Here is a 57,671-nt window from a genome sequence, read left to right as displayed (position 1 = left end):
TGGGCGGACGCGGTACACATCTCTGTCCTCATTGCCAGAAAGCGAGGTAGCTGTCATGGTAAGAATTATCGGTATTACTGGTGGTATTGCCTCGGGTAAGTCAACAGTGACAGAGTTTTTGAGGCAGCAGGGCTACAAAGTCATTGATGCGGATCAAGTAGTGCATGAGCTGCAGGAGCCAGGGGAACGGCTTTATCAAGCTCTTTTATCTACTTTTGGTCCAGCTATTTTACAGGAAGATGGCCGCTTGGATCGGTCTAAGCTGGGAGCTATGATTTTTGGGAATCCAGACCTTTTGGCGCAGTCTAGCCAGCTTCAGAACGAAATTATCCGCGAGGAACTGGCTGGCAGGCGAGATTTGCTGGCAGAGATGGAAGATATCTTTTTTATGGATCTTCCCTTGCTGTTTGAGTTACAATATGAAGACTGGTTTGACCAGATCTGGCTAGTGGATGTGACGAAGGAAACTCAGCTCAGTCGCCTTATGGCTCGAAATGCTCTCAGTCAGGAAGAGGCGGAAAAACGCATAGCAGCTCAGCTATCTCTCCGAGAAAAACGAAAGAGGGCGGACGTGTTGATTGATAATAATGGCTCGCTTGAGGAAACTCGACAGCAGCTTCGCGATGCTTTGCAGAAATTAGAAAGAAGATGATTTATCACGTCACAAGTAAATTGGAAACATAACCTGAAAGTCGCTTGGTTTGGGAATTTCCTGACAGGCGCCAGCATTTCTCTGGTGACGCCTTTTATGCCACTTTTCGTAGAGCAGCTGGGGGCTAGAGGTCATGAGGTTGAGTATTACGCTGGGCTAGGGATTTCTCTCTCGGCAATCTCAGCGGCCCTGCTCTCTCCTGTTTGGGGAAGTCTGGCTGATCGATATGGCCGCAAGCCTATGATGATACGTGCAGCTACTGCCATGGTTTTCACTATGGGAGGTATTGCTTTTGTACCCAATATTTTCTGGCTCTTGCTCCTACGCTTTCTAAACGGTGTTTTCGCTGGTTATGTTCCCAACAGCACAGCTCTGATTGCCAGTCAGGCTCCCAAGGAAAAAACGGGTTATGCTCTGGGAACTCTCTCGACCGGTGTCGTTGCGGGTAATCTTATGGGGCCATTTATTGGCGGTCTGATTGCGGAGATGTTCGGTATTCGCAATGTCTTTCTTCTGATTGGCGGATTCTTTCTAGTGGCAGCCCTGATGACTTTTTATTTGATTCGGGAGGATTTTGTGCCAGTGAGCCGACAAGAAGAGGTAGGCTTTAAGGAATTGCTGCGCCAACTCAGGTATCCTAAGATGCTGATGAATCTCTTTCTGACCAGCTTTGTTATCCAGTTTGCAGCTCAATCTATTAGCCCTATTCTTGCCCTCTATGTCAGAGAACTGGGTCAAAAGGACAATCTGATTTTTGTTTCGGGTCTCATCGTTTCTAGCATGGGACTTTCCAGCATGATGAGCTCCAGCATTCTGGGGCGGTTAGGAGATCGTATCGGCAATCACCGGCTTCTGGTGCTGGCTCAGTTCTATTCAATCCTGATTTATCTGCTCTGTGCCAATGCTGGCTCCCCTATGCAGCTGGGCTTTTATCGCTTTTTATTTGGCCTAGGAACAGGTGCGCTGATACCAGGAGTCAATGCTCTGCTAAGTAAGATAACACCCAAATTTGGAATCTCTAGGATTTTCAGCTATAATCAGATATTCTTTTATCTGGGCGGGGTGGTCGGTCCTATGTCTGGATCGGTCATTGCGGCAGCCTATGGCTATCATTCAGTCTTTTATGCAACAGCAGGGCTAGTCGCCATCAGTATGTTGGCCAATCTCTTTAGTTTTCGAAATTTATTTAAAAAGAAGGATATCTAGTGCGCGTTAAAATAAATTTAAAATGTTCCAGCTGCGGCAGTCAGAATTATCTGACCAGCAAAAATACTAAAACGCATCCGGAAAAAATTGAGGTCTTAAAGTATTGTCCCAAGGAAAGAAAAGTTACTTTACATCTTGAATCCAAGTAGATTTTATGATAAAATAGATAGGATTTTAAGGAGTTTTTATTTATGTACAACCTATTATTAACCATTTTAGTCATTTTATCAGCTATTATTGTCATTGCAATTTTCATGCAACCAACCAAAAATCAGTCCAGCAACGTCTTTGATGCCAGTGCCAACGATTTGTTTGAACGTCCTAAGGCACGAGGTTTTGAAGCTGTGATGCAGCGTATGACGGGAATCATGATTTTCTTCTGGCTACTGATTGCATTGGTATTAGCAGTATTATCTAGTAAATAAAATGGGCTCTGACTTCGTCTTGGCCTATTTTTTAAGTTTTAAAGAGATTTAGCAAGGATGAAGAAAACGCTCATCAAGAGAAGAGGAATATGAAATCAGAAATCATTGAATATTTAAAAGATAGGCAGCAGGCTAGCGTAGATGAGCTGGCGGCTGCTTTGGGGAAAGAGTCTTCCAAGGACTTTAGCAGCTTGGTTAAGACAATCTCCCAGATGGAAAGAAAGCATCAGATTCGATTTGATGACAAGGGGCGGATTGAGCTTTATGAGAAGAAAAAGCAGGAGTGTCTGACGCTCAAGGGTGTTTTTCATGCCCACAAGAATGGCTTTGGCTTTGTCACCCTGAATGAGGAAGAGGATGACCTCTTTGTCGGCCGTAATGATGTCAATCATGCCATTGATGGCGATACGGTGGAAGTAGTCATTACCAAGGTGGCAGATCTTATCAAGGGAACATCAGCTGAGGCTAAGGTTATCGATATTTTGGAGCACAGTCTGACCTCAGCAGTTGGCCAGCTGGTTCTGGATGAGGAAAAGCCCAAGTACGCAGGCTATATCCGCTCGAAAAATCAGAAAATCCGCCAGCCTATTTATGTCAAAAAACCGGCCTTAGTTCTGGATGGCACAGAGGTGCTCAAGGTGGCTATTGACAAATATCCGACTAAGAAACACGATTTCTTCGTGGCCAGTCTGGTCGATGTAGTCGGCCATGTCAATGATCCAGGCATTGATGTACTGGAAGTGCTGGAGTCGATGGATATCGTCTCCGAATTTCCAGAAAAGGTCTTGGAAGAGGCTGAGCGGGTTCCGGACACACCGACTGAGAGTGATTTGGAAGGGCGTTTGGACCTGCGCGATGAGATTACCTTTACTATCGATGGAGCGGATGCCAAGGATTTGGATGATGCTATCCATATCAAGCGTCTGAAAAATGGCAACTTTGAGCTAGGCGTCCATATCGCAGATGTGTCCTACTATGTCAAAGAAGGCTCTGAGCTGGACAAGGAAGCCCTCAATCGAGCAACCTCTGTCTATGTGACCGACCGCGTGGTACCTATGCTTCCGGAGCGCCTGTCCAACGGTATCTGCTCCCTCAATCCCAATGTGGACCGTCTGACCCAGTCGGCTATCATGGAGATTGATGCCAAGGGGCGCGTGGTCAAGCATAGCATTACCCAGACAGTTATCAAGACGACCTTCCGCATGACCTACAGCGATGTCAACGACATCATCGCAGGAGATGAGGAAAAAGCTGCGCAGTTCAAAGCCATTGTGCCTAGTATTGACAGCATGGTCCAGCTGCATGAGATTATGGAAAGCATGCGCTTTAAACGTGGTGCGCTTAACTTTGATACCAATGAAGCCAAAATCATGGTCAACAAGGAAGGACGCCCAGTGGATATTGTCCTGCGTCAGCGGGGAATTGCCGAGCGAATGATTGAGTCCTTTATGCTGGTGGCGAATGAGACGGTGGCTGAGCATTTTGCTAAGCTAAATCTGCCCTTCATCTATCGGATCCACGAGGAGCCTAAGGCGGAGAAGGTGCAGAAGTTCATTGACTACGCCTCTAGCTTTGGGATTCGGATATACGGGACGGCTAACTCTATGAGTCAGCAGGCTCTGCAGGATATTATGGAGGCAGTCAAAGACCAGCCTTATGAGGATGTCCTGTCCATGATGCTTCTGCGCTCCATGCAGCAGGCTCGCTACTCTGAGCACAATCACGGTCACTATGGTCTGGCAGCGGAGTTTTATACGCATTTCACCAGTCCGATTCGCCGCTATCCGGACCTTCTGGTTCATCGGATGGTACGGGATTATGGCAAGTCTAAAGCAATAGCAGAGCATTTTGAGCAAGTGATTCCAGAGATTGCCAGTCAGTCTTCCAGCCGAGAGCGTCGGGCTATCGAGGCCGAGCGTGAAGTCGAAGCCATGAAGAAGGCTGAGTACATGGAAGAATTTGTTGGGGAAGAGTTTGACGGCGTGGTTTCAAGCGTGGTCAAGTTTGGACTCTTCGTTGAACTGCCCAATACGGTTGACGGCTTGATCCATGTTACTAACCTGCCAGAGTTTTACAGCTACAATGAGCGGACTATGACCCTGCAAGGAGAAAAGTCTGGCGTGGTCTTCAAGGTCGGTCAGCAGATTCGCATCAAGCTGGTTCGAGCGGATAAGGCTACAGGCGAGATTGACTTTGAATACCTGCCTAGTGAATTTGACCTGGTAGAAAAGACTAGCAAGAGTGGCAGAGGCAAGTCAGGCAGAAAGAGACGCCGTGAGGATGACAAGCGCAGCCATTCTTCCAAAGAAAAAGGCAACAGAGATAAGAAAGATAAGAAGTCCAAGAAAGGCAAGAGCCAGAAGGCATTTTACAAGGAACTAGTCAAGAAAGGAGCCAAGCATGGCAAAGGGAGAAGGAAAGGTCGTCGCGCAAAATAAAAAGGCCAGACACGACTACACCATCGTAGACACCATCGAGGCTGGCATGGTGCTGACCGGGACGGAAATCAAGAGTGTCCGTGCCGCTCGTATCAATCTAAAAGATGGCTTTGCTCAGATTAAGAACGGTGAGGCCTGGCTCAGCAATGTCCATATCGCGCCTTATGAAGAGGGTAATATCTGGAACCAAGAGCCTGAGCGCCGCAGAAAGCTGCTGCTGCATAAGAAGCAGATCCAAAAGCTGGAGCAGGAGACCAAGGGAACCGGCATGACGCTGGTGCCGCTCAAGGTCTATCTCAAGGACGGTTATGCTAAGCTGCTCCTGGGCCTAGCTAAAGGGAAGCACGACTACGACAAGCGCGATTCCATCAAACGCCGCGAGCAAAACCGCGACATCGCAAGACAAATGAAGAACTTTAATACAAGATGAAAGACTGGGTGACCGGTCTTTTTGAGTATTCAACTCTGACTTTTGATTTATGCTATAATGGAAAGGATGAAGTTTGAGGATGACCACTTTTGGTGAATGATTGATGAAAAAGTGGATTGACTCCGAGGACTATCAAAATAAATGGCTAGATGAATTAAAAAGTGGTGGTAAGCAAATGAAACTCAATAAAAAGCTATTCATATTTATATTCTGTTTGATTCTGACTTCCGTGGCTTCACTGACTTTTTTTCTAGATGGGAAGAAGAAAGAATATGCTAAGAGTGAATATTGTGTTGAAGGAATACAGCTATTTAATAAAGATAAATATGTTTTGGTTGGCAGTAAAGAAACTGATTCTTTTCGCTATAGTCAAAATTATATAACGGATTTTAAATACAACAGTTTGGATGAATATGACAGTGTAAGTTCATCTAAAGTAAATAAAGAGGAATATTTCAAAATCAAGATTTATGATTTGCGCGATTCCACCAAAATAACTAGCAAAGAAGTCGATATCTATAGTTTGTTAGGACGAGAGAATACTTATAGGCTTAAGCAGATTCAGGAGTAGTTCTCAAGGGATGGAAAAGAATATTTATCCTTTAGCATGTATTCGAACGAAGGCAGTAAGATAGAAAAAATTATATACGTAATTCTGTCGTTGGATACGGGAAAAATCGAAAAGAAGATGTCAGAAAATGAGTTCAATGAATTTTTAAGTAAAGAGGATATCACAATTTTTCCTGTGGAGGCTTCTTCGCCTATGGCTACCAATTGGAAAAAAGGAGGTATAGAGAGTCAGATTAGTTCTTCAACATCAAATTATCACTTAGGATATGGACCAGGTTACTTAGTAGCTTCTTATGATAAAGGTAATTTAGAACTTTCAGGTACTAATTTTGCAAAACTTTATCCAGAAATTGCGAAAAAGATGAAAGAAATGAATAAAATCTATTTCCGTCCAGACCAATACAATGAGGAGGAGTGGTTTAATGATTTAATTCATTGGTTTGCGTCCGAAGGTCAGGATGTAATGGAACTTTATGCAACAGATGAAACAACTGGAGAGAAAACACAGATTCGATCTTTTAATGATTTCAAGCATTGGGTTGAAACCCATCCACAAAAAGAAAAATAGAAACGATAAGAAGAAAGGTAAAAAATGATAAGAAAACTATTGTTAAGTCTTCTTGCTGTAGCAGTCTTGGGACTTGCCATATTTGCTTGGCAGTGTCATTTAAAACAAGAACAGGTTCGAAAAGCTGAGGAAGAAAAAGAAACTTATGAATCCTTAAATTATTATACAGGAACTTTTACCATTGATGACTATTCTTTTCTTGAAAATGGTACAGGGGTAGCTGTTCATTGGAAATCAGAAAATCCAGAGGAAGATGCTTTAGTTCGCAAGTATGCCACTCTGAAAAACGCAGATAGACCAGTGCAAGTGACAATTGGTGCGCGTAATGCCAACTATATTGTTCGAGAGAACATGAAACTTCCTTCAGGACCGAATTATCTTGATAAAAAAAATGAAGATAACTATTATACCTTATCCATTTACCACGTTAAGAATCAACAGCTAGAAGGCTATAAAGAAGATTTATATAAATTAGTTTCAGACTATAATTCTAAATATTTACCTAGAGGAATAGAGGAAACATTAACTGTCATTGATGGAAATAATTATTTGTCTATTCTTGCCTCTGAGTCTGGGGAACATGAGAAGTTTCAAACTCTTTGGTACAATCTTGATACTCGAAAAATTGAATGGGAAGATAATAAGACAGCACAATTTCAAAGTCCCACCTTTAATTTTAAACTAAATACGCAACAATTTAAAGAAAAGTTGGGGAATTTTAGATTTCCTATTATATATCCTTTAGGCGAAGCTGTGGATACAAGTTGGATTCGAAATATCTTGATGGCGCAAACAGACCCAAAGGCAGCGGCATTATTGGAAAAAACGAACTCTCAACTTTATATACTTGATAAGAGCGTTAAGGACTATCTAGAGTTCTATAGTCTATTGGTTCCTTCGAATACAGACTTATATGAAGGTGTAATTCCAGCAAGTATCAGTAAAGATGGATTGGAACATCCTTTTAACTCTAAAGAGGAATTCAACCAGTTTTATGATGAGAGTAAGGATAAGGAATTAATGAAACAAAAACAGAATAAATCAATTTTACAAGAAAGGGTATACTGATGAGTCGTAAAGAGATAGATGCTGAAAAGTAAAAGAAAGTAAACTTTCTATGTGAGAAAGAACTGGCTGATTGACCAGTTCTTTCTTTTTGCAGGGAAGGACCTTTCAATTTGCCACTTGCCAAGTCGGTTCTTTTCGAGTATGATAAAGACAGTTAGATTATTCGGAGCTTGGCTTTCAGAGAAAGGATTTTTTATGACAGAAGAATTGCTAGCCTATAAACGTATGCCGCTGTGGACGGCTGAGACCATGCCAGAAGCGGTAAAGAGAAAGCACAATACCAAAGAGGGAACTTGGGGCAAAATCACTGTTCTCAAGGGACGCCTTAAGTTTGTTGAGATGTCAGAGGAAGGTGAGGAGCTGGCTGAGCGCATTTTTGAGGCTGGTCAGGACAATCCTTTTGTCCAGCCCCAAGCTTGGCATCGAGTCGAAGCACTGACAGATGATTTGGAGTGGTATTTGGAGTTTTACTGTCGGCCTGAGGATTATTTCCCTAAGAAATACGGCAGTAATCCAGTGCATTCAGAGGTTTTGGAAGCCATGCAGACAGTCCGGCCAGGGCGGGCCTTAGATCTAGGCTGTGGTCAGGGCCGCAATGCTCTTTTTCTGGCCAAGCAGGGCTTTGAAGTAACGGCCGTAGATCAGAATGAGCTGGCACTGGAGATCTTACGTAGCATTGTGGAGCAGGAGGATTTAGATCTGCCAGTGGGTAGCTACGATATCAACTCAGCTAGTTTGACCCAGACTTATGATTTGATCGTTTCCACTGTTGTACTTATGTTCCTGCAGGCGGAGCGGATTCCGGATATTATCCGCAATATGCAAGAGCATACAGCGCTTGGTGGCTACAATCTCATCGTCTGTGCTATGGATACAGAAGACTTCCCATCCTCTGTTCCCTTTCCTTTTACTTTTAAGGAAGGTGAGCTTGCTGAGTATTACAAGGACTGGGAGCTGGTTAAGTACAATGAAAATCCTGGTCATCTCCATCGCCGTGATGAAAACGGCAATCGAATTCAGTTGCGCTTTGCGACTATGCTGGCTAAAAAGGTGCAGTAGAAGACAGTAGGACAGAACTTGATTTTTTAAAATTTAGCTTGGCTCACTTATTTTGAGGCTTAGGTTTAAAAGGTCTGGGAGACAATTTAAATTGTCTCAGCCACAATATTTTTTGAACATAATAAAGCTAGACTGAGGCATTTTTGTCTCAGTCTTTTTTATTTTAGTAAAAAACTTTAGAAATATTTTAGAATTTCTTGAGAAATATCTGAAGTTTGGAGGCTATACTAGAAAGTGCAAGGAGGAGAGAAAAGAGCTGGAAGCAACAGGACAGCTGATAGAAACTTTAGTTTTTCTTTAAGTGTGAGTCTAGAGCAGATCACTTTTAAAAGCAGACTGAATGACCTTATTTTCTCCTCTTGCGCCAAATTTTTCCAGACCTTCAGTTTTCTGTTGACGAGGAAAAAAGAATATGTTAAAGTAAATGAGTAAAATAAAAAAGTCAATTATATTTTACTTAATATACAAGGAGGAACTCATGAAGAAAAGAACCAAAATCATTCTAACTTCTACGTTGACTGTGACCGGCCTAATCTTGGCTGCTGGTGGCTACTGGGCTTATAAGACCTTTGTCCCTCAGGAGACACCGATCGATAAGAATGCCACAGTGAGGACCAATTACTATCAAGCCATCAATAAAAAATGGCTGGAAAAGGCAGAAATCCCTAGCGACCAGCCGTCTAACGGTGTGTTTTATGAACTGAACGAGCAGGTCAAGGATAAGATGAAGGCGGATGTCAAAAATCTAGTCTCTGGTAAAGAAGAGTCAACGATTGAAGGCATGCCTGAGTTTATCAAATACTATCAGCAAGCTACTAACTTCAAGCAGCGGGAAAAGGATGGCCTAGCCCCTCTCAAGCCCTATCTCAAGGAAATTGAAGACTTGTCCGATCTGAAGGACCTAGCTGGCAAGACTGTTGACTGGGAAAAACGCGGTTTGGCTCTGCCGTTTACCTTTGAAATTAGTTCTAACCTAGAAAATACCAATCAGAAACAAGTGAATCTGTCCAGTCCAAGTCTTATGCTGCCGGATAAGAGCTATTATGAAGATGAAGGTGCTAAGAAAAGGATGATGGATCCGCTGGAAAAAGCATTCAAAGAAGCCTTTCAAAAGCTAGGCTATAGTGAAAAAGATAGCGAAAAGATCGTCAAAGAAGCCTTAGAATTTGATGGAGAATTGGCCAAGTATGCCCAAAGTAATGAAGAAACTTCGGAAATTAAAAATCTTCACCACCCTAAGACGGCAGAAGACATCAATGCCTACTCTGATACCTTTAAGTTTCACGATATTATCAATGACTATCTAGGCCAGGAATCTGGTGATGTCAATGTACCTAATCCTAAGTATTATGAAAATTTTGCCAAGGTAGTTAATGACAAGAACTTTGGCAAGCTCAAATCTTGGATGCTTGTGAAGCAGGCAGCATCAGCATCTAGTTTTCTAACCGATGACTATCGGCTGATTTTTGCAGAGTACCAAAAATCCTTGCAAGGTACTAAGGAAGCAACTTCAAAAGAAGATGCAGCATACAATCTGACAACAGGAACTTTTTCAGATGTCTTCAGTCTTTACTACGGTCGCAAATATTTTGGTGAGGAAGCCAAGCAAGAAGTGACCCAAATGGTCAAGGATATCAAGGAAGTCTATCGGGAACGTATGCTGAAAAACGAATGGCTATCAGAAGAAACCAAACAGAAGGCAGTCAAGAAGCTGGATACGATGAAACTCTATATCGGCTATCCTGAAAAAGTTCGCGAAGTGACTAAGGCCTTGAAAGTAGACGATAAAAAATCCTTCTTTGAGAATGCAATTTCTTTGAGTCAGGCAAAGCATCAATATGATGTTGAGCACTTCTCTGAGCCAGTAGACAAGGACGAGTGGGTCATGCCTTCCTATGATATCAACGCTTACTACTCACAGGAAAATAACAGTATCAACTTCCCAGCCGCAATCCTGCAGAATCCATTCTTTGATGTTAAGCAAGAGATGGAAAAGAACTACGGCGGTATCGGTATGGTTATCGGTCACGAGATTACTCACGCCTTCGACTCAAACGGTGCAAACTTTGATGAAGAGGGAAATTTGAACAATTGGTGGACAGAAGCAGATAAGAAAGCTTTTGACAAGAAAATTGAAGCTGTTACCAAGCAGTGGGATGGTATTGAAATCTACGGCGGCAAGGTCAACGGAAAGCTTACGGTAACAGAAAATGTAGCCGATGCAGGTGGGCTTTCAGCTACTCTCGAAGTCGTTAAAAAGAAATATCCAGATGCAGACTTGAAGAATTACTTTGAAAACTATGCCAATATCTGGAGAAGCAAGGCTAGTCTGCAATTTAACCAACTTCTCTTGAAGGTGGATGTCCATGCTCCGGCCGAGCTACGGGTCAACCAACAACTCAAAAATGTAGAGGCCTTCTATGAAACCTATCCAGAAATCAAAGAAGGTGATGCCATGTATCTGGCTCCAGATAAGCGGGTCAGCGTATGGTAAGATTACTTGTCTAGGAAAAGATGAGAAAATAATCTAAGCTATGAAGCACAACCAGTTTGGTAATAGGAGAGAAGTTTGTTCTTTTTCTCCTATCCAATCTTCCCTGCGACACATGCGCGGCTGCGGGTTGTGCCTCCGCAGCCACGTGTCTTTAAAGTCAGATTTTATCTGGCTTTTTTCTTTTACAAAAAAATTTTTATACAGATTGATATACATCTATGGAAATTTATACAAGAGGTTTGGAGGGGCTGCTAGGTATACAGCTAGAGTAATTTTTTCCTAGGGGAATTTATTCATTTTAGCTAGCAGAAGAGATTTTGGAAACGCTTGCAACCATAGCAAGAGAATAGTATACTAAATATGCGATAAATATTTTATCAATTAATATACAAAGGAGAAACTGATGAAAAAGAAATTTTTCAGTTGGGCTATTCCAGCCTTGATGCTTCTTACACTCTTTCCTTTTCAGGCTGTCTCAGCCTGTACCGGCTTTATTATCGGGAAGGATTTGACGACGGATGGTTCGACTCTCTATGGTCGAACAGAGGACCTAGAGCCCAATCACAACAAGAATTTTGTGGTACGGGAGCGCAAGTATAACAAGGCTGGTGATAAATTTGTAGATGAAACCAATGGCTTTAGCTTTGATTTGCCAGCTGTTAGCTACAAGTATACGGCGGTACCGGATGTGACACCAGAGCAGGGAGTTTTCGATGAGGCCGGTTTTAATGAGGAAGGCGTTTCTATCTCTGCGACAGTCTCAGCTAGTGCCAATGATGATATTCAAAAAGTAGATCCTTATGTCAAGGACGGTATCGCTGAATCAGCTTTAACTTCTGTAGTCTTGCCTCATGTGAAAACAGCCAAAGAAGGAGTGGAGCTACTAGCCAAAATTGTCAGAGAAAAAGGTGCAGCCGAAGGCAATATCGTGACGATTGCTGACAAGACGGGTGTATGGTATATGGAAATCCTTTCTGGCCACCAATACGCTGCCATCAAGTTCCCAGACGACAAATACGCTGTTTTTCCCAATACATTTTTCCTAGGCAGTGTAGATAAAAATGATACTGAAAACACGATTCTTTCAGCTGATCTGGAAAAAATAGCCCAGGATGCTGGCACCTATAAGGAAATCAATGGCAGCTTCCATGTAGCCCAATCTTATAATCCGCCGCTGGCAGAGGCTGACCGCTCTCGGGTTTGGTCTGGTATCAAGGCGCTGGATCCCAATGCAGATGTGCAATATGATGATGAATACTTTGAACTCATGCACTCAACCAGCGACAAGCTTAGTCTGCGTGATGCGATGAACTTGCAGCGCAATCGCTTGGAAGGAACAGACTTCAAACCGCAAGATCAGATGGAGCTAGACGGAAAAGGGATTCCAGATAAAACCAAAGCGGACCCAGTTTATAAATATCCTATCTCCAATCCAAATGTTATGGAGGCTCACATCTTCCAGCTCAAGGAGAATTTACCTGCCTCTACTGGAGGAGGGATTCTCTGGCTAGCTATGGGAAGTCCGCGCAATGCTCCATATCTCCCTTACTATGGCAATATCAGCAATACCTCTCAGCCTTATCAAGAAATGAGTACAGCCTACAATGAGAATTCCTGGTATTGGACTGTTAGCCGCATCAATGATTTGGTTGCAAAATACCCAGAACTTTTTGAAGATGGCTCTATTCGCAGTGAAATTGAGCGTATGGAAAGCCAATGGATAGAGGAACAGCCTGCTCATGACAGCGAGCAGATTAGTCTGTCTGAACAGCCAGAACAAGCCAGTCTGAAAGCAACAAAAGATTCTATGGAGCGAGCAGATTCAGTCTTTAAGCGCCTCAAGGAAATCCAAAAGATTGCTGAAGATAAGGTCGTGGCCGAATATGGTACAAGTGCTTTAGAAGAGATTGAGGAGTTGGAGGACTCTGACACAGAGGAGACAATTCGTCTGGAAGATTTTGACTACGATATTGCTATTGCAGGAGGCATCTTTGTGCTGACTGTCATTGGAATAGCGATTTATCTTGTCAAAGGAAAAAATAGAAAAGGAGCAGACAGTCATGAATAAAACAAGAAGAATTGCTCTCTATATCTACTTAGTCCTAGCTGGTATTGGCTTGCAGTTTGAGCTTGGAGACATGGCGGAGAAGGATGTCACCTTAGAAGCTGGCCGCGACTTGGTTCTGAACTTAGCTGTTTTAGCTGCCTTTTTCCTGCCTTTCTATTTCTTGATTAAAAAACTTGCCAAGAAGTTATCGGTTGAGATGATTGTTCTAGCAACAGCCCTCTTTGGAGGTGCCTTTATCTCTGGCTGGCTAAGCTTTGCGGGCAATAGTTTGATTGATATTATTAACTCTAACTTTATCAAGGATCCTGCTGTTTTCAATGATTGGACAAATGCACTGACAGCTCCTTTTGCAGAGGAATTTTTCAAGTCTCTGACAGCCTTTGCCGCTCTCTACATTTTGGGACGCAAGGATATTCAGTCTGTCTTAATCGCTGGACTGAGTTCGGGTTTTGGCTTTCAAGTCATAGAGGATATTGGCTATGTATCCAGAGTGACTATCGGAGGACAATATAGTGGTTCCTTAGAAGCAGTTGGCAGAATTGCTGGCGGATTGGCTTCGCATACTCTCTATACAGCAGTGGTGACTGTTGGGGTTTATCTTCTCTTTTCCACGGCTTACAAGAAATACCGTCTCTTTGGTCTCTGGTGCGTCGTGTCAACCGTTGCCAATCACTTTATTTGGAACTCTCCTTTCTTCGAAACAGAGCATCGGATTAACATCGTTGTCGGTTTCTTATTTGCCTTTCTCGTTGCTACCTTTATAGAAGTCTACCGACTGGTTTTGAAGGAGAAAAAGACAGATTTAGAAATTTAAATAATTTTCAGGGAATATATCAAACAAGAGCTTGAAATCGCTTGCAAAACCTGAAGTAAAAGGCTATACTGAATATAGTATTTAATTTTGTAATTTTTTACAAAAAAACAAAGGAGATATTTTTATGAAAAAAATATTGTTTCGTTCCTTGTTAGCTCTTTCGACCATTTTTCTCTTTCCTTTCCAAGTGGTCGAAGCCTGCACAGGATTTATTGTCGGGAAAGACCTGACTGCAGACGGCACAACGCTTTACGGTCGGACAGAGGACTTGGAGCCAAATCACAATAAGGTCTTTCTGGTTCATCCGAGAAAGACTAATGCGAGTGGTGCCAAACTAGTCGATGAAGCCAACGGTTTTGAATGGACCTTGCCGGCAGAAAGCTACAAGTATACTTCGGTATCAGATGTGACCCCATCCCAAGGTATTTTTGACGAGGTTGGCTTCAATGAATACGGTGTTTCCATTTCTGCGACTGTTTCTGCCAAGGCTAATGATGCCATCCAAAAAGTGGACCCTTATGTAGAAAATGGCTTGGCTGAGTCTATCCTGACAACTGTCGTTCTGCCTCATGTTCAGACAGCCCGTCAGGGTGTGGAACTGATGGCGCAGATTGTCAGAGAGCAGGGAGCAGCAGAGGGTAATATTATCACTATTGCTGACAAGACCGGTGTCTGGTATATGGAAATCCTATCGGGTCACCAATATGTTGCGATTAAATTCCCAGATGACAAGTATGCAGTCTTTCCTAATACTTTCTTCTTGGGCAGTGTTGACTTTGACGATACAGAAAATGTTATTGCCTCAAAGGGTGTTCAGGATGTAGCCAAGCAAGCTAATTCTTATAAAGAAATTGACGGCAAATTCCACATTTCTCAGTCCTACAATCCACCGATGGCAGAGGCAGATCGTTCGCGTGCCTGGGCAGGTATCACCAGTCTAGATCCAAATGCGGCCGTATCTTATAACGACTCTTACTTTGATCTCATGCACTCTACAGACAGAAAGATCAGTGTAGCAGATGTCATGGCTATGCAGCGCAATCGCTTTGAGGGCACTCAGTTCAAACCGCTGGACCAAATGGAGCTGGATGGTAAGGGGCTACCACAACGCAGTACGACAGACCCTGTTTACAAATATCCGTTGGGCAACCCAAATGTCATGGAAGCTCATATCTTCCAGCTCAAAGACGGTGTTCCAGCCAATATGGGCGGAGGCACTATGTGGCTGGCGGTAGGCAGCCCGCGCTTCTCACCTTACCTGCCTTATAATGGTAATATCACAGATACTTACGATGCTTATAAGGTCAACACAACTAGCTACAGTCCAGACTCTTGGTACTGGGTAGCATCTCATATCTACGATATGGCGGCCAAGCATCAGGACCTCTTTGGTACTTCTGTTCAAGACAAGTGGAAGGCCTTGGAAGCCCGCTTTATTGAGGAACAAAATACTCTGGATGCAGCCAATGCAGCTCTGCCAGATTCTTCAGCAAAAGTCACAGAGGAAACACAAGCTAGAGCAGCGCAAGTCTTTAAGGAAATGAAAGATCTAGAAGCTGAAATGGAAGCTAAAATCAAGGAAGCAACAAAAACCACTCCATCTAGCTCCGGCAAAGATTCTAGCAGCTCTTCGTCATCTCAAAGCTCGTCAAGTTCTTCCTCTTCAGCAACTTCTAGCAGTTCGGATACACGGACGGAAGTCAATGTAGAAGATGACAGCTTGGTGGATGTCGCAACTGGCATTCGCTTGAAAAATGCTGACTTGGTCAAGGCCGGTCTTCAGCTGTCAGTGAAAAAACTGGAAAGCAAGATTCAGCCGACAGATACTTATGACATTAGCTTGACCGATCCGAATGGTCAGCCGGTGCATCAGGTCAGTCCAACTCTTGTGACGATCCCAGTTCGCAAAGATCTGCCAGTAGATGCCGTCTATGTTTTGGATGAAAATGGCAAACAGGTTGAGAAATTTGATGTAACAGTTAATCAAAACCAGACTATCAGCTTCACGACCAATCATTTCTCTGTTTATCAAGTGCAGTATCGAAATGAGCAGTCCATCAAGGCCAAGAAAAAAGACCTGCCCTCAACAGGTGAGCAAGTCACTATCATGGGCCTTGCAGGCTTGATTATCCTAGCAGGAGTCTTCTTCCTTTTGAAGAAAACAAAGAAAAACTAATCTAAAATAAAAAGAAGGCCGAGCAAAATGTTCGGCCTTTCATAGTGGAAAAAACGACTCTTGTCCAGGCTATCCTTCAAGCTAGAGCCTTTATCTTAAATAATTATAGTTATAAGTAGTCAAAATTATGTCAGTGAGTTCTTCAGGTTCTTCTTGAGCTCCGCCAGCTATCCAAAGAGAAATAATCCCCTCAACACTGGATAGGAAGATTTCCAAGGCGTATTTCTGAGGGATGTGAAAGTTCTCCTCTAAAAAACGCTGGGTAGCAGCCTTTTGCTTGTCACTCAGAATGATAGTGGTTATGTACTCCCGAATAGCCCCGCGAAAGTCAATATAATGGCTCTTGGTCAGGGCATTGATAAGACGTTCATTAGCGCGCAGTATATGAAATTTTGCTATCATTAACTTTTTGGGGTATTCGTTCTCCGCTTCAAACAAGCTATAACTAGAAAGTTGGGAGATAATGTCGTTTTTGAGACTATCAACCATCTGATATTTATCTTGGTAGTGAAGGTAGAAGGTGCCGCGGTTAATCCCAGCCCGTTTGCAGAGTTTGCTGATGGAGATAGTATCGAACCTTTCCTCAGATAGTAGCTGAATCAAGGCTTCTTTGATGTCTTCCTTGGTACTAGTTTTTCGTTTCTGGATTATTTTTTCTTCCTTTTTACTTAAATCAACACTTTGTTGATTTTTGATTATTGCTTTTTATCTAAGCTCATTATATAATATCTGTGATTTAGAATCAACATCTTGTTGATTTAAGGAAACGAGCTTTGAAAAGGAGAGAAACGATATGGCTTACATTGAAATGAAACATAGTTTTAAACGTTATCAGGTAGGTGACACGGAGATTGTCGTCAATAACGATATTTCTTTTGAGATTGAAAAGGGGGAACTAGTCATTATCCTGGGTGCTTCTGGTGCTGGTAAGTCAACAGTGCTCAATATTCTCGGAGGTATGGATACCAATGATGAGGGAGACATCCTGATAGACGGCCAGAATATTGCTGACTACAATTCCCACCAGCTGACGGACTATCGCCGCAATGACGTGGGCTTCGTCTTTCAGTTTTATAATTTGGTGCCCAATCTGACAGCCAAGGAAAATGTCGAATTGGCTTCTGAAATCGTCAAGGACGCTCAAAATCCAGTGGCTGTTCTAACTGCGGTTGGTATGGAAAATCGCCTCAATAACTTTCCAGCTCAGCTATCAGGAGGTGAGCAGCAGCGGGTCTCTATTGCTCGGGCTGTGGCAAAAAATCCCAAGATTTTGCTCTGCGATGAGCCGACAGGAGCTCTGGACTACAATACCGGTAAGCAAGTGCTGCAAATCTTACAAGATATGTCCCGCAATCAAGGGGCGACGGTGATTATCGTAACCCACAATGCTGCCTTGGCTCCCATTGCTGACCGGGTTATCCGCATGCACGACGCGAGGGTCAAGAGTGTTACAGTCAATGAACAGCCACAGGATATAAGTACATTGGAGTATTGATATGAAGAGAAAGATTTATTGGAAAGATATTCTGCGCTCCTTCACTAGCTCTAAAGGACGTTTCCTATCTATTTTAATCCTCATGATGCTGGGCTCTTTAGCTCTCGTGGGACTCAAGGTCGCTCCACCCAATATGCGCAGAACAGCAACAGATTACTTGAAAGAGCAGCGAACCATGGACTTGGCTGTTATGGCGGACTATGGTTTGGATAAGGCGGATCAGAAAGAGCTGGAAGCTATCAAGGGAGCTGATGTCGAGTTTGGCTATCTGACAGATGTCACCGTGGACGAGGAGGCCCTCCGAGTATTCTCAGATACCAAGGATATTTCAAACTTTCAAGTGACCTCTGGTCGTCTTCCTAAGAAAGAGCAAGAAATTGCCCTGGCTAGCTTTTGGTCTAAGAAATATAAAATTGGCCAGGAGATTGATCTGACCGAAAAAGCCGGCAGCCGGTCAGTTCTGAAAAACAAGACCTATAAGATTGTGGGATTTGTCAACTCGGCAGAACTCTGGTCTGATAGAAATCTAGGCAATGCGACTAGTGGAAGCGGTGCTTTATCAGCCTATGCTGTAGTCAGCCCTAAGGCCTTTGATACAGATGTTTACAGTATTGCCCGCCTGCGCTATCATGATTTAGAAAAGCTGGCTCCCTTCTCTGAAAGCTATCAGGAGCGTTTGGAGCAGCACCAGACAGCTTTAGACAAGAGCCTGGAAGATAACGGAGTGGCCCGGTTTAAGCGATTAGAGGCAGATGCCAAAAGCACCATTCAGAAGGGTGAAGATAAGATTGCTCAGGCTGAGAGCGAACTGACCCAAGGTAAAAAACAATTAGAGCAAGCTCAGAGTCAGCTGGACCAGCAAAAAAACCAGCTAGCAGCAACTCAAGCCGCTTCTATCCTCCCTCCTGCTCAGCTCAGTCAGAGCCAGCAGCAGATTCAGGATGCTGAGTCCCAACTCAATCAGAAAAAAGCAGACCTCGCAAAGGCAGAGAAAGACTTATCAGCTAGCAAGAACAAGCTAGCTGACGCTAAGGCAGACCTGAATCGTTTGAAAGAGCCGGCCTATCATAGCTATGACCGCAAGTCTCTGCCAGGTGGGAATGGCTATCATATGTATAAAAACTCCATGAATAGTATTGCGTTGATTGGTAATATCTTCCCGGTGGTGCTCTATTTGGTGGCAGCTATAGTGACCTTTACCACCATGACTCGCTTTGTCGATGAGGAGCGAACAAATGCAGGTGTCTTCAAGGCTCTAGGCTACCATAGCCGAGATATCATTCGCAAGTTTGCTCTTTACGGTTTGGTGGCGGGTAGTTTGGGTACCCTCATAGGGATTCTGCTGGGACATTATTTCTTGTCGGGGGTGATTTCTTCTATTATTACCAGAGGGATGGTGCTCTCTGCCCCGCATGCATATTTTTATATTTCCTATAGTTTACTGGCCCTGGGGCTTTCCCTTCTTTCCAGCGTTCTCCCTGCCTATTTGGTGGCAAGACGGGAGCTGACGGAAGAAGCAGCTCACTTGCTTTTGCCCAAGCCACCAGTCAAGGGCTCCAAGATTTTCTTGGAAAGACTTCCCCTTATCTGGCGACGTCTTAGCTTTACTCAGAAGGTCACAGCTCGCAATATCTTTCGCTATAAGCAGCGGATGTTCATGACTATCTTTGGTGTGGCGGGTTCTGTTGCCCTGCTCTTTGCCGGCCTAGGACTTCAGTCTTCTATTGGTGGTATTCCAAAACGTCAGTTTGAGGAGATTCTGCGATACGACTTGATTGTCGCTGTTAATCCTGGGGAGAATCAAGCTGAGCAAGACAAGCTGAAAAAGATGTTGGCAGATGACTCGATTGCTGACTATCAGGAAATCCATAGTGAAACCCTAACAGAGAAATACAAAGGGAAAAAAGAGGCAGAGTCAGTCACTTTAATGGTTACGGACAAGGAGAATTTTGAACCGTTTATTTCTCTGGAAAGTCCCGACAACCAGCAAAAGCTGAGTCTCAAGGATGGTGCAGTTGTTTCGGATAAATTGGCCCGCATAGCTGGAGTTAGCCCCGGTGGCAGTATAGAGCTGGGTGGCAAGCCTGTCAAGCTCGCAGCAGTCAATGAGAATCATTTTGGCCATTTTGCTTTTATGAAGGCGACTGACTACCAGAAGATTTACGGGAAAAAGCCTGAGAAAAATGCTTATCTAGTGCGGCTCAAGGACTCTTCTAGTAAAAATATTGTTGATAAGGCCAATGAATTTATGAGCCTCAAGTCTGTCAAGAGTGTCTCCCAAAATGCTAGCATGGTGAAGCAGTTCAACGTTCTAGCTGATTCTCTTAATAATACAATGCTGGTTTTGGTGCTGATTTCCATTCTTTTAGCAGTCGTCATTCTCTATAATTTGACAAATATCAATGTGGCCGAGCGGATTCGCGAACTGTCCACTATCAAGGTTTTGGGCTTTCATAATAAGGAAGTGACCCTCTATATCTATCGAGAGACCATTATTCTTTCAGTGATTGGGATGGCAGTTGGGCTTCTAGGCGGTTTCTTCCTGCATCGTTTTTTGATTGAGAAAGTTGCGCCTAGCATTATCAGCTTAACCCCTCAAGTAAGTCCCTCAGTCTATCTGTTTCCTCTAACAGCAGTGACTCTTATTCTGACCTTACTTGGTTTCTTTGTCAACTACCGCCTCAGACGGGTGGATATGCTGGAAGCGCTCAAGTCTGTTGATTGATAAAAAACATTTTAAAACTTTCACTCACTTGTGAGGTGGAAGTTTTTTTGAACTTTGATATAATATTCCTTGTAAAGAAAGAGAAAGACACACGATGACACGAAAAATTGCCTTATTATCCGATGTGCATGGGAATAGCACAGCCTTGGAAGCAGTACTGGCGGATGCGGAAAGCCAGCAAGTGACAGACTATTGGTTTTTGGGAGACTTGCTCCTGCCAGGAACCGGTCGCAGGAATATCCTAGATAGGATGGAGCAGCTGCACATCAGCCTCCAGGTCAGGGGGAATTGGGAAGACAGTCTCTGGCATGCCCTGCACCAAAAGCTGGATTTGAATCGTCCTAGCCACCTCTACCTGACCCGGCTCTGTCATTTTGTCCTAGAGGAAATCCGTCCAGTAGAGATTGACCGCATGCAAGAACTTCCTCTGCAAATCTTGACAGAAGTAGAAGGCTTGAAGATTGCGGTTAGCCACCATCTACCAGATAAGAATTGGGGGCGGGAGTTGATTCATATTGGCGAGCAGAGTGATTTCGACCGACTTTTCGAGGGAAACGACTGCGCTGTTGCTGTTTATGGTCATATTCACCAGCAGTTTCTCCGCTACGGGACTCAGGGGCAGCTGATTATCAATCCCGGCTCTATTGGTCAGCCATTCTTTCTAGATTCGGCTTTGCGTCAGGACTTGCGAGCCCAGTATGCCATTTTAGAGATAGATGAGACGGGTCTGGCTGATGTCGACCTACGGCGCGTGGCCTACGATGTGGAGCAGGAGCTGAAATTGGCTCGGGAGCTCCACTTGCCTTACTATGAGATTTATCGGGAGAGTTTGGTCAATGGTATCCACCATACCCACAACCACGACCTGCTGCGGGAAATCAGTGAGCGGGAAGGCTATGCGGATGAGATTGCAGCTTTCTTAAAGTCCAGTCGTAACTCTTGAAGTTACACCATTTTTGAGATATAATAGTGAGAGAAAATGATGAGGGAGGAGAAAAAATGCAGATTTCTAGCCGTTTTACCATTGCCACTCATATGCTGATTGTCCTAGCTTTGGAGGGAAAAAAACAAAAACTGACAAGTGATATTCTTGCTAGTAGTGTCGGCGTCAATCCAGTTATTATTCGCAAGACCCTGTCCCAGCTCAAGAATGCAGGAATGATTACCGTTGCTCGTGGGACTGGAGGAGCGGAGATTGCCAAAGATTTGAAAGATATTAGTCTGTTGGACGTCTATAGTGCGGTTGAATGTCTGGGTAAGAGCGGCCAGCTCTTTAGTTTTCATGACAAGCCCAATCCAGACTGTCCTATCGGTAAGAACATTCACAATGTCTTAGACGACCGCTTGGCGGCTATCCAGGCAGCCATGGAAGCTGAATTGGCTCAGACCAGTCTTGACGAGGTCGTCGCAGCAACCGAAAAAGAAATTAAAGAACAATCTGTTTCCCAGTGAGCAGATTGTTTTTTTGTTAAGAATTTTCTGAGATGTAATTGTTGACATTACATTAAAACCTGCTATACTAATAGATGTAATATAAATAATTACAATATAAAAATAAGACTTCGAAGCAAATGGAGGTATGGAAATCCATATCAAGGAACCTATCTCTGTTTTGGAGAAATAAAAAAAGATGGAGCAGGAGCACTGCTGAAATTTTAAATTTAAGAGAGGAGAAAAACATGACTTTTGAATATCAAAGCAAGATTTATCTAGGAGAGGTGGCACTTTATGTGGCCGATGTAGCAAGACAAAAGGACTTTTATCAGCGTGTTTTAGGATTGGAACTTTTGGAAGAGCAGGACGGACAGGTGGCTTTGGGTCGGGATGGACAATTGCTGGTGAGGCTCTTAGCGACCGGTGATCGTCAGACAGTCAAGTCGGCTTACGGTCTTTATCATCTGGCGCTTTTGCTTCCAAGTCGTCAAGCTTTGGCGGATATCCTTAAGCATTTATCAGAAAATAAAGTTCCTATGGTTGGAGGGGCGGACCACGGTTATAGTGAAGCTATTTATCTGGAGGATCCAGAAGGCAACGGCATTGAGCTTTATCGGGACAAACCTCAGGCTGATTGGGATATTCGAGAAGATGGCCGCATTATCGGAGTGACGGAAGCACTTGCGGCTCAAGAAATCTATGAATTAGGTCAGGAAGTCCAACCGTTTAGTATTGCTGCAGGCACTCGTATGGGCCATGTCCACCTGTCTGTGAAAAATAGCAGAGCAGCCAGTCATTTTTACCAAAAACTTCTAGGCTTGGAGGACAAATTTTCTGTACCTTCTGCTAGCTGGCTGGCATCCGGAAACTATCATCATCATTTAGCAGTCAATGAATGGGGAGGTTCTCACTTGAATCATCGCCAACCGAAGCAACTGGGACTAGCCTATTTTGAGGCACAAGTAGAAGGAAAAGAAGATCTAGTAGCTATTTATGAAAATGCTCTGGACTTGCAGGCACCAGTCCGATGGATTAGCTCCCAAGAGCTAGAAGTCACAGACCCAGATGGGATTGTGGCAAAAGTTAAGACAAGAGTGGTATAATAAGGCTTATCAAGAAGCTAAAAGAAAGAAAAAATATGTACAAGACTTATTATACATCGCCGATTGGCCGGATTCTCATCTTGACGAACGCAAATGCCTTGTTGGGACTTTGGCTGGAGAATCAAAAATATTTTGGGACAGGCTATAATCTAGAGCAAGCGCAGCAGGAGGAGACAGAAATCAGCCGACGCGTCTCTGCTTGGTTGGACGCTTATTTTAAGGGAGAAAATCCTGCGACAGATGAGATTCCATTGGCACCTCAAGTAACTGAGTTCAGAAGCAAGGTTCTGACAGTGCTGCAGAAGATTCCTTATGGGCAAACGGCTACCTATTCAGACATTCTACGAGAATTACAAGCCGATTACGGTAAAATTGGCTCGGCTAGAGCAGTCGGTGGCGCTATCGGTCATAATCCGATTTCCCTTCTGATTCCCTGTCACCGGATTGTCGGAAGCGACGGCAAGCTGACCGGTTATGCCAGTGGCCTTGATAGAAAAGCTTTTCTATTGGAGTTGGAGGAGAGCGTCTCCAATCACAAAGCACTTACTTTTGCTAAATGATTTGAGTAGTTAGAACGGCTACTCATTTTTTACATTTTGTCGATAAAATTATAAGAAATTTCAATTCTTCTATTAGCTTCTTTTGACCTTGAGTAGGGTGAACCAAAATCCTGTCTACTAAATCATTTGTAATCTCCACGGTTCGCTTGTGAATAGAATTTCCTTTTTTAACAACCTCTAATCCATAACTATCAATTAATCGGATTAAGTACTCAAGATTTGAAAGGTTAATTCCATATTTTTCTGTAAGTCGATTTAAGCTGAATACTTGTTTGCTTAGTTCATAAATCTGAACTTTGTCCTCATAAGTTAGTTTCATAGTAAACACCCCAAAAGTTAGATTTTTCTGTCTAACTTTGGGAGTGCAGTTCAGAGTGAGTCTTTTCATTTTCCAAAGTATCTTCAAATTGCTTTCTGTGGTATAATTGTAGATAGTAATGAATGATAGTGTGGAGTTTATAAATTGAATAAATATAATATCATAGACTTATTTTCAGGAGCAGGCGGTTTATCTTATGGATTTGAGGCGGCAGGTTTTAATGTATTATTAGGTATTGATAATGATGAAAAAGCCTTAGAAACTTTCCGAAAAAACCACAAAAATTCAAAAGTATTGTGTGGAGACATTACGAATATATCTTATGAGGAAGATATAAAACCAATAATTGGAGAACAAAAAGTGGATCTAATTGTTGGAGGTCCGCCATGTCAGGGAATGTCTCTTTCTGGACCGCGAAAATTTGATGACCCTCGGAACAAACTCTATTTATCCTATATCCGCTTAGTTCGAGAAATACAACCAACCGCTTTTGTTATTGAAAATGTGATTGGTATTGTCAGTTTGTTTAAAGGACATATAAAAGATGCGATCATCGAAGAATTTTCAAAAATGGGCTATAAGGTTCAGTTTAAAGTTTTGTTAGCTTCTGATTATGGTGTTCCGCAAAATCGAAAGCGTGTCATTTTTGTAGGAACAAAAAATGATGGATTTGAATACCCTACTTCATTGGGAACAACTATCACGACCGAGATGGCACTTTCTGATTTACCAACATTAGAAAATGAACTTGGCGATGCAGAGATGGTTTATATTTCAGAACCTAAAAATAACTATCAAAAACTAATGCGAAAGCAGTCTTCAGTTGTGTTGAATCACATTGCAGCCAAGCATTCTGAAAAAGTAACAAGCACGATTGCTCTTGTTCCTGATGGTGGAAATTATAAAAACCTACCCGAAGAATTACGAGAGTCAAGAAAATTTAATGTTGCTTGGACTCGATTTGCAAGCTGGAAGCCAGCTCCTACGATTGATACGGGGCACAGACATCATTTTCATTATAAATACAACCGTGTTCCAACCGTGAGGGAATCCGCACGATTACAATCGTTTCCTGACGATTTTATCTTTTATGGGAGTAAAACACAGCAATTTAGACAAGTTGGTAATGCTGTTCCGCCTCTAATGGCTCAACAGATTGCGAATAGTTTATTGAAATATTTAAAAAATAACGAAGAGTAACTATGTATCAAGTTCCAGAAAAATATTATTTTAGATTGCATCACCCACGACCTCGTTTTAAAAACGATGTCGAAAACGTTCTTGTTTATATGGCGACCAATATTTCTGATTTAGGGATATTGCCAAAAAAGGAATTTAGTAAGAAACTAAATGAAATTATTAAACACTACGCAGGCAATGCTGATAAAACGGAGAAGACAATTAATAACTGGCGAACGGAGATTTCTTCTTTGTTTGGCTTGATGATTGAGAAAGAAGGATTTGTTTATTCAGGAAATAGAGCTAAGGAGTTGACTGACGACCAAGACCTTATTCGTTTTTTTAAAACATTTTTGTATAATTTCGAATATCCTGGTGGGCATCTAAAAGATAATGAGATTGTTAAGCTGTGTCAAATTGGAGTTCAATTTAAGCCATCTCAGTATTTACTGGAACTACTTACAGAAGCGTCACAGGTTGAAGAAAAAGCTATTTACCTCACTGATGAGGAAGTTGCACATTGTATTTTTAATGACTTAAGGTGCACTCGGGATAAAGAGCCTGTTTTGAAAGTATGGAATCGCATTAAAGATAACAGAGAGTCCAAGATGGTTTACGACACTACAGGTGATGTTATACGCTATGCTAAAGATATTTTAGATTATATGGTTATAGCAAGCCTGCTAAGTGTTCAAGGCGGTAGGTATAAAATAAATTCCATAGAAGAGCAAGCAATAAATGAATTTTTACAATCAGATACTGTATTTGATGGCTATGCTCAATTCATTGGTAAATCTTCAACAAGGATTGAAGAGATTAGAGAATATAGAAGTGCTTGGTTCGAATATGTCAATCGTGATTTGGGAGATATTGATTTTAGAACAAACTTTAATCTTTATATTCCAAGTGATATTGATTTTACTGAAGAGAATTCGGATATTATCGGACATCTAACTGAACATATCGAATATAGCGAGAAAATATCTACTGCTATTGTGGGAAGTTCAGGAGAAGCGATTGTTATTAATCACGAGAAACAAAAATTGCGAGAAAATGGACAAGAGCAATTGCTTCACCTTGTTAACTTTATCCCGACACAATTTGGTGTAGGCTACGATGTTCAATCTTTTGAGTGTGATGATTCTGAATTAAGAAAGTATATTGAGGTAAAGACAACGGTCAGCAATACTTCTATTACTTTTAATTCGTTTCATATCACACCAAATGAATGGCGAACAGCAAAGTCTGTGCGTGATAGATACTATATATATCGTTTGCAGATTTCAAAACATAGCAAAAAGTTGTTTATTATCAAGAATTTGTATGATTTAGTAAAAAATGAGAAGATGCTACTGATTGAGAGAAAGGATGGTTATGATGTTCGCTTTTCATCATCAGTGGGCTTTGAGGAGAATTTAATTTGAAGAAACTAAAAATTGCTTCTCTCTTTAGTGGAGGGGGTGGAACAGATATTGGTTTTGCTGGTGGATTTGATTTTTTAGATCAACATTATGCTGATAATCAAATTGAGATTGTCTATGCGAATGATATTGATGATAGTGCTAATAAAATGTTTGAAAAGAATTTTGGTATTACTCCGGACAATCGAAATGTTCGAGAAGTAAAATCGAATGAAATACCATCTTTCGATATTTTAACAGGTGGATTTCCGTGTCAGTCGTTTTCTGTTAGTGCTCAAAATCCGAAACGTCTAGGGATAAAAGACGAAAAAGGAACGCTATTTTTTGAGATGGTGCGAGTGTTGAAAGCACATCAACCGAAAGCTTTTTTTGCTGAAAATGTTAAGGGAATTTTGTCTGCAAACAACAAAGAAGCCTTTCCATTGATTATTGAGGAGTTCGAAAAAGCTGGCTATAATGTTTCCTATAAACTTTGCGTAGCTACAAAATACGGTGTTCCACAAAAGAGAGAGCGTGTGTTTATTGTTGGTATTCGAAAAGATTTGAATTTTACTTTTGAATTTCCTGAAGAGCCTATTCAGAATGAAGAAGATTACACACCACTAAAAGCAATTCTTCAGAAAAATATTGATGAAAAATATTATTTTAGTGAGAGGGCAGTGAAAGGAATGCTAAATAGCAAGTCTGGCAAAAAAATGAATAAAGGGCGAGCACAGGACATTGAGCGACCAAGTAATACGGTTAGTTCTCACTTAGCGAAAGTTTCTTTAAATAGTACTGATCCTGTTTTGTTGGAAAATGGTCGTTATCGTCGTTACACTCCAAGAGAAGTTGCACGTATTCAATCTTTTCCAGAAAACTATGAACTGATTGGTTCAGAAGGCGCTCAGTATAGAATGCTCGGGAATGCCATTCCTCCTGTTATGATGTGGTATATAGCTGAAAAGTTAGTGTCAGATTTGCGAAATAGCGATGCAGTTGCAAAACAGCACGAACTTGAAGAGAGTTTTGGTCAATTAGATCTATTTGAAGCAAGTTGATAATTTTAGTGTACGTGGCTTGGTATGAAGTTAGATTTTCAAGATAAGACTTCTATACAAGTATTTTTCAATAGTGGAGGCTAGTATAAAATATCACGAAAATTCTCAATTTAAGGGAGAGTGTTATGTTGAGTGCTAGCTACTGTGCTTTAGATGATAAAGTTATAACAAGAGATAGAATAACGTCCCTGTTGATCTATTATGTAGTAAAGACTTTGTAATTTGATTAACCAATAACTCGTTAAACTCAGCAATTTGAAATCACTAGGTTTTTTGTAAAAAAATGCTTGACTTTCTTGGGCTATGAAGTCCAGCCTATTTTTGAGTTTATTTACATCGGTTTTGGACGTTAATTAGGGGAATGTATTGTAATTTAAACTAGAAAAGCACCGTTCGGTGCTTTTCTGCTATTCTATTCAAAATACAGCAAGTCCTTGCTAGTCTCGGTGAAGAGTTCAAAACCATTCTTAGTGACATGGCCGCAGTCTTCGATGCGGACACCAACCTTGCCAGGGATGTAGATGCCAGGCTCAACAGAGAAGCACATGCCTTCTTCGATGATCATGTCGTTGCCTTCCGTAATGGATGGGAATTCGTGAACATCCATACCGATGCCGTGGCCAAGACGGTGGTTGAAATACTCACCATAGCCCGCTTTTTCGATGACTTGCCGAGCAGCGCGATCTACTTCATGAGCTGTGACACCTGGCTTGATAAAGTCAAGAGCAGCTTGCTGGGCTTCCAATGTCAGATGGTAGATATCCTTTTTGAACTGGTCAGGCTGGCCAACAGCAACGGTCCGTGTCATATCGCTGGCATAGCCATTAACCATGCAGCCAAGGTCAAAGAGCAGGAGGGCGTTATTTTCGACTTTATTGGCACCGGGAATGCCGTGCGGATTGGCCGCATTATTTCCCGTCAGCACCATGGTTTCAAAGCTCATCTCATAACCTTCTCGCTTGATTGCAAAGTCAATCTGAGCGATGATATCTGTTTCAGTATTGTCCAGTGAGATATTGTCAAAACCGATATTGACAGCCTTGTCAGCATATTGGCCAGCTACCAGCATTTTCTGGATTTCATCGGCAGACTTAATCAGGCGCAAGCGGTTGACGTAAGGTGTCAGGTTGGCAAATTCTGCAGTTTCAAAGACAGTTTTCAATCCATGATATTTGGTCAAAATCAAGTTATCAAACTCAAGAGCAACAGTCTTGAAGGAGTGAGCCGGAAGGGCTGCTTTAATCTTCTGCCAAGGATTTTCCGAGTCCATATAGCCAAGGACTGAAAAGGGAACAGAACCTGAAGCCCGCTCAACTTCTAAAGCTGGCACGAAGAGCAGGGGCTCATGGTCAGGATAGACAAACAAAAACATCTGCCGCTCATGCGGGTCACTGTAGAAACCAGTCAGATAATTGATGGTGACTGGATCAGACAGAACAGCAGCATCTAGCTTCTCATTCTCGAGATAATGGGTGATTTGTTGGATTTTTGTCATGGTCACAACCTTCTTTCTATGCCTCTATTTTGGCAAAAAATGTCAAAAAAAGCAAGACTTTTCAAAAACTTATCAAAATACTTGAAAGTGTTTACAAGAAGTGATAAAATGGTGAATGTAGGAAAGTGAAAACGATATTTTCAATAGAAGAAAGGAAACTATATGAACACAGACGACACAGTAACGATTTATGATGTCGCCCGTGAAGCGGGAGTTTCGATGGCGACAGTCAGTCGAGTAGTGAATGGAAACAAGAACGTCAAAGAAAACACACGTAAAAAAGTTTTAGAGGTCATTGATCGTCTTGACTATCGTCCAAATGCAGTGGCACGTGGACTAGCCAGTAAGAAGACTACAACCGTAGGCGTTGTCATTCCAAATATTACCAATAGCTATTTCTCAACCTTGGCAAAAGGGATTGATGATATTGCCGAAATGTATAAATACAATATTGTCTTGGCTAACAGTGATGAGGACGATGATAAGGAAGTCTCCGTTGTCAATACGCTCTTTTCTAAGCAGGTGGATGGCATTATTTTCATGGGCTATCATCTGACGGAGAAAATTCGCTCAGAGTTTTCACGTTCACGCACACCGGTCGTTTTGGCGGGTACTGTCGATGTGGAGCATCAGCTTCCGAGCGTTAATATTGACTACAAGCAAGCAACGGTTGATGCTGTAGAATTACTGGCTAAGCGCAATAAGAAAATTGCCTTTGTCAGTGGGCCGCTTGTAGATGATATCAACGGGAAAATCCGTCTATCAGGCTATAAAGATGGCTTGAAGAACAAGAAACTTTCTTACAGCGAAGGCTTGGTTTTTGAATCAAAATATTCTTATGATGATGGCTACCACTTGGCAGAGCGTGTTATTGCTTCCAAAGCAACAGCGGCTTTTGTCACAGGAGATGAACTGGCAGCAGGCCTCTTAAATGGTCTATCTGATCAAGGCATCAAGGTTCCAGAAGATTTTGAAATCATTACCAGTGATGATTCGCAAGTAGCTCGTTTCACTCGTCCTAACCTTTCCACAATCGGTCAGCCCCTCTATGACATCGGCGCTATCAGTATGCGCATGCTGACTAAGATTATGCATAAGGAAGAATTGGAAGAACGCGAAGTTCTCCTAGCTCACAGCATTAGCGAGCGTAAATCAACTCGGAAATAAGCGGTGAGCCGCAAGTCTGCTTAGGAACTTCTCTGGACTTGAAAAGTGAGTGAAGAGACTAGGTCAATGACTGCTTTAATGGAGTTTCATGATTATGAAGTGAGGCTGAGGTGTAGTACCTCAGCTTTTTTGTGTTTCCGTTTAGCTAGGGGGTACTTTTCTAAGTCTTATCAGGCTTTGGATGGATTTTTTACCTCATTTGCCCTTGTGGTTTTCCTTTTTATTTGATTTTCGGTATAATAGGAAGTATGAAAGTATTACTGTACCTTGAAGGAAAGTCCGTTTTGGAGAAATCAGGAATCGGCCGAGCCCTCCAGCACCAGATGCACGCCTTGGATTTGGCTGGGATTCCTTATACGACGGACGTTTTAGGAGATTATGATGTGGTCCACATCAATACCTATGGTCCCCGTAGCTTGCTTCTTCTGCATGCTGCCAAGAGGGGCAATAAAAAAGTGATTATGCATGGGCATTCGACCAAGGAGGACTTTGAAAATTCCTTTATTGGATCCAATCTCTTTGCTCCGCTTTTTGGTAAATATCTGACTCACATGTATAAAAAGGCGGATTTCATTATCACGCCATCGGAGTATTCCAAGCAGCTTATCCAGTCTTATGGGGTCACTACGCCTATGGTGGCTGTGTCAAACGGTATTGACCTGCCTAAGTATAAGAAAGATGCTCGCAAGGAAGAAGTTTTTAAAAAGTATTTTAAGATTGAAGAAGGACAGAAGGTGGTCGTCTGTGCTGGACTTTATTTCCGCCGCAAGGGGATTGAGGATTTTGTAGAGGTTGCCCGCAGGATGCCTGATGTGCGCTTCATTTGGCTGGGCTCTATCAATCTCTGGTTGATTCCGCGCAAGATCCGCCATCTGGTCCTCTTTGACCATCCTGATAATGTCGAATTTCCTGGCTATTTTAAGGGAGCGGTTTTCCAGGGAGCCATGTCTGGAGCAGATGCCTTCTTTTTCCCGTCCTATGAGGAAACTGAAGGAATTGTTGTCCTGGAAGCCTTGGCCAGTGAGCAGAATGTTGTGTTGCGCGATATTCCAGTTTATCATGGCTGGGTGGATGAGCGTTCAGCCGAGCTCTGTCATAACGTAGACGAGTTTGTCCAGTCTCTGAGAAATATCTTAGATAAAAAGGTGGACAAGCGCGAAGCAGGCTATCAGGTGGCTAAAAGCCGGTCTATTGACGATGTTGCAGATCAGTTAGTCAAGGCTTATCAAACAGTTTTGGAGATGTAAGATGCGTATTGGTCTTTTTACAGATACCTATTTTCCTCAGGTCTCTGGGGTTGCTACCAGTATTCGGACTTTGAAGACGGAGCTGGAAAAATTAGGTCATGCGGTATTTATTTTTACGACGACGGACAAGGATGTCAATCGTTATGAGGATTGGCAAATTATTCGGATTCCCAGCGTACCTTTCTTTGCCTTTAAGGACCGAAGAGTGGCTTACCGAGGCTTTTCTCATGCCTTAGAAATTGCTCGTCAGTACCAGCTGGATATTATCCATACCCAGACTGAGTTTTCACTAGGTCTGCTGGGGATTTGGATTGCCAAAGAGCTGCGGATTCCGGTAGTACATACCTATCATACCCAGTATGAAGATTATGTGCACTATATTGCCAAGGGGATGGTCATCCGTCCTAGCATGGTTAAGTACATTGTCCGTGGCTTCATGAGTGATTTGGATGGGGTTATCTGCCCTAGCGAGATTGTTTATGACCTTTTGGTTAATTATAAAATTGAGGCAGAAAAACGGGTGATTCCGACAGGGATTGAGCTGGCGAAGTTTGAGCGGCCAGAAATTTCGCGTGAGGATATCAAGAAGCTGCGTTTCAAGCTAGGTCTTGCTGAAGATGAGATTATGTTGCTCAGTCTGTCCCGTATTTCCTACGAAAAGAATATCCAGGCTATCGTTGAGGCGATGCCTGCCGTCCTTGAAGAAAATGACAAAGTCAAGCTAGTCATTGTCGGCGACGGTCCTTATGCGGACGACTTGAAAGAACTGGTTGCCAAGCTTCAGATTGAAGAAGCTGTCATCTTTACGGGGATGATTGCTCCTAGTGATACGGCCCTTTACTATAAAGCTGCGGATTTCTTTATCTCTGCCTCAACCAGTGAGACTCAAGGTCTGACTTATCTGGAAAGCTTAGCCAGCGGCACGCCGATTATTGCCCATGGAAATCCTTATCTGGATAATGTTATCAGTGACAAGATTTTTGGGACCCTTTATTACCAAGAGCGCGATTTATCAGGCGCTATTTTAGAGGCGATTATTGCGACGCCTGACATGGATGAGCAGAAGCTAGCAGACAAGCTCTACGAGATTTCAGCAGAGAACTTTGGTCGCAGAGTCTATGAGTTTTATCTAGATTTGACTATTTCCAAGGACTTCCATAACGAGCTCAGTCCAGAGGAAAGTGCTGCCAAGCGTCTGGCCAAGACAGTGGCCTATCTGCCCAGTAAGGTTATTTCTCTTCCCATCAACGGTTCTGTTCGTATCATCAAAGCTTCTAGTAAACAAGTGAAAAAAATCAGGAAAATTACTAAATTTTTGGAATAGAAATAATCCTTGCCTAGCAGCATGTGATGTTAGTAGGCAAGGATTTCTTTAGAAGTAGAGGAGAAATCTTATGAAAAAATATCTCAAACAGTTGCCGTGGCTGCTTTTGTTCTATGGCATTGTCATTGGTTCTGGCTTGATTTGGGAACAAATTTGGCAATATTTTATAAATAATACAGAGAGTATGGGAAGGGATTTGAGCTGGCTTTCTAATCTTAATTTATTTTATTATGCTTTGTTGCTTCCTTTGTTTGGTGCAGTGATTGTTTATATAAATACTCGGATGCAAGGCTTTTCACTGCCCTTTCTTTTTTTGGTTCCAGGGGTTCAGTATTATTACCTATTCAAAAATTTTTTTGACGGACTTTTTTACTCAGGAGACGAGATTTATAATCCAATCACTGCCACGCTTTATAATGCTAGGGATATTCATGTCTTGTTATTTCTTTCTTTGGGAGGAATGCTGTTGGCAGAGCAACACTGTAAAAAACGTCAAGCAGCTATCTTGAGTCAAGAGACTCTCAATCGTTTTTCTGGTTTTGATGGTCAATAGCTCTTGCAAATTTCTCCAATCGTGCTATAATGTTTTCTAGAGACATATCACCTGCAGGAAATCTTGTAGAGAGCGCGTGGAGCTGGGAATCGCGTAGAGGATGCAGTTGGGACTACTCTATCAGCTTTTATGCAAACATAAAACGGTGGCTACGTTAGAGCCGATTCGAGGTGCAAGTCTTTTGACTTGCATAAATGAAGGTGGAACCACGTTGCGACGTCCTTTTGAGGATGTCGTTTTTTGTTTTCATTTTTCTTTTCTTGCTTTTTGAGTGGCGAGAGATGGCTTTTCCTTTGCTACAATATTATAAAAAATAAAATGAATAAAGGAGATCTGTATGGGATTCAAATTCGAAGAAATTAAGGCTTATTTAATGAAACATGGCTTAGATTCTAGCATAGCTGAGTCGCTGCATGCAGTCTATGGAACTCAGCGTTTGGGAGGCACTGCAAATGCCTACTTTTTAATTGTTTTTACTGAGACAGGAATCTACATCATTTCTATTACCCCTATGGGGAAATTAGGAGATATTGTAGGAGAATTTTCAGCAGAAGATATCCAAGCATATCAATTTAAGAAGCGCTTGTTCATGGGATATAAACTTAAGTTTTCGATGAATGATAAACAGAGTTTTGAATTTAATGTTAATAAGGTAATGATTGGTGCAGGCTGGCATAAAACTGAGCTACAAGAAATCCTAGAAATCAACTATTACAATAAAAGAATAGATTCTTAAAATATTTGGATGATAGATAAGGAGAAAACTCATGATTAAGATTACTTTCCCAGATGGCGCTGTTCGTGAATTCGAATCTGGCGTGTCAACTTTTGAAATTGCTCAATCTATCAGCAATTCCCTAGCTAAAAAAGCCTTGGCTGGTAAATTCAACGGCAAATTGATTGATACAACTCGTGCCATCACTGAAGATGGTGCTATTGAAATCGTGACACCTGACCACGAAGATGCTTTAGATATCTTGCGTCACTCTGCAGCCCACTTGTTTGCGCAAGCAGCTCGTCGTCTTTTCCCAGATATTCACTTGGGCGTTGGCCCTGCCATTCAGGATGGTTTCTACTACGATACAGATAATGAAGCTGGGCAAATTTCAAATGAAGACCTGCCTCGTATTGAAGAAGAAATGAAGAAAATCGTCAAAGAAAACTTCCCATCCATCCGTGAGGAAGTGACCAAGGATGAGGCGCGTGAAATTTTCAAAAACGATCCTTACAAGTTGGAATTGATTGAAGAGCACTCAGAAGATGAGGGCGGTTTGACCATCTACCGTCAAGGCGAATATGTGGATCTCTGCCGTGGGCCTCACGTTCCATCCACAGGTCGAATCCAAATCTTCCATCTCTTGAACGTGGCTGGAGCATACTGGCGCGGGAACAGCGACAATGCTATGATGCAGCGGGTCTATGGTACTGCTTGGTTTGACAAGAAAGACCTGAAGAAATATCTGCAAATGCGGGAGGAAGCCAAAGAACGTGACCATCGTAAGTTAGGGAAAGAGCTGGATCTCTTCATGATTTCTCAAGAAGTTGGTCAAGGTTTGCCATTCTGGCTGCCAAATGGTGCGACGGTCCGTCGCGAGTTGGAGCGCTACATAGTTGACAAAGAGTTGGCTTCTGGCTACCAACACGTCTACACTCCGCCTTTGGCTTCTGTGGAGCTTTATAAGACTTCTGGCCACTGGGAGCACTACCAAGAGGATATGTTCCCAACCATGGATATGGGTGATGGAGAAGAGTTTGTTTTGCGTCCGATGAACTGCCCTCACCACATCCAGGTCTACAAACACCATGTTCACTCTTACCGTGAGCTGCCAATCCGTATTGCTGAGATTGGCATGATGCACCGTTACGAAAAATCTGGTGCCCTGACTGGTCTTCAACGTGTACGTGAAATGTCCTTGAATGATGGTCACCTCTTTGTAACGCCAGAGCAGATTCAAGAAGAATTCCAGCGTGCGCTGCAGTTGATTATCGATGTTTATGCTGACTTCAACTTGACAGAATATCGTTTCCGCTTGTCTCTTCGTGACCCTCAGGATACGCATAAGTATTTTGATAACGATGAGATGTGGGAAAATGCCCAAACCATGCTGCGAGCAGCCTTGGACGAAATGGACGTGGACTACTTTGAGGCAGAAGGAGAAGCAGCCTTCTACGGCCCTAAACTTGATATCCAGGTTAAAACAGCCCTAGGAAATGAAGAAACCCTGTCAACTATCCAGCTGGACTTCCTCTTGCCAGAGCGTTTTGACCTCAAGTATGTCGGAGCTGACGGTGAAGAGCATCGCCCAGTTATGATTCACCGTGGGGTTATCTCAACCATGGAGCGCTTCACAGCTATCTTGATTGAAAATTACAAGGGTGCCTTCCCTACTTGGCTGGCTCCGCATCAAGTGACTTTGATTCCAGTTTCTAACGAAGCCCATATTGACTATGCTTGGCAAGTGGCTAAAAAGCTGCGCGACAAGGGGGTTCGTGCTGATGTGGATGAGCGCAATGAAAAGATGCAGTACAAGATTCGTGCCTCACAAACTAGCAAGATTCCTTATCAGCTCATCGTTGGTGACAAGGAAGTTGAAGACGGTACTGTTAATGTCCGCCGCTACGGTCAAAAAGAAACACATACAATACCAGTAGACGAATTTGTAGAGCAAATCTTAGCAGACATTGCCAACAAATCACGCCTTGAAAAGTAGAACTCATTAGAAAACAATAAAACCCGAGCAATTAGCTCGGGTTTCGTTTATAGGCTCTATTTAGGAAGATTCCTGATTTCTGCTTGATACCATTCAATTTTATTATCTAATTTTTTTAGTGACATTTGCCAATTTTTAATTTGTTCTTGAACAAAACTGCGGTGCTTCTGCAGCATTTCTAAGCGTTCTTTCAGGCTGCCATCACCTTGGTAGCGTAAGTCAGCATATCTCTGAATATCTTGCAAATGCATACCCGTATCTTTTAAACGCTGAATAAACTGAACCCAGGCAAGATCATTCTCGTCGTAGGAACGCTGACCGCTTTGATCTCTATCAACTTTAATCAATCCTCGTTTCTCATAATATCGGAGCGTATACGTTGATAAATTAACTTTTTGGGCAAATAGACCGATTTTCATAAAAAAACTCCTTTGATTTCTTGACTTAGAGTATGGTCTAAGATTTATAATGACATTGTAATCGTTTAAGGAGGTAAATGCAAATGAAAAATAAGCGATTTGAACGTGGATTGGAAAGACTCAATCAGATTGATGGTGAGGGCGGTGAGAAGGTCATTTCCTCTCTGAAAGAAATAGCTCCAGATCTAGGAGACTATATTGTAGAATTTGCTTTTGGTGATATCTACAATCGGGAGGGACTGAATCTACAGGAGCGAGAAATCGTCACTCTTGCTAGCCTTTTGACACAGGGAGGTTGTGAAGCACAGCTGGAAGTACATATTCAAGCGGCTTTAAATGTTGGCTTAACCCCCGAAAAAATTATAGAATGCTTTTTGCAGTGCATCCCTTATGTTGGATTTCCTAGAGTACTAAATGCTGTTTTTCTAGCTGAGAAACTATTTAAAAAAGAATAATAAAAAAGCCACTGACTACATCAGTGGTCTTTCTAGTTTTAATTCAAGTATTTATCCACATAATCATCAAAATCAGGATACTCATTTCGGTTCATGGCATAGAGCATTTCCCCATAGAGAGGGTCGCTAGACGGGTCATCAGGTTCTAGAAGAGTAGCTATTTTCATATCATCATCTGGGAAAAGGATGGTGTAGTGATAGGTATCGCTGACAGTGATACTGTAATATTTGGTGTTATCTTGATAGCCTGACTTATCTATCTTATAGTAAAATTCTTTATCACCTAGCTTGCCGGTCTTGTCATTGAAGACAATGTCAATGTCCTCTCCATTTGCTTTCTGAGCCTTCCATTTTCCTTGAAAGCTAGCGTAATGACCACAAGCGCTGAGAAAGATTAGTGTTAAGAAAGTGGTGAAAAGCAATGTCAGTTTTTTCATATCGTTCTCCTTGTCTATCCTTTGATATTATTCTACCACAAATGTTAAAAATAAAAAAGTTGAGTTGGTAAACTCAACTTTTGCACAGTAGGTCTGTATCTGAGCTACTTATTCTGCAGCTTGAGCCCAGCGTTGGGATAGCTTGCGCGAGAAGCTGGAAATGGCGAAGTTAATCAGGAAATAGATGGCTGCTACTAGTAGGTAGAGAGCGAAGACTTGTTCAGCTTCAAAATAGCGTCCCATCAGAATTTGAGCAGAACCAAAAAGTTCTTGGAGCGCAATAACAGAATAGAGCAGGCTGGTATCCTTAATCACTGTGACAAACTGAGAAATGATGGCTGGCAGCATTTTCCGAATAGCCTGAGGTAGAATGATATAACGCAGAATCTGAAACTGAGTAAATCCTTGAGATAAGCCAGCTTCAGTCTGACCTGGGTCAATGGCATTGAGACCGCCCCGGATAATTTCTGCCAAAGCAGCAGAAGTAAAGACAGTGAAGCTGATGATACCGGCTGGCGTTGACTTAATCTGAAAGACTAAAAAGATAGTGAAAATCCAGAGTAGATTGGGTACATTACGGACAAATTCGATATAAATGCTGGCAATCAGTTTGAGCAGTTTATTTTTTCCATTTCGCATGACGGCTAGAATAGTTCCAAAAATCGTGGATAGGACAATGGAAATGAAAGAAATTTGCAGAGTCAGCCAGAGCCCCTTAAGGATAAAGAGGAGGTTGGTTGCGGTTAAGACTTTTAAAATATTTTCCATAGAGACCTCCTTAGATACTGTAAGCTTGTTTATTGGCCTCCTCTACCCTACGTCCCCAGCTAGCGATTGGGAAGCAAAGGAGGAAGTAGAGCAAAGCTGCTCCAGCAAAGGCTGGGATGTAGTTGGAGTTCAGAGCAGACCAGGACTTGGTCACGAACATCAGATCCATACCAGAGATAATAGCGACGGTAGAAGTGTTTTTTATCAGATTGACAACCTGATTGATTAACGGTGGCAGGATAATCCGAAAAGCTTGGGGCAGGATGATGTATCGCATGGTTTCTACATAGGTAAAGCCCTGAGAGAGTGCAGCTTCGGTCTGTCCGCGAGGAATAGACTGGATACCTGAGCGGATAACTTCGGCGATATAAGCACCGTGGTATAATCCTACACAGAGGACCGCAGTCCAATAGATTGAGGGCATGATGGTGTAATTGCTGACTAGCGGAAGACCGTAAAAGACAATTACAAATTGCACTAAGAGTGGTGTATTCTGGTAAAACTCAACGAAAACACGAGCTAGGCCACGTAGAACTTTATGCTTACCTGTGCTGATAGCTCCGAAGAAAATCCCTAGTAAAAGAGCCAAGGCCAGAGCACCGATAGAAATAGCTAAGGTAAAGAGGAATCCTTGGAAAAACTTGCCAAAGTCCGCAAAGTAGGCCTGCCAAGAAGAAATACTAAAACTCATGGGGTTTCCTTTCTAATCATCTGTTGAAGTAGATGGTTTTAAATCATATTTGTCATAAAGTTTCTGCAGACTGCCGTTTTCCTTCCATTTAGAGATTAGGCCATCTACATAGTCATTCAATTGAGTATTGGATTTTTTTGTTACCACACCATAATCGGCTTTTTTGAAGCTGTAATCCAGAATGTTTGACTTGGAACTTACATAGCCGGTCAGGATGGACTTGTCAACAGAAATGGCATCAATACGATGAGCCCTTAAGGAAACAGCAAGTTCAGGGTAGGAGCCTAACTCCACATATTTGAAGTTGAGCTTTTTCTCTTGGGCGATTTCTTCCAGCAAGGTTTGAGTGATAGAGCCTTGAACGACGCCGATAGTCTTGTTATTCAAGTCCTTGACATCTGTAATTTTGCTGGATTTATTAACTAGAAAACCAGAAGCATCTGTGTAGTAAGGGGTTGTGAAATTATAGATTTCCTTACGCTCATCTGTGATGGTAAAGGTCGCAATGACCATGTCAACTTGCCCATTGTCCAGAAGGGGTCCGCGTGTTTGTGCGGTAACTGGGACGTAGTTGATTTTGACGCCTAGTTCCTTAGCAATTTTCTTTGCAATATCGATTTCTAAGCCGCTGTAAGTATTGCTATCAGGATTGAGGTAACCAAAGTTAGGTACATCCTGTTTGACACCGACATTGAGGACACCGCGTTTCTGGATAGCCTTGACCTGTTGGCTGGTACTGGAATCGGCTTGTGCAGGAACAGCGTTAATAAAGCCTAGAGTCAGAAGGAGTAAGAGTAGGCTGATGAGTATTTTTTGTAATTTCATAGGTCTTCTCCTTTTTAAGAAAGCACGTTATCACTCTCATGGTTGATAATTTTACTGAGAAACTGCTTAGCGCGGGGTTCGGTAGGATTGTCAAAGAAAGCATCTACATCAGTAGTATCCACTAACACTTCACCATCTGCCATGAAGATAATGCGGTCAGCTACCTCACGGGCAAAGCCCATTTCGTGTGTAACCACAATCATGTTCATGCCGTCTTTGGCTAATTTTTGCATAACGGCCAGAACATCCCCGATTGTTTCAGGGTCCAGGGCAGAAGTCGGTTCATCAAAGAGCAGGAGCTCAGGATGCATAGCTAAACCGCGGGCAATGGCAATCCTTTGCTTTTGTCCACCGGACAGCATACCTGGGTAAGAGTCTTTCTTGTCCCACATGTTGACAAATTCTAGATATTTTTGAGCGATTTTTTTAGCTTCTTGTTTATCCATTCCTAGAACTTTAATAGGCGCCAAAGTGACATTTTCTAACACCGTTTTGTGGGGGTAAAGATTAAAATGTTGAAAGACCATTCCGACTTCTTTACGTAAGTTGACCAAATCTTTGGCAGCAGTGTTCGCGACCTCATGGCCATTGACGATCAAGCTTCCCTGGTCAATGCCTTCTAAAGCGTTGATTGTACGGATAAGAGTAGATTTTCCTGAGCCGGATGGTCCCAGCAGTACAACCACTTGCCCTTTTTCAAAACTGAGATTGATATTGCGCAGAGCATGGTAGTCTCCGTAATACTTTTCGACATTTTTAAATTCAACTAAAGCCATATCTTTCTCCTTTGTGTTAGATAATATGACATAGATTTTACCATAGAATAAATAAACTGTCAAATTGAATAAAAATGACTATTTTTATTCTGAGAAAAATTTTTTTGGATGAGAATTGTCCATTTTCTACAAATGTGGAATAAAAATGGCTTGAATTAGTGTTTTTTAAGAAAACTTTGGTATAATAAGACTATATAAATAAATAAAATTGGATTGGGAGTCTAGCTAGACAAACTAGATTGCCTTTTGCACGTTTTGATGCAGGACGACTTAGCTGACTATGTCACAACTTTTCTATCATGGAGTTGATTCAATCCCAATCTTATGTTAAGGTGAACATATGAAGAAAATATTAGTTGTAGATGATGAGAAACCAATCTCAGATATTATTAAGTTTAATATGGCCAAAGAAGGCTATGAGGTTTTGACTGCTTTTGATGGTAAGGAAGCCTTGGAAATGTTTGAAGCAGAACAGCCAGATATCTTGATTTTGGACTTGATGCTGCCAGAAGTGGACGGACTGGAAGTGGCTCGGACTATTCGGAAGACCAGCAATGTACCGATTATTGTATTGTCTGCTAAAGACAGTGAGTTTGACAAGGTTATCGGCCTTGAAATCGGTGCAGATGACTATGTGACCAAGCCTTTCTCAAATCGTGAGCTGCAGGCGCGTGTCAAGGCACTTCTTCGTCGGGCAGACCTTGTTGTGGAAAACCAAGTAGAAGAAAGTGGCCCCAACGAGCTGACCATTGGGGAACTGCAGATTTTGCCAGATGCTTTTGTTGCTAAGAAGCATGGCAAGGAACTGGAGCTGACCCACCGTGAGTTTGAGTTGCTTCACCATTTGGCGACACATATTGGCCAGGTAATGACACGTGAGCATTTACTGGAAACAGTATGGGGCTATGACTATTTTGGCGATGTCCGTACAGTGGATGTGACGATCCGCCGCCTGCGTGAAAAGATCGAAGATACGCCAAGCCGGCCTGAGTATATCTTGACTCGCCGCGGAGTTGGCTATTATATGAGAAATAATGATTGAAGCAATTAAACAATTTGTGATTTCAGCGGATTTCGTCTTTGCAATCATTATTATTGGCTTCATTGTAGTTGTTGCCTTGCTTTTATTGGAAAATCGCCGTGATAACCAAAAGCTTGTACAGCTTAATCAAAAGGTTAAAGATTTGATTGCAGGTGACTATTCTGAAGTGCTGGACATGCAAGGGAGTCCAGAAATCACAGATATGACCAACAGTATCAATGATCTTTCAGAGGTCATTCGACTGACACATGAAAACCTTGAGCAAGAAACTAAACGCCTTTCCAGTATCCTGTCCTATATGACAGATGGCGTGCTTGCGACCAACCGCCGGGGGCAGATTATCACTATCAACGATATGGCAACCAAGCAGTTGGGAGTTAAGAGAGATGAGGTCCAAAATATGAGTATTTTGGATCTGCTTTCGATTTCAGACGAGTATGATTTGCGTGACCTGATTACCAATGTTCCTGAGCTGACGATTGACTCTCAGGATGAAAATGGTGAGTACTTGAGCTTGCGGGTTCGCTTTGCCTTGGTACGGCGGGAGTCGGGCTTCATTTCTGGTTTAGTAGCTGTCTTGCATGATACGACAGAGCAGGACAAGGAAGAGCGGGAGCGTCGCCTCTTTGTCTCCAACGTCAGCCATGAGTTGCGGACTCCGCTGACCAGTGTTAAGTCCTATCTGGAAGCCCTGGATGAGGGAGCCTTGTCTGAGCCAGTAGCGCCGGACTTTGTCAAGGTATCGCTCAATGAAACCAACCGCATGATGCGGATGGTGACGGACTTGCTTAGTCTGTCCCGTATTGACAACGAGACCAGTCATCTGGAAGTGGAGCTGACGAATTTTACAGCCTTCATCACCTTTATCCTCAATCGCTTTGACAAGATAAAAAATCAAGACGAGACCAAGAAATACGAGATTATCCGTGATTATCCGATAACACCGATTTGGGTGGAGATTGATACAGATAAGCTGACCCAGGTCATTGATAATATCATGAACAATGCCATCAAGTATTCGCCAGATGGTGGAACCATTACTGTTTCCATCAAGACAACAGATGAGCAGTTGATTCTCTCGATTGCGGATGAAGGTCTGGGAATTCCCAAGCAGGACCTGCCTAAGATTTTTGACCGCTTTTATCGAGTGGACAAGGCACGTAGCCGTGCTCAGGGCGGAACGGGTCTAGGACTGGCTATTGCCAAGGAAATTATCAAGCAGCATCAGGGCTTTATCTGGGCTAAGAGTGAGTATGGTGTGGGCTCGACCTTTACCATTGTTTTGCCTTATGAGAATGATGGTGTCCGGGATGACGACTGGGATAATGAAGATGATATATAGAAAGTAAACATGACTAAAGGATTTCAATACAGTATTCTGGCGTCGGGATCAAGCGGTAACTGTTTCTATCTGGAAACAGACCAAAAGCGGATTCTGGTTGATGCTGGCTTATCAGGCAAGAAAATTACTAGTTTGTTGGGCGAAATTGGCCGCAAGCCTGAGGATTTGGATGCCATTTTAGTGACTCATGAGCACAAGGACCACATTCATGGTGTTGGAGTATTAGCTCGCAAGTATAATTTAGATATTTATGCTAATGAGGCTACATGGAAGGCTATGGAAAAGGACTTGGGCAAACTGGATGCTAGTCAAAAGCATATCTTTGAGTTAGGCAAGACCAAGACCTTTGGAGACTTGGATGTGGAGAGCTTTGGTGTCAGTCATGACGCAGCCTGTCCACAATTTTACCGCTTTATGAAGGATGACAAGAGTTTTGCCATGCTGACGGATACGGGCTATGTCAGTGACCGGATGGCTGGAATTATCGAAAATGCCGATGCTTACCTGATTGAGAGCAACCATGATATTGAAATTCTCCGCAGCGGTGCCTACCCATGGAGTCTCAAGCAGCGGATTCTGTCTGATATGGGTCACTTGTCCAATGAAGATGGAGCAGAGACCATGATTCGGACTTTAGGCAATCGCACCAAACGGATCTATCTAGGGCATCTCAGTAAGGAAAATAATATCAAGGAATTGGCTCATATGACCATGGTCAATCAACTGGCTCAAGCCGATATGGCAGTCGGCCACGATTTTCAGGTCTATGATACCTCACCTGATACCGCAACGCCTTTGACGAGTATTTAGACACCAGACCGAAAGGTTTGGTTTTATTGCTCTAGTGCGGTATCCATTATATATTTAAAAAGTAACGGTTTTATTTTGCAAAGGAGCTTGTATGCGACCAATTTACTTTGTGGTAGGTCTCTTATCTTTAGGGTTAGGAGTTTTGGGGATTTTTCTGCCTCTCCTGCCGACGACACCATTTCTTCTCTTGTCCATTGCCTGCTTTTCACGCAGTTCCAAGCGCTTTGAGAATTGGCTCTATCATACAAAGATGTACCAGATCTATGTGGCAGATTTTCGAGAGACGGGAACGATTGCCAAGGAGCGTAAAAAAAAGATCATCGTTTCCATCTATATCTTGATGGGGATTTCCATTTTTCTAGCGCCTATTATTTGGGTTAAGATTGGACTGTTGGGTCTGACCATTTTTATCACCTATTATTTGTTTAAAGTAATTCCAGATAAGGAATAGAAATCACTGTCAGCAGGTGCGTTTGCGCCTGTTTTTTGTTATAATAGAGACTGTATATCTTTGGAAAGGAAAAGGTATCATGCTGCTTATCTGACTGAAGCCAGCATGATGTAAAATAGTAATGGAAAATTTGAAAAAAGCATTGCTGGAGCAGTTTGACTTGGTTTTCTCTGATGAGACCTTGTTGGAAACAGCTTTTACCCATACGAGCTATGCCAATGAGCACCGCCTCTTAAAAATTTCACACAATGAACGCTTGGAATTTTTAGGAGACGCTGTTCTGCAACTGATTATTTCGGAGTATCTTTATACCAAGTATCCTAAGAGACCAGAGGGCGACTTGTCCAAGCTGCGCTCTATGATTGTTCGGGAGGAGAGTCTAGCAGGCTTTGCCCGTGATTGTCAGTTTGATCAATTTATCAAGCTGGGACGCGGAGAGGAGAAGTCTGGCGGCCGGAATCGTGATACGATTTTAGGAGATTTGTTTGAGGCCTTTTTAGGCGCTTTGCTCTTGGATAAGGGTGTGGAAGCAGTCAAAAGCTTTCTCTATCAAGTCATGATTCCTAAGGTGGAAGCGGGAGATTTTGAGCGGGTGACGGACTATAAGACCAAGCTGCAGGAGTTGCTGCAGATTAATGGTGATGTGGAAATTGCCTATCAGGTCGTCTCTGAAACAGGACCGGCTCATGCCAAAAATTTCGAGGTGGCCGTTCTCATCAATGGTCGCAAGTCCGGTCAAGGCCAGGGGCGTTCTAAAAAGCTGGCCGAGCAGGAAGCTGCTAAAAACGCATTTGAAAAGGAAAGTTCTTCATGTTTTTAAAGGAAATTGAAATTCAGGGCTTCAAGTCATTTGCTGATAAGACTAAAGTTGTCTTTGATCAGGGAGTGACAGCGGTTGTTGGGCCAAATGGTTCCGGCAAGTCCAATATTACGGAGAGCCTGCGCTGGGCCTTGGGAGAGTCCAGTGTGAAAAGTCTGCGGGGCGGCAAGATGCCCGATGTGATTTTTGCGGGAACAGAAACCCGCAAGCCCCTTAATTACGCATCAGTGGTAGTGGTTCTGGACAACAGCGACCAATTTATCAAGGATGCTGCCAATGAGATTCGGGTGGAGCGTCACATTTACCGCAGCGGTGACAGTGAGTATAAGATTGACGGCAAAAAAGTCCGTCTGCGCGATGTTCATGATCTTTTCATGGATACTGGGCTGGGACGAGATTCCTTCTCCATCATTTCCCAGGGGAAGGTCGAGGAAATCTTCAACAGCAAGCCGGAGGAACGCCGGGCAATCTTTGAAGAAGCGGCTGGAGTGCTTAAGTATAAGACACGCCGCAAAGAAACGGAAAGCAAGCTTAGTCAAACCCAGGATAATCTGGATCGACTGGAAGACATTATCTACGAGCTGGAGAGCCAGGTCAAGCCCTTGGAGAAGCAGGCTGAAACTGCTAAGCGCTTCTTGAGTCTGGATGGCCAGCGCCGAGAGCTTTACTTGGATGTTTTGGTCGCTCAGCTGACAGCTAACAAGGAAAGGCTGACTCAGGCTGAAGAAGATTTAAGGAATATCCAGCAGGAGTTAGTAGCCTACTACAGCAAGCGCGATGAGCTGGAAGTTGAAAATCAAACCTTGAAGGCCAAGCGCCATGAGCTCAATCAAACTTTGTCTGATGATCAAGCTAGTTTGCTGGAATTGACCCGCTTAATCAGTGATTTGGAGCGTCAGATTGACCTTTCTAAGTTGGAGTCCAGTCAGGCAGCGACGAGCCGTCGGGAAAATGAAGAACGTTTGGCCGCTTTGTCAGAAAAACTGGCTCAGATAGAAAGCAACATAGAAGACAAGCAGGCTGAATTGAGCCAAATAGCTGCCAAACTGAGTGACAATGAGCAGTCTATCTCTGCTTTGGAAGCAGAATTAGCAGACTTTTCAGATGATCCAGACCAGCTGATTGAGCATCTGCGTGAGCAGTATGTCAAGCTCATGCAGGAAGAGGCAAATCTTTCTAATGACTTGACTTCTCTGGAGAGTCAGCTGGCTAGTGAGCTTAAATTAGCTGAGAGCAAGAAGGCAGACTATGCTAAGCTGCAGGTTGATTTGGAGGCTAGTCAGACTCAGGAGCAGGCTGGTTTGGAAGAGTTGGAAATTGCTCGCCAAGCCCTCAAGGGCCTACTGGCTGACTACCAGAGTCAGATCCAGTTGGTAGAGAAGCTAGAGGCTGACTATAAGCATCAGCAGACTAAGATGTTTGAGCTTTTGGACGACCTCAAAAACAAGCAGGCACGTTCTAATAGTTTGGAAGCCATTCTCAAAAATCACAGCAATTTCTATGCTGGGGTTAAGAGTGTGCTGCAGGAGGCAGGCCGTCTAGGTGGCATTGTTGGAGCTGTTAGCGAAAAGCTTAGCTTTGATCCCCACTATCAGACAGCGCTGGAAATTGCCTTGGGAGCCAGCAGTCAGAATATCATCGTAGAAGATGAGGCGGCTGCGACTCGGGCTATCGAATTTCTGAAGAAAAATCGGGCTGGCCGGGCAACCTTCCTGCCTTTAACAACCATCAAGCCGCGTCAGCTGCCTGACCATAACCGTGCTACGATTGAAAAAAGTGCTGGTTTTCTGGGACTGGCTTCTTCTCTGGTCAGCTATGATTCATCGTTAGACAGCATTTTTCAAAATCTGCTGGGAACGACCGCTATTTTTGATACAGTGGAGCATGCCCGAGCGGCAGCTCGTCAAGTACGCTATCAGGTTCGCATGGTGACTCTGGATGGAACAGAGCTTCGGACTGGAGGTTCTTATGCTGGTGGTGCCAACCGCAATAACAATACTATCTTTATCAAGCCGGAGCTAGATGCTTTGCTTGAGGAGATAAAGCAGAAAAATGTCAGCTTGAAAGAGCAGGAAGAAGCAGTGCAAATTCTGCAAAACCAGCTAAGTCAGGCTAAGCAGGTATTGGAACAAATCAAGACAGATGGTGAGCAGGCTCGTTTAGCTGAGCAAAAGGCTAATCTAGCCTATGAACAGTTAGCCAAGCGCGTAGAAGAACTCACAAGCCTGAAAAATCTACAGGAACAGGAGTTGGCTGGTCAGTCTGCTTTGGATATTTCGGAAGAGAAAGAGCGACTGCAGACCCGCTTGACTGAGATTGAGCAAGAAAAAACGGACATCACTGCGGAAATAGAGCAGGTTAAGTCAAACAAAGATGCAGTTCAGGCTCGTTTTGACAAGCTTTCCTCTCGTTTAGCTGAACTCAAGCTCCAGCGTACAGAGCTGACCTCCAACCAACGCTTTGAAAAGAATGACTTGGAACGTCTGTCCGAGGAAAAAGCCAGCCTTGAAAAAGAGCAGGCGACCTTGGAGCTTTTGATGGAGCAAAAGGAGCAGTCCAGCCTGCAAAAGGTGGACATTACGATTTTGGAAGAGCAATTAGACACTGCCAAGCAAGAAAAGACTGACCTGAATCAAAGACTGATTCGTCTGAAATTTGAGCTTGAAGATTTAGAAGGTCAGTCTGATGATATTGCTAGTCGATTGGAGCAAGCCCGTCATCAAAATGAAGAATTGATTCGCCGGCAAGCCAAGGCAGAGGCAGAAAAGGATAAGCTCATGGATGTCATGCGCCGTCTGGCAAGCAATCTGACAGATGACTATCAGATGAGTTTCGAAGAAGCGAGCAGCCAGGCTCGTCCGTTAGAAAGTTTACCAGCTGCTGAAAGCCAGGTGAAGGATTTGGAAAAAGCCATTCGAGCTTTAGGTCCGGTCAATCTGGAAGCAGTCGAGCAGTTTGAAGAAGTCAGCAACCGTTTGAACTTCCTCAATGAGCAACGAGACGACGTCCTATCAGCTAAAAATCTGCTATTAGAGACGATTGAAGAGATGAATGACGAAGTTAAGGAACGCTTTAAATCAACCTTTGAAGCCATTCGTGAAAGCTTCAAGGTGACTTTCCGTCAGATGTTTGGCGGTGGTTCTGCAGACCTGATATTGACGGAGGGAGACTTGCTGACGGCTGGTGTAGAAATCTCTGTTCAGCCACCTGGCAAGAAAATCCAGTCGCTCAATCTGATGAGCGGTGGTGAGAAGGCCTTGTCAGCTTTGGCTCTGCTCTTCTCTATCATCCGCGTTAAGACCATTCCTTTTGTCATCTTGGACGAGGTGGAAGCAGCGCTGGACGAGGCGAATGTTAAACGCTTTGGGGATTATCTCAATCGATTTGACAAGGACAGCCAGTTCATCGTGGTCACTCACCGTAAGGGAACCATGTCAGCTGCAGACTCTATTTACGGAGTTACCATGCAGGAGTCTGGCGTTTCCAAGATTGTCTCGGTCAAGTTAAAAGATTTAGAAAGTATGTAAAATGAGTATAAAATTAGTAGCAACGGATATGGACGGCACCTTTTTAGACAGTAAAGGTCAGTTTGATATGGACCGTCTCAAGCAAGTTTTGGCTCGCTTCAAAGAAAAAGGCATGTATTTTGCCGTAGCCAGCGGGCGCGGCCTCTTGTCGCTGGAAAAGCTGTTTGAGGAAGTGCGCAATGAGATTATTTTTATTGCTGAAAACGGTAGCTTAGTTGAGTTTCATGGTGAGGACCTCTATGAAGCAACCATGCCACGGAACTTTTATCTCAAGGTTTTTGATAAGCTGCAGGAATCTCCCTATGTCAATGTCAATGAGCTTCTTTTGACAGGCAAACGTGCCTGCTATGTCTTGGAGACAGTGGATCCAACCTATCTTTCCTTCAGTGCTCATTATAATGAAAACATTCAAAAAGTGGCTAGCTTGGCTGATATCGACGATGAAATTTTCAAGTTTACGACCAATTTTGCTGAGGACCAAGTCGCAGCTGGTGAAGCTTGGGTCAATGAGAATATCGATGGAGTTAAGGCCATGACAACTGGCTACAAGTCCATTGACATCGTTCTGGACCATGTGGATAAGGGGGTTGCCATTGTTGAGCTGGCCAAGAAGCTAGACATAGATCTTTCTCAGGTTATGGTTTTTGGTGATAATCTCAACGATTTGCACATGATGCAGGTGGCTGGCTATCCGATTGCGACTGAAAATGCTCGCCCTGAGATTTTAGAAGTCGCCAAGGAAGTCATTGGCCACCATGATGCTCAGTCGGTTATCACTTACATGGAGGGATTATAATGGCAGATATAAAACTGATTGCTCTGGACTTGGATGGAACTCTTCTGACTTCAGACAAGAAGATTTCTGACCGCAATTTGGCAGCTCTAAAAGCAGCTCAGGATAAGGGAGTTAAGGTAGTTCTGACTACTGGTCGTCCCCTTAAGGCCATGGACTTTTTCCTGCATGAGCTGGGAACAGACGGTCGAGAGGATGAGTACACCATTACTTTTAATGGTGGTCTTGTTCAGCGCAACACTGGAGAAATCCTCGATAAAACAGTCTTTTCTTATGATGATGTAGCCCGGATTTATGAGGAGACAGACAAGCTCCATATCCCCCTTGATGCTATCTGCGAAGGGCTGGTCTATCAGATTCAATCCGATCAAGATTCGCTTTATGCTCAGTTCAATCCAGCTCTAACCTTTGAGCCCATTGATTTTAGTGATTTATCCAGCCAGCAGACTTACAATAAATGTGTCACTGCTTATGCTCAAGAACCACTGGATGCGGCTATTGAGCAAATTTCACCGGAATTATTTGAGCGCTATGAGATTTTTAAATCTAGAGAATGCTTGCTGGAGTGGTCCCCTAAAAATGTCCATAAGGCTAATGGTTTGGAGAAACTGATTGCCCATTTAGGTATTGAGAGAAGTCAAGTCATGGCCTGTGGTGATGAAGCCAACGATCTGTCTATGATTGAGTGGGCTGGTCTGGGAGTGGCCATGCAGAATGCAGTAGCCATTGTTAAAGAAGCAGCCAATGTGGTGACACCTATGACTAATGATGAGGATGCAGTGGCTTGGGCTATTGAAGAATATGTACTAAAGGAGGATTAGCCGATGGGATTATTTGATCGCCTTTTTGGCCGAAAAAAGCAAGAACCGCCGATCGAAGAAGTTGTCAAGGAAGCATTGGAAAATATTGGCGAGATTGAAGAAGAAACAGCGCCTGCTCCAGAAGCAGGAGAAAATCTTGAAGCGAAAGCTGTTCAGTCCTACCAAGGCGAGCAGCAACTTGATGACCAAATTTCGGATACAAAAGATAGTTTGGCTGATGTTGAAGAGCCAGCATCTCAAGCTATCCAAGAAGAAAGCAAGGAGCCAGAGCATGAAAGAGAAATTATTGCAGAAAATCAAGAAGTGGCTCAAAGAGCAACTCAGACTGAAGAAACTCTAGAAGAGCATCAGCCTGAAAGCAGTGACGAAACGGTAGAAGAACTTATTGAACAAACAGACCTGTCAGATGAAGCATCATCTTATACTGAGCATGAAGCAGTTTCTTATGACGAGGTGGGAACTGATTCAAATAATGAGTTCGAGCTCGAAACAGAAGCTGAGTCACTAACAGAATCAGAACAGGTCGACCAAGCAGCTGATGTTGCTGAAGAATCAGAAGTAGCAGCTACAGAAGAACCTGCTGAACTTCCTCAAGAGGAATCCACTCAGGAAAAATATGACCGCAGCCTAAAGAAGACTCGGACAGGATTTGGAGCACGACTCAATGCCTTCTTTGCTAATTTCCGCTCAGTAGATGAAGAGTTCTTCGAAGACTTGGAAGAGCTGCTCATCACTAGTGATGTAGGGGTTCAAGTGGCTTCCAGTCTGACTGAGGAATTACGCTATGAAGCCCGTCTGGAAAATGCTAAAAAACCAGCTGCTCTGCGTCAACTGATTATAGAAAAACTGGTGGACATTTATGAGAAAGATGGCCGCTTTAATGAAAAAATCAATTTCCAAAATGGGCTTACTGTCATGCTCTTTGTTGGGGTCAACGGAGTCGGTAAGACTACCTCTATCGGTAAACTAGCCTATAAGTACAAACAACAAGGTAAGAAAGTCATGTTGGTAGCTGCAGATACATTCCGAGCTGGAGCAGTGGCTCAGCTGGCTGAATGGGGTCGGCGCGTAGATGTTCCAGTAGTAACGGGGCCTGAAAAGAGTGACCCTGCCAGCGTGGTTTATGACGGTATGGAGCGTGCTCAAGCAGAGCAGGTTGATGTTCTTATGATTGACACGGCGGGACGCCTGCAAAATAAAGACAATCTCATGGCAGAGCTAGAGAAAATTGGCCGCATTATTAAGCGGGTGGATCCAGAAGCACCGCATGAAACTTTCCTAGCTCTCGATGCTTCAACTGGTCAGAATGCTCTGGTTCAGGCCAAGGAATTTTCTAAAATCACCCCAGTCACAGGAATTGTACTGACGAAAATTGATGGAACAGCTCGAGGCGGGGTTGTGCTAGCTATTCGTCAGGAATTGGATATTCCGGTCAAGCTGATTGGCTTTGGAGAAAAGATTGATGATATCGGTGAGTTTAACTCAGAGAACTTTATGAAAGGCCTGCTTGAAGGCTTAGTATAAAGCAAAAAAGCCAGTACACATACTGGCTTTTTTATGAACAATTTTTAAATTTTATTTGTTTGGAGACCACTGCCAGTCAGCTCCAAATTCTCTAAGGAGTTCAAAGGCGGCATCCGGTCCCATAGAACCGACAGGATACTCATGGAGAGGCACTTCATTGCTACGCCAGAGCTCTTCAATCTGATCGATCAGCTCCCAGCTGGAGCGCACTTCATCCCAGTGGCTGAAGTTGGTTGAGTCATTGTTAAGGACGTCAAAGATTAATTTTTCGTAAGGATCAGGGGATGCACCACTAGCTGTTGCGTCTGTTCGATAGTCCAGAGAGAGAGGAGCTAAGCTGAAGCGCTCGCCGACCTCTTTGCCATTCATGCTAAGTGAGAAGCCCTCAGTTGGCTGGATGTGAATGGTCAGAACATTTGGTGCTAATTCCTCGCCAAAGATGGACTCCATTTGCTTAAAGACGATATTGACAAGAGTGCCTTTTTCAGTGAGGCGTTTACCAGTCCGGAAGAAAAATGGAACATCACGGAAATGCTCGCTATTTACGAAGAAAGCTCCTGAAGCAAAGGTTTCAGTCATGGAGTCAGGATTGACATTAGGCTCACTCCGGTAGGAGATGTATTTCTTACCTTTGACCGTGCCTGACTTATATTGACCGCGGATAAAGAAGCGTTTTAAGTCATCTTTGTCGGGCTGTACCAAGCGTTCAAAAACTTTGACTTTCTCTGCCCGAATGTCCTCTTTGCTGAAGCTTTTCGGCTTGTCCATAGCTAAGAGTGACAGGAGCTGCAAGGTATGATTCTGAACCATATCGCGTAGAGCACCGGACTGGTCATAGTAGCCACCACGTTCTTCGACACCTAGCTTTTCGGCAAAGGTAATCTGGACATTGTCAATGTAGTCACGATTCCAGATATTTTCAAAGAGAAGATTGGCAAAGCGAATAGCGAAGATGCTCTGAATCATTTCCTTGCCTAGATAATGGTCAATACGGAAAATCTGCTCTTCATCAAAGGCCGCCAAGAGTTCTTCGTTAAGTTGGCTGGCGGTTGCCAAATCTGTTCCGAAAGGCTTTTCGACAATCAGACGTTCAAATCCTTTGCCATCTACGATATTTTCTGACTTGAGATGTTTGGCAATGGTACCGAAAAATTGCGGAGCCATGGACAGGAAGAAGAGTTTATTGTGCTCGGCTTGGTACTGCTCATTGAGTCGGTTTTGAAGCTTACGCAGCTCAATGTAGTGCTCAGTATCCTGCACATCATGACTTTGATAGTAGAAGTGACTGGCAAACTCTTGGGCTTGCTCTGGACTGTCAGCTAAATCAGCGATTGCCTCGACAACGACAGACTCAAAATACTCCTTGCTCCAAGGCCGGCGGGCTGTTCCAATAACTGCAAAATGCTTGGAAAGATTGCCAGACTTATAGAGCCTGAAGAGGGATGGATAGAGTTTTCTTTTGGCCAAGTCACCGCTGGCTCCGAAAATTGTAACAATAACTTTTGAAGACATCCTGATACCTATTTTCTAAATGATGTCTCTATTTTATCACAATTTTTCTAAAGATTGTATTCAGAAATTCGGTTTCTGAAAAGGGAGATAAATAGAAAGAAATTGACCACTGCTTGAAACATATTCAAATACAAAAAATGAGGCTAAGACAAAATTGTGCCAGCCTCGTTTTCTTTATTCAAATACCCGATAAACGTAAGGATTGTCCGGTTTTTCTACCTTATCAAAGCTTTCAACTTCTAGAGTTGGCAGGCTTTGTCCCAGACTTTTATGGTAGTGCATGGTAATTTTTCCCTTGGCATGAATCCAGGTATTATTCTCGAAATGCTGGGTATTTCCAGTCGTCAAGAGGCCATAGACACCTGAGTCGGCGATACAATGGATAATACCGAAACGAAAGAGAAATTGGCTCTTCTGGTCGCTGGGGTCATTGTAGACAAAGCCGGTGAACTCCAGCGTTTTGCCTACAAACTCGTCGGGATAATCATAGATGACCTCCATGATTTCCATGTAGTTCTCAGTTGTGACCTGAATGGTATCTTGCTTGACATATTTCTTGGCGGCTGCCCGCATTTCTTTTTCGTAAGCTCCTTTGGTAAAGTAGGTGCTAGTGTCAGGCTTCAGGTATTGACTGGTAGTGCCTTCGTCCTGCTGAATAGCAGTTGAAGTTCCCTCAGCCAGTGGGAAATGAAAACCTTTGGCCGAAACTGTTGTCGAATCCAAGGTAACAGTTGGAAAGAAAATTCCCACAAAAAGCGGAATGACAAGGAGCATCACGCTGCCTAACTTGGCCCAGCGAGTATTTAAATGACTGTGGACCTCCATCTTCTTCATCCAGATGATGAGCTGCACAACTGCCAAGATAAAAGATAGAATCATAGACAAGTAGGCCAGATAGGAGTAGTGGAGATTGATATATTGGTTGAGCTTGCCTGTCAGCTGTAGGTACATGGTGATCTCAAAGTAGCCGACTAAGATTAGAAATCGGATCATAGCACTACCCCCACAAGCCAAGAGTAAAGAAAGACGACGACAGTAACCAGGCTGATAAATTGCCAGATAAAGCGTGTCTTAAAGTAGTTTTTCATCATCAGCAGATTCTTGACATCTAGCATAGGCCCAATGACCAAGAAAGCTAAGACTGGCGATAAGCCGAAGCTAGCAATCAAGGAGCTCCCGATGAAAGCATCAGCTTCGCTGCAAAGTGAGAGCAGGAAGGACAGCAGCATGAGCAGGAGAATAGCAACAGCCGGTGTTGAGCTGATGGAGGTCAAGATTCTGGTTGGCACATAGACCTGGACTAGGCTGGCAAAGAGACAGCCAAAGACCAGATAGCGACCTGTATCGAAAAATTCATCAATGGCTTGAACGAAGACTTGAAAAAGCTTTTGTCCCTTGCTGAGATGTGAAAAGTCATGCTCATGAACAGCCTTGCGATTTTCTTTTTGGATATTGCTGTCTGCAAAGAAGCCCAGAAAAATCCCTAAAAGAATAGCCACGACCATAGAACCTAAAGCACGAAGCAGAGCCATTCGGAAGGAATTACCAAAGGCTGAGTAGGTCGCAAAGAGCACGATGGGGTTGATGACTGGAGCCGTTACCAGAAAAGGCACAGCCGTGTAACTGGGAACTTTCTTTTCCAGAAACCGATTGATAATAGGGACGATTCCGCACTCGCAAGAAGGGAAGACAAAACCAATCAAGCTTCCAAAGAAAATCCGAGCCCATTTGTTCTTGGGTAGGAAACGATAAACCTTGTCTGGCGTGACATACACCTCGATAAAGCCAGAAATGATACTTCCAATCAAGACAAAAGGCAGGGCTTCAATGATAATAGAGAGAAAGATGGCACCAGCTTGCAGGACACTGGCCGGTAGCTGAGAGAAGAAGCTCATTCTTTCTTATCCTTCTCGTTTTTAGATTTTTTCTTGTCTTCCTCAGGGAACTCTACCTTTTTCATCTTGGGCAGGGTCGCAAACTCCTCGAACATCTTGTCCAAATCGTCTGATCTAGTAAATTTAACAGCCATAAAGGCACCTCATTTCTAAAATAATAATTCTATTATACTACCAATCATCAAAAAATGAAATTTTGAAACATAAGGGACTTCTTGTCGCTGATTTACCCTAAATTTTTTTGTACAAATAGTACTAAATAGTTCTAAAATAGCCTATCTTTCAAAGCACTTGTGATATAATAGGATTGTTATGGAAAATATAAATATTGAAAAAATTGCCCAGAAATTGGGCCTTAAAGAAAGCCAAGTATCACAGGTCCTAGATCTGACCGTTGAGGGAAATACGATTCCTTTTATTGCTCGTTACCGTAAGGAAATGACGGGAAATCTGGATGAGGTCGAGATTAAGACAATCATTGACCTAGATAAGAGCATGACTGCTTTGGCGGAGCGTAAAGCGACGGTCTTAGCTAAGATTGAGGAGCAGGGAAAACTTACGGATGCTCTTCGCTCTGAGATTGAAGCTGCTGAAAAGCTGGCTGATGTGGAAGAACTCTATCTGCCCTACAAGGAGAAGCGTCGTACCAGGGCTACTATTGCGCGTGAAGCAGGTCTCTTTCCTTTGGCCCGCTTCATCCTACAGGATGCGGCTAATCTACAGGAAGAAGCAGAGAAACTTACTAGTGAAGCCTTTCCGACAGCAGAAGCTGTTCTAGCTGGAGCAGTGGATATTCTGACTGAAGCAATTTCTGAAGATACCAAGCTGCGAGCTTGGACCTACCATGAGATGCAGACCAATTCTTCTATCGTATCCAGTCTCAAAGACGGTGATTTGGATGAAAAGCAGGTCTTCCAGATTTATTATGATTTTTCCGAAAAAGTAGCGACCATGCAAGGCTACCGTACCTTGGCTCTTAACCGTGGTGAGAAGCTAGGTATTCTCAAGGTTGGTTTTGAGCACAATCTTGATAAAATCCTGCGCTTTTTTGAAGTACGTTTCAAGGTGAAAAATGCCTATATTATTGAAGCAGTTCAGCAAGCAGTCAAAAAGAAAATCATTCCAGCCATGGAGCGCCGTATTCGGACCGAGCTGACTGAAGCTGCTGAGGATGGTGCGATTCAGCTCTTCTCAGAAAATCTCCGCCATCTCCTTCTAATTGCTCCTCTCAAAGGCCACGTAGTACTGGGCTTTGACCCAGCCTTTCGGACAGGGGCTAAGTTGGCTGTTGTCGATGCGACAGGTAAGATGCTGACGACTCATGTTATCTATCCAGTAGCGCCAGCAAAGCCAGCTCAGATTGAAGCTTCTAAGAAGGAGTTGTCAGAGCTGATTGAGCAGTTTGGCGTGGAAATCATTGCCATCGGAAACGGCACGGCAAGCCGAGAAAGCGAAGCCTTTGTAGCAGAAGTTTTGAAATCTCATCCGAATGTCAGCTATGTCATCGTCAATGAGAGCGGAGCATCTGTATACTCTGCTAGTGAACTGGCTCGTCATGAGTTTCCAGATTTGACGGTTGAAAAGCGCTCAGCTATTTCCATTGCCCGCCGATTGCAAGATCCTTTAGCTGAGTTGGTCAAGATAGATCCTAAGTCCATCGGAGTTGGTCAGTACCAGCATGATGTCAGCCAGAAAAAGCTGTCTGAAAGTCTGGACTTTGTCGTTGATACAGTGGTTAACCAAGTCGGAGTTAATATCAACACCGCCAGTCCTGCCTTGCTGGCTCATGTAGCTGGTCTCAATAAGACTATTTCAGAAAATATTGTTAAGTACCGGGAAACGGAAGGTTTGATTCGGTCTCGCGAAGCCATCAAGAAAGTGCCGCGTCTGGGCGCAAAGGCTTTTGAACAGGCAGCCGGCTTCCTGCGTATTCCTGAAAGTGATAACTTGCTGGATAATACAGGCGTTCACCCAGAGTCTTATAAGGCAGTGGAGGAGCTCTTTAAGCGTCTTGAAATTAGCAGTTTGGATGAAGCAGCCCAAGCCAAATTAAAAGCAGTTCAGACTGCTAGTTTGGCTGCAGAGCTAGGCTTGGGAGAAGAAACCCTAAAAGATATTATTGCTGATTTGCTCAAGCCTGGCCGAGATTTGCGAGATTCCTTTGACGCGCCAGTTTTACGGCAGGATGTCTTGGATATCAAGGACTTGCGCATCGGTCAAAAGCTGGAAGGGGTCGTCCGGAATGTCGTCGATTTCGGAGCCTTTGTGGATATCGGTATCCACGAAGATGGTCTTATCCATATCTCCAAGCTGAGCACAGACTATATTAAGCATCCTAGTCAAGTCCTATCTGTTGGTGACTTGGTCACTGTCTGGGTGGATAAGCTGGATGTGGAGCGGGAGAAGGTCAACCTCTCTTTGATAGCACCAAATGAATCTAACTAACTATGTCAAGCAGGTTTCGGTTGAAGATTTTGGCTGGGAATTCCGCCACCAAGCTTATTGGAACAAGCGCCTCCGCACTACAGGAGGACGCTTCTTTCCAAAAGATGGCCATCTAGATTTCAACCCAAAAATCTATGAAACTTTTGGGTTGGAGATCTTTCGAAAAATTGTCCGCCATGAGTTAGCTCATTATCACCTCTATTATCAGGGTAAAGGTTACCGCCATGGGGATAGAGATTTTAAAGATCTGCTCAAGCGAGTTGATGGTCTGCGCTACGCTCCATCCTTGTCCGATTCGCAATCTTTTCTCGTCTATGAATGCCTGAGCTGCGGAGCACTTATCCGTCGTAGACGTAGAGTCAATCTTCAAAAATACCGTTGCGGACGCTGTATGGGTAAGCTTCGTTTGTCAGAGAAAGCTTGATAATTAGTAAGAGAGTTCATTAAAGAACTCTCTTTTTTAAAAGAATGAATTTTCTAAACTATAATCAGCCTTTGGCCCGATTGTTTTCTCATGAAATATGGTAGAATAAAGTAAATATGATCATTGAGGTCTCTATCATGAACGTGAAATTCT

54 protein-coding genes and 1 pseudogene (2 of these 55 running past the window's edge) are annotated in these 57,671 nt (G+C 43.2%); 42 read left to right on the top strand and 13 right to left on the bottom strand.

The features are described from left to right. The 14 genes and pseudogenes from mutM to PCY71_RS03625 all read left to right on the top strand — a co-directional run. Positions 1-50, top strand: the 3' portion of a protein-coding gene (gene mutM / locus PCY71_RS03690; protein ID WP_048774271.1) for a DNA-formamidopyrimidine glycosylase. It extends 775 nt beyond the left edge of the window; the window shows 50 of its 825 coding nt (coding positions 776-825); its start codon lies off the left edge, out of view; its stop codon occupies positions 48-50. A gap of 5 nt (positions 51-55) precedes the next feature. Then, positions 56-652, top strand: a complete 597-nt coding sequence (gene coaE, locus PCY71_RS03685) for a dephospho-CoA kinase (RefSeq protein ID WP_048774270.1) — start codon at positions 56-58, stop codon at positions 650-652. 3 nt (positions 653-655) lie between these two features. Beyond that, positions 656-1,858: a multidrug efflux MFS transporter gene (locus PCY71_RS03680; protein ID WP_301412454.1), complete on the top strand. Its 1,203-nt coding sequence runs from the start codon at positions 656-658 to the stop codon at positions 1,856-1,858. Then, positions 1,858-2,007 (top strand): 50S ribosomal protein L33, encoded by a 150-nt coding sequence (gene rpmG, locus PCY71_RS03675; protein ID WP_072074309.1) that lies wholly within the window; start codon positions 1,858-1,860, stop codon positions 2,005-2,007. Before PCY71_RS03680 ends, rpmG begins: the two co-directional genes overlap by 1 nt. 42 nt (positions 2,008-2,049) lie before the next feature. Further along, the gene (secG, locus tag PCY71_RS03670; protein WP_002894878.1) at positions 2,050-2,283 is read left to right on the top strand and encodes a preprotein translocase subunit SecG; all 234 of its coding nucleotides are present in this window, start codon (positions 2,050-2,052) and stop codon (positions 2,281-2,283) included. Positions 2,284-2,372: 89 nt separating this feature from the next. Further along, positions 2,373-4,721, top strand: a complete 2,349-nt coding sequence (rnr, locus tag PCY71_RS03665; protein WP_048774268.1) for a ribonuclease R — start codon at positions 2,373-2,375, stop codon at positions 4,719-4,721. Beyond that, complete coding sequence (smpB, locus tag PCY71_RS03660) at positions 4,684-5,151, top strand: SsrA-binding protein SmpB (RefSeq protein ID WP_002909260.1); 468 nt, start codon at positions 4,684-4,686, stop codon at positions 5,149-5,151. Before rnr ends, smpB begins: the two co-directional genes overlap by 38 nt. A gap of 175 nt (positions 5,152-5,326) precedes the next feature. Continuing rightward, positions 5,327-6,289, top strand: a pseudogene (locus PCY71_RS03655) (hypothetical protein). Positions 6,290-6,313: 24 nt separating this feature from the next. Next, positions 6,314-7,357: a hypothetical protein gene (locus PCY71_RS03650; protein ID WP_048774266.1), complete on the top strand. Its 1,044-nt coding sequence runs from the start codon at positions 6,314-6,316 to the stop codon at positions 7,355-7,357. Positions 7,358-7,552: 195 nt separating this feature from the next. Beyond that, positions 7,553-8,416, top strand: coding sequence for an SAM-dependent methyltransferase TehB (gene tehB, locus PCY71_RS03645; RefSeq protein ID WP_002909263.1), 864 nt, complete (start codon positions 7,553-7,555; stop codon positions 8,414-8,416). A gap of 424 nt (positions 8,417-8,840) precedes the next feature. Beyond that, positions 8,841-10,910 carry a M13-type metalloendopeptidase gene (locus PCY71_RS03640; RefSeq protein ID WP_048774263.1) on the top strand — a complete coding sequence of 690 codons (2,070 nt, stop codon included), beginning with the start codon at positions 8,841-8,843 and terminating at the stop codon, positions 10,908-10,910. Positions 10,911-11,313: 403 nt separating this feature from the next. Next, positions 11,314-12,978, top strand: a complete 1,665-nt coding sequence (locus PCY71_RS03635) for a C69 family dipeptidase (RefSeq protein ID WP_048774260.1) — start codon at positions 11,314-11,316, stop codon at positions 12,976-12,978. Next, on the top strand, positions 12,971-13,792 hold the full coding sequence (locus PCY71_RS03630) for a PrsW family glutamic-type intramembrane protease (RefSeq protein WP_048774259.1): 822 nt from the start codon (positions 12,971-12,973) through the stop codon (positions 13,790-13,792). The genes PCY71_RS03635 and PCY71_RS03630 overlap by 8 nt, the downstream gene beginning before the upstream one ends. A 124-nt stretch (positions 13,793-13,916) precedes the next feature. Then, positions 13,917-15,968 carry a C69 family dipeptidase gene (locus PCY71_RS03625; protein WP_048774256.1) on the top strand — a complete coding sequence of 684 codons (2,052 nt, stop codon included), beginning with the start codon at positions 13,917-13,919 and terminating at the stop codon, positions 15,966-15,968. Between the two features lie 90 nt (positions 15,969-16,058). Here PCY71_RS03625 and PCY71_RS03620 read toward each other — a convergent pair whose 3' ends face one another. Further along, on the bottom strand, positions 16,059-16,619 hold the full coding sequence (locus PCY71_RS03620) for a TetR/AcrR family transcriptional regulator (RefSeq protein WP_048774254.1): 561 nt from the start codon (positions 16,617-16,619) through the stop codon (positions 16,059-16,061). Between the two features lie 142 nt (positions 16,620-16,761). On the opposite strand from PCY71_RS03620, the gene PCY71_RS03615 reads away from it, so the two are divergent. From PCY71_RS03615 to PCY71_RS03590, 6 genes are all read left to right on the top strand, one after another. Beyond that, positions 16,762-17,463, top strand: coding sequence for an ABC transporter ATP-binding protein (locus PCY71_RS03615; RefSeq protein WP_048774253.1), 702 nt, complete (start codon positions 16,762-16,764; stop codon positions 17,461-17,463). Between the two features lies 1 nt (position 17,464). Beyond that, on the top strand, positions 17,465-20,188 hold the full coding sequence (locus PCY71_RS03610) for an FtsX-like permease family protein (RefSeq protein ID WP_048774252.1): 2,724 nt from the start codon (positions 17,465-17,467) through the stop codon (positions 20,186-20,188). A 94-nt stretch (positions 20,189-20,282) separates the two neighbouring features. Then, on the top strand, positions 20,283-21,131 hold the full coding sequence (locus PCY71_RS03605) for a metallophosphoesterase family protein (RefSeq protein WP_048774251.1): 849 nt from the start codon (positions 20,283-20,285) through the stop codon (positions 21,129-21,131). Positions 21,132-21,187: 56 nt separating this feature from the next. After that, complete coding sequence (locus PCY71_RS03600; RefSeq protein WP_032914759.1) at positions 21,188-21,640, top strand: Rrf2 family transcriptional regulator; 453 nt, start codon at positions 21,188-21,190, stop codon at positions 21,638-21,640. Positions 21,641-21,867: 227 nt separating this feature from the next. Continuing rightward, complete coding sequence (locus tag PCY71_RS03595) at positions 21,868-22,725, top strand: VOC family protein (protein ID WP_301412447.1); 858 nt, start codon at positions 21,868-21,870, stop codon at positions 22,723-22,725. Positions 22,726-22,760: 35 nt separating this feature from the next. Beyond that, positions 22,761-23,285, top strand: a complete 525-nt coding sequence (locus tag PCY71_RS03590; protein ID WP_048774249.1) for a methylated-DNA--[protein]-cysteine S-methyltransferase — start codon at positions 22,761-22,763, stop codon at positions 23,283-23,285. 22 nt (positions 23,286-23,307) lie between these two features. On the opposite strand, the gene PCY71_RS03585 is transcribed toward PCY71_RS03590, so the two are convergent. Continuing rightward, positions 23,308-23,604, bottom strand: a complete 297-nt coding sequence (locus PCY71_RS03585; protein ID WP_223330908.1) for a hypothetical protein — start codon at positions 23,602-23,604, stop codon at positions 23,308-23,310. A gap of 144 nt (positions 23,605-23,748) precedes the next feature. Between PCY71_RS03585 and PCY71_RS03580 the strand changes: the two genes are divergently transcribed. The 3 genes from PCY71_RS03580 to dcm are packed head-to-tail and all read left to right on the top strand — an operon-like array spanning position 23,749 to position 27,244. Next, positions 23,749-24,804: a DNA cytosine methyltransferase gene (locus PCY71_RS03580; protein WP_048774248.1), complete on the top strand. Its 1,056-nt coding sequence runs from the start codon at positions 23,749-23,751 to the stop codon at positions 24,802-24,804. Between the two features lie 2 nt (positions 24,805-24,806). Beyond that, positions 24,807-26,207 (top strand): DUF3883 domain-containing protein, encoded by a 1,401-nt coding sequence (locus tag PCY71_RS03575; protein WP_002913354.1) that lies wholly within the window; start codon positions 24,807-24,809, stop codon positions 26,205-26,207. After that, positions 26,204-27,244 carry a DNA (cytosine-5-)-methyltransferase gene (dcm, locus tag PCY71_RS03570; RefSeq protein WP_002913356.1) on the top strand — a complete coding sequence of 347 codons (1,041 nt, stop codon included), beginning with the start codon at positions 26,204-26,206 and terminating at the stop codon, positions 27,242-27,244. The genes PCY71_RS03575 and dcm overlap by 4 nt, the downstream gene beginning before the upstream one ends. 412 nt (positions 27,245-27,656) lie before the next feature. Here the strand turns inward: dcm and PCY71_RS03565 are convergent, their stop codons facing one another. Then, on the bottom strand, positions 27,657-28,739 hold the full coding sequence (locus PCY71_RS03565) for a Xaa-Pro peptidase family protein (protein WP_002923933.1): 1,083 nt from the start codon (positions 28,737-28,739) through the stop codon (positions 27,657-27,659). Positions 28,740-28,901: 162 nt separating this feature from the next. Here PCY71_RS03565 and ccpA point away from each other — a divergent pair, with 162 nt between their 5' ends. The 6 genes from ccpA (at position 28,902) to thrS (ending at position 35,741) form a co-directional block, all read left to right on the top strand. Continuing rightward, complete coding sequence (gene ccpA / locus PCY71_RS03560; RefSeq protein WP_002894913.1) at positions 28,902-29,906, top strand: catabolite control protein A; 1,005 nt, start codon at positions 28,902-28,904, stop codon at positions 29,904-29,906. A gap of 248 nt (positions 29,907-30,154) precedes the next feature. Then, entirely contained in the window at positions 30,155-31,153 is a 999-nt protein-coding gene (locus tag PCY71_RS03555; RefSeq protein WP_002923934.1) for a glycosyltransferase family 4 protein, read from the top strand. A 1-nt stretch (position 31,154) separates the two neighbouring features. Then, positions 31,155-32,477, top strand: a complete 1,323-nt coding sequence (locus PCY71_RS03550) for a glycosyltransferase family 4 protein (RefSeq protein ID WP_048774246.1) — start codon at positions 31,155-31,157, stop codon at positions 32,475-32,477. A gap of 70 nt (positions 32,478-32,547) precedes the next feature. After that, positions 32,548-33,030 carry a hypothetical protein gene (locus PCY71_RS03545; protein ID WP_048774243.1) on the top strand — a complete coding sequence of 161 codons (483 nt, stop codon included), beginning with the start codon at positions 32,548-32,550 and terminating at the stop codon, positions 33,028-33,030. A gap of 337 nt (positions 33,031-33,367) precedes the next feature. Next, entirely contained in the window at positions 33,368-33,766 is a 399-nt protein-coding gene (locus tag PCY71_RS03540; protein ID WP_048774242.1) for a hypothetical protein, read from the top strand. Positions 33,767-33,797: 31 nt separating this feature from the next. Beyond that, positions 33,798-35,741: a threonine--tRNA ligase gene (gene thrS / locus PCY71_RS03535; RefSeq protein WP_101771587.1), complete on the top strand. Its 1,944-nt coding sequence runs from the start codon at positions 33,798-33,800 to the stop codon at positions 35,739-35,741. 56 nt (positions 35,742-35,797) lie between these two features. On the opposite strand, the gene PCY71_RS03530 is transcribed toward thrS, so the two are convergent. Further along, positions 35,798-36,160 carry a MerR family transcriptional regulator gene (locus PCY71_RS03530; RefSeq protein ID WP_101771586.1) on the bottom strand — a complete coding sequence of 121 codons (363 nt, stop codon included), beginning with the start codon at positions 36,158-36,160 and terminating at the stop codon, positions 35,798-35,800. Between the two features lie 77 nt (positions 36,161-36,237). On the opposite strand from PCY71_RS03530, the gene PCY71_RS03525 reads away from it, so the two are divergent. After that, a complete protein-coding gene (locus PCY71_RS03525) occupies positions 36,238-36,615 on the top strand; it encodes a carboxymuconolactone decarboxylase family protein (protein WP_101771585.1) in 378 nt (125 codons plus the stop codon). A gap of 38 nt (positions 36,616-36,653) precedes the next feature. Here the strand turns inward: PCY71_RS03525 and PCY71_RS03520 are convergent, their stop codons facing one another. The 5 genes from PCY71_RS03520 to PCY71_RS03500 all read right to left on the bottom strand — a co-directional run bounded on the left by PCY71_RS03520 (position 36,654) and on the right by PCY71_RS03500 (position 40,112). Continuing rightward, on the bottom strand, positions 36,654-37,052 hold the full coding sequence (locus tag PCY71_RS03520) for a hypothetical protein (RefSeq protein ID WP_101771584.1): 399 nt from the start codon (positions 37,050-37,052) through the stop codon (positions 36,654-36,656). A gap of 108 nt (positions 37,053-37,160) precedes the next feature. After that, positions 37,161-37,820: an amino acid ABC transporter permease gene (locus tag PCY71_RS03515; protein WP_002899933.1), complete on the bottom strand. Its 660-nt coding sequence runs from the start codon at positions 37,818-37,820 to the stop codon at positions 37,161-37,163. A gap of 10 nt (positions 37,821-37,830) precedes the next feature. Then, positions 37,831-38,511 carry an amino acid ABC transporter permease gene (locus PCY71_RS03510; protein WP_002897200.1) on the bottom strand — a complete coding sequence of 227 codons (681 nt, stop codon included), beginning with the start codon at positions 38,509-38,511 and terminating at the stop codon, positions 37,831-37,833. 12 nt (positions 38,512-38,523) lie between these two features. Beyond that, a complete protein-coding gene (locus PCY71_RS03505; RefSeq protein ID WP_101771583.1) occupies positions 38,524-39,336 on the bottom strand; it encodes a transporter substrate-binding domain-containing protein in 813 nt (270 codons plus the stop codon). A 14-nt stretch (positions 39,337-39,350) separates the two neighbouring features. After that, positions 39,351-40,112, bottom strand: a complete 762-nt coding sequence (locus tag PCY71_RS03500; protein WP_002913381.1) for an amino acid ABC transporter ATP-binding protein — start codon at positions 40,110-40,112, stop codon at positions 39,351-39,353. Between the two features lie 340 nt (positions 40,113-40,452). Between PCY71_RS03500 and yycF the strand changes: the two genes are divergently transcribed. From yycF to ftsY, 9 genes are all read left to right on the top strand, one after another. Further along, on the top strand, positions 40,453-41,154 hold the full coding sequence (gene yycF, locus PCY71_RS03495) for a response regulator YycF (protein WP_002894937.1): 702 nt from the start codon (positions 40,453-40,455) through the stop codon (positions 41,152-41,154). After that, positions 41,147-42,496 carry a cell wall metabolism sensor histidine kinase VicK gene (vicK, locus tag PCY71_RS03490; protein WP_002899938.1) on the top strand — a complete coding sequence of 450 codons (1,350 nt, stop codon included), beginning with the start codon at positions 41,147-41,149 and terminating at the stop codon, positions 42,494-42,496. The genes yycF and vicK overlap by 8 nt, the downstream gene beginning before the upstream one ends. Before the next feature lie 9 nt (positions 42,497-42,505). After that, positions 42,506-43,306, top strand: a complete 801-nt coding sequence (locus PCY71_RS03485) for an MBL fold metallo-hydrolase (RefSeq protein ID WP_101771582.1) — start codon at positions 42,506-42,508, stop codon at positions 43,304-43,306. Between the two features lie 91 nt (positions 43,307-43,397). After that, entirely contained in the window at positions 43,398-43,757 is a 360-nt protein-coding gene (locus PCY71_RS03480; protein WP_004192874.1) for a DUF454 family protein, read from the top strand. A gap of 121 nt (positions 43,758-43,878) precedes the next feature. Next, on the top strand, positions 43,879-44,577 hold the full coding sequence (gene rnc, locus PCY71_RS03475) for a ribonuclease III (RefSeq protein WP_002903151.1): 699 nt from the start codon (positions 43,879-43,881) through the stop codon (positions 44,575-44,577). Next, on the top strand, positions 44,568-48,104 hold the full coding sequence (smc, locus tag PCY71_RS03470; protein ID WP_101771581.1) for a chromosome segregation protein SMC: 3,537 nt from the start codon (positions 44,568-44,570) through the stop codon (positions 48,102-48,104). Before rnc ends, smc begins: the two co-directional genes overlap by 10 nt. A 1-nt stretch (position 48,105) precedes the next feature. Then, on the top strand, positions 48,106-48,900 hold the full coding sequence (locus PCY71_RS03465) for a Cof-type HAD-IIB family hydrolase (protein ID WP_002903149.1): 795 nt from the start codon (positions 48,106-48,108) through the stop codon (positions 48,898-48,900). Continuing rightward, the gene (locus PCY71_RS03460; protein ID WP_301412446.1) at positions 48,900-49,718 is read left to right on the top strand and encodes a Cof-type HAD-IIB family hydrolase; all 819 of its coding nucleotides are present in this window, start codon (positions 48,900-48,902) and stop codon (positions 49,716-49,718) included. The genes PCY71_RS03465 and PCY71_RS03460 overlap by 1 nt, the downstream gene beginning before the upstream one ends. 3 nt (positions 49,719-49,721) lie before the next feature. Further along, positions 49,722-51,242, top strand: coding sequence for a signal recognition particle-docking protein FtsY (gene ftsY / locus PCY71_RS03455; protein ID WP_048774229.1), 1,521 nt, complete (start codon positions 49,722-49,724; stop codon positions 51,240-51,242). Positions 51,243-51,293: 51 nt separating this feature from the next. Here ftsY and zwf read toward each other — a convergent pair whose 3' ends face one another. From zwf to PCY71_RS03435, 4 genes are all read right to left on the bottom strand, one after another. Continuing rightward, entirely contained in the window at positions 51,294-52,754 is a 1,461-nt protein-coding gene (gene zwf, locus PCY71_RS03450) for a glucose-6-phosphate dehydrogenase (protein WP_048774227.1), read from the bottom strand. Between the two features lie 174 nt (positions 52,755-52,928). Further along, positions 52,929-53,747, bottom strand: coding sequence for a TIGR03943 family protein (locus PCY71_RS03445; protein ID WP_002897211.1), 819 nt, complete (start codon positions 53,745-53,747; stop codon positions 52,929-52,931). After that, the gene (locus PCY71_RS03440) at positions 53,744-54,649 is read right to left on the bottom strand and encodes a permease (protein ID WP_002909306.1); all 906 of its coding nucleotides are present in this window, start codon (positions 54,647-54,649) and stop codon (positions 53,744-53,746) included. The genes PCY71_RS03445 and PCY71_RS03440 overlap by 4 nt, the downstream gene beginning before the upstream one ends. Next, a complete protein-coding gene (locus tag PCY71_RS03435) occupies positions 54,646-54,783 on the bottom strand; it encodes an SPJ_0845 family protein (RefSeq protein ID WP_002909307.1) in 138 nt (45 codons plus the stop codon). Before PCY71_RS03435 ends, PCY71_RS03440 begins: the two co-directional genes overlap by 4 nt. 178 nt (positions 54,784-54,961) lie before the next feature. On the opposite strand from PCY71_RS03435, the gene PCY71_RS03430 reads away from it, so the two are divergent. From PCY71_RS03430 to PCY71_RS03420, 3 genes are all read left to right on the top strand, one after another. Then, entirely contained in the window at positions 54,962-57,094 is a 2,133-nt protein-coding gene (locus PCY71_RS03430) for a Tex family protein (RefSeq protein WP_048774225.1), read from the top strand. Further along, on the top strand, positions 57,081-57,518 hold the full coding sequence (locus PCY71_RS03425) for a SprT family protein (protein ID WP_048774223.1): 438 nt from the start codon (positions 57,081-57,083) through the stop codon (positions 57,516-57,518). Before PCY71_RS03430 ends, PCY71_RS03425 begins: the two co-directional genes overlap by 14 nt. Before the next feature lie 137 nt (positions 57,519-57,655). Continuing rightward, a protein-coding gene (locus tag PCY71_RS03420; RefSeq protein ID WP_023916493.1) for a PspC domain-containing protein crosses the window boundary here: on the top strand, positions 57,656-57,671 show its beginning. It continues 260 nt past the right edge of the window; the window shows 16 of its 276 coding nt (coding positions 1-16); the start codon lies at positions 57,656-57,658; its stop codon lies off the right edge, out of view.

Source organism: Streptococcus sp. SN3 (assembly GCF_030439905.1).
Note: the sequence above shows the minus strand (reverse complement) of the source record. Positions and strands in the feature narration are given on the sequence as shown.

Coding starts and splice junctions, on each gene's coding strand:
- secG (WP_002894878.1), top strand. CDS start 2,050: ATGTACAACCTATTATTAACCATTTTAGTCATTTTATCAGCTATTATT.
- PCY71_RS03625 (WP_048774256.1), top strand. CDS start 13,917: ATGAAAAAAATATTGTTTCGTTCCTTGTTAGCTCTTTCGACCATTTTT.
- PCY71_RS03480 (WP_004192874.1), top strand. CDS start 43,398: ATGCGACCAATTTACTTTGTGGTAGGTCTCTTATCTTTAGGGTTAGGA.
- PCY71_RS03520 (WP_101771584.1), bottom strand. CDS start 37,052: ATGAAAAAACTGACATTGCTTTTCACCACTTTCTTAACACTAATCTTT.
- PCY71_RS03465 (WP_002903149.1), top strand. CDS start 48,106: ATGAGTATAAAATTAGTAGCAACGGATATGGACGGCACCTTTTTAGAC.
- ftsY (WP_048774229.1), top strand. CDS start 49,722: ATGGGATTATTTGATCGCCTTTTTGGCCGAAAAAAGCAAGAACCGCCG.
- PCY71_RS03500 (WP_002913381.1), bottom strand. CDS start 40,112: ATGGCTTTAGTTGAATTTAAAAATGTCGAAAAGTATTACGGAGACTAC.
- PCY71_RS03435 (WP_002909307.1), bottom strand. CDS start 54,783: ATGGCTGTTAAATTTACTAGATCAGACGATTTGGACAAGATGTTCGAG.
- PCY71_RS03635 (WP_048774260.1), top strand. CDS start 11,314: ATGAAAAAGAAATTTTTCAGTTGGGCTATTCCAGCCTTGATGCTTCTT.
- thrS (WP_101771587.1), top strand. CDS start 33,798: ATGATTAAGATTACTTTCCCAGATGGCGCTGTTCGTGAATTCGAATCT.
- PCY71_RS03430 (WP_048774225.1), top strand. CDS start 54,962: ATGGAAAATATAAATATTGAAAAAATTGCCCAGAAATTGGGCCTTAAA.
- rnr (WP_048774268.1), top strand. CDS start 2,373: ATGAAATCAGAAATCATTGAATATTTAAAAGATAGGCAGCAGGCTAGC.
- ccpA (WP_002894913.1), top strand. CDS start 28,902: ATGAACACAGACGACACAGTAACGATTTATGATGTCGCCCGTGAAGCG.
- PCY71_RS03610 (WP_048774252.1), top strand. CDS start 17,465: ATGAAGAGAAAGATTTATTGGAAAGATATTCTGCGCTCCTTCACTAGC.
- PCY71_RS03510 (WP_002897200.1), bottom strand. CDS start 38,511: ATGAGTTTTAGTATTTCTTCTTGGCAGGCCTACTTTGCGGACTTTGGC.
- PCY71_RS03640 (WP_048774263.1), top strand. CDS start 8,841: ATGAGTAAAATAAAAAAGTCAATTATATTTTACTTAATATACAAGGAG.
- smc (WP_101771581.1), top strand. CDS start 44,568: ATGTTTTTAAAGGAAATTGAAATTCAGGGCTTCAAGTCATTTGCTGAT.
- smpB (WP_002909260.1), top strand. CDS start 4,684: ATGGCAAAGGGAGAAGGAAAGGTCGTCGCGCAAAATAAAAAGGCCAGA.
- PCY71_RS03650 (WP_048774266.1), top strand. CDS start 6,314: ATGATAAGAAAACTATTGTTAAGTCTTCTTGCTGTAGCAGTCTTGGGA.
- PCY71_RS03525 (WP_101771585.1), top strand. CDS start 36,238: ATGCAAATGAAAAATAAGCGATTTGAACGTGGATTGGAAAGACTCAAT.
- PCY71_RS03600 (WP_032914759.1), top strand. CDS start 21,188: ATGCAGATTTCTAGCCGTTTTACCATTGCCACTCATATGCTGATTGTC.
- PCY71_RS03615 (WP_048774253.1), top strand. CDS start 16,762: ATGGCTTACATTGAAATGAAACATAGTTTTAAACGTTATCAGGTAGGT.
- PCY71_RS03505 (WP_101771583.1), bottom strand. CDS start 39,336: ATGAAATTACAAAAAATACTCATCAGCCTACTCTTACTCCTTCTGACT.
- zwf (WP_048774227.1), bottom strand. CDS start 52,754: ATGTCTTCAAAAGTTATTGTTACAATTTTCGGAGCCAGCGGTGACTTG.
- PCY71_RS03555 (WP_002923934.1), top strand. CDS start 30,155: ATGAAAGTATTACTGTACCTTGAAGGAAAGTCCGTTTTGGAGAAATCA.
- PCY71_RS03515 (WP_002899933.1), bottom strand. CDS start 37,820: ATGGAAAATATTTTAAAAGTCTTAACCGCAACCAACCTCCTCTTTATC.
- PCY71_RS03590 (WP_048774249.1), top strand. CDS start 22,761: ATGTACAAGACTTATTATACATCGCCGATTGGCCGGATTCTCATCTTG.
- PCY71_RS03595 (WP_301412447.1), top strand. CDS start 21,868: ATGACTTTTGAATATCAAAGCAAGATTTATCTAGGAGAGGTGGCACTT.
- rnc (WP_002903151.1), top strand. CDS start 43,879: ATGGAAAATTTGAAAAAAGCATTGCTGGAGCAGTTTGACTTGGTTTTC.
- PCY71_RS03565 (WP_002923933.1), bottom strand. CDS start 28,739: ATGACAAAAATCCAACAAATCACCCATTATCTCGAGAATGAGAAGCTA.
- yycF (WP_002894937.1), top strand. CDS start 40,453: ATGAAGAAAATATTAGTTGTAGATGATGAGAAACCAATCTCAGATATT.
- vicK (WP_002899938.1), top strand. CDS start 41,147: ATGATTGAAGCAATTAAACAATTTGTGATTTCAGCGGATTTCGTCTTT.
- PCY71_RS03425 (WP_048774223.1), top strand. CDS start 57,081: ATGAATCTAACTAACTATGTCAAGCAGGTTTCGGTTGAAGATTTTGGC.
- PCY71_RS03460 (WP_301412446.1), top strand. CDS start 48,900: ATGGCAGATATAAAACTGATTGCTCTGGACTTGGATGGAACTCTTCTG.
- PCY71_RS03575 (WP_002913354.1), top strand. CDS start 24,807: ATGTATCAAGTTCCAGAAAAATATTATTTTAGATTGCATCACCCACGA.
- coaE (WP_048774270.1), top strand. CDS start 56: ATGGTAAGAATTATCGGTATTACTGGTGGTATTGCCTCGGGTAAGTCA.
- PCY71_RS03545 (WP_048774243.1), top strand. CDS start 32,548: ATGAAAAAATATCTCAAACAGTTGCCGTGGCTGCTTTTGTTCTATGGC.
- tehB (WP_002909263.1), top strand. CDS start 7,553: ATGACAGAAGAATTGCTAGCCTATAAACGTATGCCGCTGTGGACGGCT.
- PCY71_RS03440 (WP_002909306.1), bottom strand. CDS start 54,649: ATGAGCTTCTTCTCTCAGCTACCGGCCAGTGTCCTGCAAGCTGGTGCC.
- PCY71_RS03605 (WP_048774251.1), top strand. CDS start 20,283: ATGACACGAAAAATTGCCTTATTATCCGATGTGCATGGGAATAGCACA.
- PCY71_RS03540 (WP_048774242.1), top strand. CDS start 33,368: ATGGGATTCAAATTCGAAGAAATTAAGGCTTATTTAATGAAACATGGC.
- PCY71_RS03445 (WP_002897211.1), bottom strand. CDS start 53,747: ATGATCCGATTTCTAATCTTAGTCGGCTACTTTGAGATCACCATGTAC.
- PCY71_RS03585 (WP_223330908.1), bottom strand. CDS start 23,604: ATGAAACTAACTTATGAGGACAAAGTTCAGATTTATGAACTAAGCAAA.
- PCY71_RS03630 (WP_048774259.1), top strand. CDS start 12,971: ATGAATAAAACAAGAAGAATTGCTCTCTATATCTACTTAGTCCTAGCT.
- PCY71_RS03530 (WP_101771586.1), bottom strand. CDS start 36,160: ATGAAAATCGGTCTATTTGCCCAAAAAGTTAATTTATCAACGTATACG.
- PCY71_RS03485 (WP_101771582.1), top strand. CDS start 42,506: ATGACTAAAGGATTTCAATACAGTATTCTGGCGTCGGGATCAAGCGGT.
- PCY71_RS03550 (WP_048774246.1), top strand. CDS start 31,155: ATGCGTATTGGTCTTTTTACAGATACCTATTTTCCTCAGGTCTCTGGG.